General features: G+C 62.9%; 47 protein-coding genes (2 of these 47 only partly in view). 20 read left to right on the top strand and 27 right to left on the bottom strand.

Translation table 11 applies throughout. The features are described 5' to 3' along the window. Positions 1–336, bottom strand: the 5' portion of a protein-coding gene (locus tag IPL79_10865; GenBank protein MBK9071489.1) for a hypothetical protein. The gene continues 123 nt to the left of window position 1, outside the view; 336 of the gene's 459 nt are visible here — the first part of the coding sequence; it begins with the start codon at positions 334–336; its stop codon lies off the left edge, out of view. Between the two features lie 267 nt (positions 337–603). On the opposite strand from IPL79_10865, the gene IPL79_10860 reads away from it, so the two are divergent. Beyond that, positions 604–939, top strand: coding sequence for a hypothetical protein (locus IPL79_10860; protein MBK9071488.1), 336 nt, complete (start codon positions 604–606; stop codon positions 937–939). A 50-nt stretch (positions 940–989) separates the two neighbouring features. Here IPL79_10860 and IPL79_10855 read toward each other — a convergent pair whose 3' ends face one another. The 4 genes from IPL79_10855 to IPL79_10840 all read right to left on the bottom strand — a co-directional run bounded on the left by IPL79_10855 (position 990) and on the right by IPL79_10840 (position 4,424). Further along, positions 990–2,018 (bottom strand): HEAT repeat domain-containing protein, encoded by a 1,029-nt coding sequence (locus IPL79_10855; protein ID MBK9071487.1) that lies wholly within the window; start codon positions 2,016–2,018, stop codon positions 990–992. Positions 2,019–2,148: 130 nt separating this feature from the next. Beyond that, positions 2,149–3,042, bottom strand: coding sequence for an MBL fold metallo-hydrolase (locus IPL79_10850; protein MBK9071486.1), 894 nt, complete (start codon positions 3,040–3,042; stop codon positions 2,149–2,151). Between the two features lie 55 nt (positions 3,043–3,097). Continuing rightward, positions 3,098–3,256, bottom strand: a complete 159-nt coding sequence (locus IPL79_10845) for a hypothetical protein (protein ID MBK9071485.1) — start codon at positions 3,254–3,256, stop codon at positions 3,098–3,100. Positions 3,257–3,401: 145 nt separating this feature from the next. Continuing rightward, positions 3,402–4,424, bottom strand: a complete 1,023-nt coding sequence (locus IPL79_10840; protein ID MBK9071484.1) for a hypothetical protein — start codon at positions 4,422–4,424, stop codon at positions 3,402–3,404. A 273-nt stretch (positions 4,425–4,697) separates the two neighbouring features. On the opposite strand from IPL79_10840, the gene IPL79_10835 reads away from it, so the two are divergent. Next, a complete protein-coding gene (locus tag IPL79_10835; protein ID MBK9071483.1) occupies positions 4,698–5,861 on the top strand; it encodes an OmpA family protein in 1,164 nt (387 codons plus the stop codon). 11 nt (positions 5,862–5,872) lie between these two features. Next, entirely contained in the window at positions 5,873–7,264 is a 1,392-nt protein-coding gene (locus IPL79_10830) for a DUF3494 domain-containing protein (GenBank protein ID MBK9071482.1), read from the top strand. Positions 7,265–7,300: 36 nt separating this feature from the next. Here IPL79_10830 and IPL79_10825 read toward each other — a convergent pair whose 3' ends face one another. From IPL79_10825 to IPL79_10815, 3 genes are all read right to left on the bottom strand, one after another. Beyond that, positions 7,301–8,569: a hypothetical protein gene (locus tag IPL79_10825; GenBank protein MBK9071481.1), complete on the bottom strand. Its 1,269-nt coding sequence runs from the start codon at positions 8,567–8,569 to the stop codon at positions 7,301–7,303. A 17-nt stretch (positions 8,570–8,586) separates the two neighbouring features. After that, positions 8,587–9,549, bottom strand: a complete 963-nt coding sequence (locus IPL79_10820) for a hypothetical protein (protein ID MBK9071480.1) — start codon at positions 9,547–9,549, stop codon at positions 8,587–8,589. Positions 9,550–9,711: 162 nt separating this feature from the next. Continuing rightward, positions 9,712–10,554, bottom strand: coding sequence for a hypothetical protein (locus IPL79_10815; GenBank protein ID MBK9071479.1), 843 nt, complete (start codon positions 10,552–10,554; stop codon positions 9,712–9,714). 202 nt (positions 10,555–10,756) lie between these two features. Here IPL79_10815 and IPL79_10810 point away from each other — a divergent pair, with 202 nt between their 5' ends. Together IPL79_10810 and IPL79_10805 are read left to right on the top strand one after the other, a co-directional pair. After that, complete coding sequence (locus IPL79_10810; GenBank protein ID MBK9071478.1) at positions 10,757–11,494, top strand: glutathione S-transferase N-terminal domain-containing protein; 738 nt, start codon at positions 10,757–10,759, stop codon at positions 11,492–11,494. 199 nt (positions 11,495–11,693) lie between these two features. Further along, positions 11,694–12,512 carry a hypothetical protein gene (locus IPL79_10805; GenBank protein MBK9071477.1) on the top strand — a complete coding sequence of 273 codons (819 nt, stop codon included), beginning with the start codon at positions 11,694–11,696 and terminating at the stop codon, positions 12,510–12,512. Positions 12,513–12,518: 6 nt separating this feature from the next. On the opposite strand, the gene IPL79_10800 is transcribed toward IPL79_10805, so the two are convergent. The 3 genes from IPL79_10800 to nirK all read right to left on the bottom strand — a co-directional run bounded on the left by IPL79_10800 (position 12,519) and on the right by nirK (position 15,717). Further along, on the bottom strand, positions 12,519–13,184 hold the full coding sequence (locus IPL79_10800; GenBank protein ID MBK9071476.1) for an SCO family protein: 666 nt from the start codon (positions 13,182–13,184) through the stop codon (positions 12,519–12,521). Beyond that, the gene (locus tag IPL79_10795) at positions 13,181–13,975 is read right to left on the bottom strand and encodes a formylglycine-generating enzyme family protein (GenBank protein ID MBK9071475.1); all 795 of its coding nucleotides are present in this window, start codon (positions 13,973–13,975) and stop codon (positions 13,181–13,183) included. Before IPL79_10795 ends, IPL79_10800 begins: the two co-directional genes overlap by 4 nt. Positions 13,976–14,205: 230 nt before the next feature. Next, positions 14,206–15,717, bottom strand: a complete 1,512-nt coding sequence (gene nirK / locus IPL79_10790; GenBank protein ID MBK9071474.1) for a nitrite reductase, copper-containing — start codon at positions 15,715–15,717, stop codon at positions 14,206–14,208. Positions 15,718–16,114: 397 nt separating this feature from the next. On the opposite strand from nirK, the gene IPL79_10785 reads away from it, so the two are divergent. The 7 genes from IPL79_10785 (at position 16,115) to IPL79_10755 (ending at position 22,300) form a co-directional block, all read left to right on the top strand. Further along, positions 16,115–16,267, top strand: coding sequence for a hypothetical protein (locus IPL79_10785; protein MBK9071473.1), 153 nt, complete (start codon positions 16,115–16,117; stop codon positions 16,265–16,267). A 77-nt stretch (positions 16,268–16,344) separates the two neighbouring features. Continuing rightward, positions 16,345–16,866 carry a cytochrome C oxidase subunit II gene (locus IPL79_10780; GenBank protein MBK9071472.1) on the top strand — a complete coding sequence of 174 codons (522 nt, stop codon included), beginning with the start codon at positions 16,345–16,347 and terminating at the stop codon, positions 16,864–16,866. Positions 16,867–16,871: 5 nt separating this feature from the next. Beyond that, positions 16,872–18,641, top strand: a complete 1,770-nt coding sequence (locus IPL79_10775; GenBank protein ID MBK9071471.1) for a cbb3-type cytochrome c oxidase subunit I — start codon at positions 16,872–16,874, stop codon at positions 18,639–18,641. A gap of 84 nt (positions 18,642–18,725) precedes the next feature. Further along, positions 18,726–19,604, top strand: coding sequence for an SCO family protein (locus tag IPL79_10770; protein ID MBK9071470.1), 879 nt, complete (start codon positions 18,726–18,728; stop codon positions 19,602–19,604). A gap of 4 nt (positions 19,605–19,608) precedes the next feature. Continuing rightward, entirely contained in the window at positions 19,609–20,685 is a 1,077-nt protein-coding gene (locus IPL79_10765; GenBank protein ID MBK9071469.1) for a cytochrome b N-terminal domain-containing protein, read from the top strand. Continuing rightward, positions 20,652–21,734: a hypothetical protein gene (locus tag IPL79_10760; protein MBK9071468.1), complete on the top strand. Its 1,083-nt coding sequence runs from the start codon at positions 20,652–20,654 to the stop codon at positions 21,732–21,734. The genes IPL79_10765 and IPL79_10760 overlap by 34 nt, the downstream gene beginning before the upstream one ends. A 59-nt stretch (positions 21,735–21,793) precedes the next feature. After that, positions 21,794–22,300, top strand: a complete 507-nt coding sequence (locus tag IPL79_10755) for a DUF4149 domain-containing protein (GenBank protein MBK9071467.1) — start codon at positions 21,794–21,796, stop codon at positions 22,298–22,300. A gap of 13 nt (positions 22,301–22,313) precedes the next feature. Here IPL79_10755 and IPL79_10750 read toward each other — a convergent pair whose 3' ends face one another. Beyond that, on the bottom strand, positions 22,314–23,048 hold the full coding sequence (locus tag IPL79_10750; protein MBK9071466.1) for a Crp/Fnr family transcriptional regulator: 735 nt from the start codon (positions 23,046–23,048) through the stop codon (positions 22,314–22,316). Positions 23,049–23,212: 164 nt separating this feature from the next. Between IPL79_10750 and IPL79_10745 the strand changes: the two genes are divergently transcribed. Further along, a complete protein-coding gene (locus tag IPL79_10745; protein ID MBK9071465.1) occupies positions 23,213–25,213 on the top strand; it encodes a hypothetical protein in 2,001 nt (666 codons plus the stop codon). A gap of 203 nt (positions 25,214–25,416) precedes the next feature. Here IPL79_10745 and IPL79_10740 read toward each other — a convergent pair whose 3' ends face one another. The 4 genes from IPL79_10740 to IPL79_10725 form a co-directional block, all read right to left on the bottom strand. Continuing rightward, entirely contained in the window at positions 25,417–26,928 is a 1,512-nt protein-coding gene (locus IPL79_10740; protein ID MBK9071464.1) for a hypothetical protein, read from the bottom strand. Between the two features lie 76 nt (positions 26,929–27,004). Next, positions 27,005–28,084 (bottom strand): hypothetical protein, encoded by a 1,080-nt coding sequence (locus tag IPL79_10735; GenBank protein ID MBK9071463.1) that lies wholly within the window; start codon positions 28,082–28,084, stop codon positions 27,005–27,007. Positions 28,085–28,163: 79 nt separating this feature from the next. Next, the gene (locus IPL79_10730; GenBank protein MBK9071462.1) at positions 28,164–29,102 is read right to left on the bottom strand and encodes a DMT family transporter; all 939 of its coding nucleotides are present in this window, start codon (positions 29,100–29,102) and stop codon (positions 28,164–28,166) included. Then, the gene (locus IPL79_10725) at positions 29,099–31,348 is read right to left on the bottom strand and encodes an FdhF/YdeP family oxidoreductase (GenBank protein ID MBK9071461.1); all 2,250 of its coding nucleotides are present in this window, start codon (positions 31,346–31,348) and stop codon (positions 29,099–29,101) included. The genes IPL79_10730 and IPL79_10725 overlap by 4 nt, the downstream gene beginning before the upstream one ends. 60 nt (positions 31,349–31,408) lie before the next feature. Here IPL79_10725 and IPL79_10720 point away from each other — a divergent pair, with 60 nt between their 5' ends. Next, the gene (locus tag IPL79_10720) at positions 31,409–32,278 is read left to right on the top strand and encodes a polyphosphate kinase 2 family protein (GenBank protein MBK9071460.1); all 870 of its coding nucleotides are present in this window, start codon (positions 31,409–31,411) and stop codon (positions 32,276–32,278) included. Positions 32,279–32,299: 21 nt separating this feature from the next. On the opposite strand, the gene IPL79_10715 is transcribed toward IPL79_10720, so the two are convergent. From IPL79_10715 to IPL79_10680, 8 genes are all read right to left on the bottom strand, one after another. Continuing rightward, positions 32,300–32,752, bottom strand: coding sequence for a hypothetical protein (locus IPL79_10715; GenBank protein ID MBK9071459.1), 453 nt, complete (start codon positions 32,750–32,752; stop codon positions 32,300–32,302). Between the two features lie 3 nt (positions 32,753–32,755). Continuing rightward, positions 32,756–33,961, bottom strand: a complete 1,206-nt coding sequence (locus IPL79_10710; protein ID MBK9071458.1) for a M48 family metallopeptidase — start codon at positions 33,959–33,961, stop codon at positions 32,756–32,758. Positions 33,962–34,037: 76 nt separating this feature from the next. Continuing rightward, a complete protein-coding gene (locus tag IPL79_10705; protein ID MBK9071457.1) occupies positions 34,038–38,150 on the bottom strand; it encodes a phosphotransferase in 4,113 nt (1,370 codons plus the stop codon). Positions 38,151–38,158: 8 nt separating this feature from the next. After that, positions 38,159–39,511 (bottom strand): FKBP-type peptidyl-prolyl cis-trans isomerase, encoded by a 1,353-nt coding sequence (locus IPL79_10700; protein ID MBK9071456.1) that lies wholly within the window; start codon positions 39,509–39,511, stop codon positions 38,159–38,161. A 76-nt stretch (positions 39,512–39,587) separates the two neighbouring features. Continuing rightward, complete coding sequence (locus IPL79_10695; protein ID MBK9071455.1) at positions 39,588–40,421, bottom strand: hypothetical protein; 834 nt, start codon at positions 40,419–40,421, stop codon at positions 39,588–39,590. Between the two features lie 72 nt (positions 40,422–40,493). After that, the gene (locus IPL79_10690; GenBank protein ID MBK9071454.1) at positions 40,494–42,332 is read right to left on the bottom strand and encodes a cation:proton antiporter; all 1,839 of its coding nucleotides are present in this window, start codon (positions 42,330–42,332) and stop codon (positions 40,494–40,496) included. Then, positions 42,325–42,930, bottom strand: coding sequence for an NAD(P)H-dependent oxidoreductase (locus IPL79_10685; GenBank protein MBK9071453.1), 606 nt, complete (start codon positions 42,928–42,930; stop codon positions 42,325–42,327). The genes IPL79_10690 and IPL79_10685 overlap by 8 nt, the downstream gene beginning before the upstream one ends. A 70-nt stretch (positions 42,931–43,000) precedes the next feature. Next, the gene (locus tag IPL79_10680; protein ID MBK9071452.1) at positions 43,001–43,726 is read right to left on the bottom strand and encodes a sulfite oxidase-like oxidoreductase; all 726 of its coding nucleotides are present in this window, start codon (positions 43,724–43,726) and stop codon (positions 43,001–43,003) included. Positions 43,727–43,965: 239 nt separating this feature from the next. Here IPL79_10680 and IPL79_10675 point away from each other — a divergent pair, with 239 nt between their 5' ends. The 3 genes from IPL79_10675 to IPL79_10665 all read left to right on the top strand — a co-directional run bounded on the left by IPL79_10675 (position 43,966) and on the right by IPL79_10665 (position 46,583). After that, complete coding sequence (locus IPL79_10675) at positions 43,966–44,790, top strand: CPBP family intramembrane metalloprotease (GenBank protein MBK9071451.1); 825 nt, start codon at positions 43,966–43,968, stop codon at positions 44,788–44,790. 71 nt (positions 44,791–44,861) lie between these two features. Continuing rightward, entirely contained in the window at positions 44,862–45,215 is a 354-nt protein-coding gene (locus IPL79_10670; GenBank protein ID MBK9071450.1) for a YbaN family protein, read from the top strand. A gap of 168 nt (positions 45,216–45,383) precedes the next feature. Beyond that, the gene (locus IPL79_10665; protein ID MBK9071449.1) at positions 45,384–46,583 is read left to right on the top strand and encodes a hypothetical protein; all 1,200 of its coding nucleotides are present in this window, start codon (positions 45,384–45,386) and stop codon (positions 46,581–46,583) included. Between the two features lie 13 nt (positions 46,584–46,596). Here IPL79_10665 and nth read toward each other — a convergent pair whose 3' ends face one another. Next, a complete protein-coding gene (nth, locus tag IPL79_10660) occupies positions 46,597–47,214 on the bottom strand; it encodes an endonuclease III (GenBank protein MBK9071448.1) in 618 nt (205 codons plus the stop codon). 125 nt (positions 47,215–47,339) lie between these two features. Between nth and IPL79_10655 the strand changes: the two genes are divergently transcribed. Beyond that, positions 47,340–48,128, top strand: a complete 789-nt coding sequence (locus IPL79_10655) for a TSUP family transporter (protein MBK9071447.1) — start codon at positions 47,340–47,342, stop codon at positions 48,126–48,128. A gap of 41 nt (positions 48,129–48,169) precedes the next feature. Continuing rightward, positions 48,170–49,255: an aspartate-semialdehyde dehydrogenase gene (gene asd / locus IPL79_10650; GenBank protein ID MBK9071446.1), complete on the top strand. Its 1,086-nt coding sequence runs from the start codon at positions 48,170–48,172 to the stop codon at positions 49,253–49,255. Positions 49,256–49,274: 19 nt separating this feature from the next. On the opposite strand, the gene IPL79_10645 is transcribed toward asd, so the two are convergent. Both IPL79_10645 and upp read right to left on the bottom strand, forming a co-directional pair. Continuing rightward, positions 49,275–49,769 (bottom strand): cupin domain-containing protein, encoded by a 495-nt coding sequence (locus IPL79_10645; GenBank protein ID MBK9071445.1) that lies wholly within the window; start codon positions 49,767–49,769, stop codon positions 49,275–49,277. 13 nt (positions 49,770–49,782) lie between these two features. After that, the gene (upp, locus tag IPL79_10640) at positions 49,783–50,415 is read right to left on the bottom strand and encodes a uracil phosphoribosyltransferase (protein ID MBK9071444.1); all 633 of its coding nucleotides are present in this window, start codon (positions 50,413–50,415) and stop codon (positions 49,783–49,785) included. Between the two features lie 109 nt (positions 50,416–50,524). Here upp and mmsA point away from each other — a divergent pair, with 109 nt between their 5' ends. Further along, a protein-coding gene (mmsA, locus tag IPL79_10635; GenBank protein MBK9071443.1) for a CoA-acylating methylmalonate-semialdehyde dehydrogenase crosses the window boundary here: on the top strand, positions 50,525–51,569 show its 5' portion. It continues 434 nt past the right edge of the window; only the first 1,045 of its 1,479 coding nucleotides appear in the window; its start codon is at positions 50,525–50,527; its stop codon lies off the right edge, out of view.

Below are 51,569 nucleotides of genomic sequence, written 5' to 3'. Positions count from 1 at the left end.
TCCACGCGGCGCGCCATCGAGCGTGTATTCGATGGTTGCCGAGGAAAGCCCAGCGAACCAGCTCTTCCCCGCAAAGTCGGCGGCGAGGTTGGAGGGAACGAAATAGGTTTCAGAAATGTCGTCGAAGAAGGCGCCGCCCGCGGTGCGCAGGATGCAGCTGACGCTTAACTCGCTCCAATGCCCATCGAGTGCTTGGTTGCCGATTTCTGACCGGGCCAGCATGAAGCCTTCGACGGCCTCCGTATCGACTGGCGTCGAACTGCCACCACAAGAGCTGGTAGCTTGGGCATATGATGTGGCGGCAAGCGCGGCTAACATTTGAAGGTGAATTTGCATGCCTGCTACATGCCCGACCTGCACAAGCTTGAGCAACATAAGTTTTGCGCGGTCAGAGCTTAACGCAGGCTCGCTAGCAGGGCATGCATCTTCGGCTGATGGCTACTTAAGGGGCTAGGCGGGGGCCTCGTTAAGGCGGGAACAGTCGCCGCTTGCGGTGTCTGTGTTCGCCCGTTGCGCCGCAATTTCGCACACTAAGCGGTATGGCGCCGCCGTGGCATGGCATCTGCAATAGGTCTACCAATGGCCCAATTGCGATCAACCTCCATGCTTCTCAGCCTCAGCCTCAGCCTGTGCCTTGGGCTCGCGACCGAGGCGGCACATGCCGAGTATGTGCCGACCAAATACGACAAGGCGTTCTATGCCTCGTTGTACACAACGTTTACGCGAGAGTCGCGGATTCTATCCGCCGACATGCGGTGGAGCGTTCTCGTGAACGCGAGGCCGTACATCAACACCTCGACGCCTGCCGGCGTGCGCAAGCTAGCCAAGACCGACCGAAAAATCGCCCGGTACGCCGAGCGCCGCGATCGACTTGCTGCAAAGACGATCGCCAAGCGCGATGCGCGCCGCGCGAGCTACGCCAAGAAGCTGGCCAAGTAACACTGACCGCCTGGGCGAGAGGCGTGCGGTCGATTTTGGGGCACGCGTGATCAGCTAGCAACTTCCTTTGCGAGCGCTTCGAGTCGCTGACGCGTGACGTCGCTGCCCTTGAAATCTTCGAGTAAGGACGTCGCGACGCGGGCGACGGCCGCCGTGACATCCACTGATTCGTGTGACGCAAAATAGTCGAGCACCTTGAGCGCCGTGGCCTCTTTTGGCTCGTACGCCGCCAACTCAATGAAGTGGGCGATTGTGTCGGGTGGGGTCTTGTCCAGCAGGCTCATGGTTCGCGTCATGCCCGCGACTCGTTCGAGGGCTTCGACGCTTGCCTTGCGGACCGCCGGGACATCGTCGTGCACGAGGCGCAGCAGCGTTGACTCGACTTGCAGGGCCTTAAACATTCCAAGCAGCGAAGCGATCGCCGCACGAATTTCTGGATTCTTCGATTTCGCGAAGGCAAGCAGGGGCTTGGGCGCGATGCGACCGTTGGCGCGTTCGAGCGGCATTTCTAAATTACCTAGCAAGTCAATCGTCGCTTTGTCGGTCTGCGCGCCGCGTACCGCTACGATGCCTGCTTGAAATGCCGCACGCACGCGACGCATGAAGGCGCGATCGCCCTGCCCGAGACACGCGGGACACACGCAACCGGTTCGCTTCTCCGCGTTTGGGTTCTGCGTCCAGCCGATGAGTTGGGGCACGTCGCGAATCCCGAGGATGTGCTTGGCGGCAATGCCCACGGGCACGACAACTTGGGCGCCTAGCGGATTTGAGGTCACCCACCTGGCCGCGGCGGCTGCGCTCATCTGGATGTGGGGTTGATTGTAGCGTCCAACGTAAACTTGTTCCTGGTCCGGCCATCGAAAGTATACCGCCACCAAACGCGCATCATGATAGCGCCGAATTTCACGCACCCACTGAAACGTTGTCCACATGTCCGGCACAACCGGCATCGCGTAAACAGCGTTTGCCAGAATTACTTCCTGACCAGAGGCGGCGGCAAGCGCGGCCTTGGTGCCCGTAAGTCCACTACGCTTGATGCTGCGGGCGCTTGAATCGGGGGCGAGATGGACAAACCTCAAGGCTGGCGATCCTTTGACGGGCGCAATCCCATTATCAAGGAAGCGTCTCGCTTTGCCAACGGCCTTCTCTCAATAAGGGCGCCCCAAGCTCATAATTGTAGCCTCGGCATACACGCGGAGCTCGCGCTGACTAACGCGCTTTGTTTATCGGTTCGCCGAGCTCATCGGCAGGCGAAAACAGGTTGATCGGCGTGTGCAGATAGCGGATGCCATTGGCCTGCGGCGCGGGCATGCGGCCGGCGTCAATATTGATCTGGACGCTCGGAAACAGCAAGACCGGCGCGGGGAGCTCGCGGTCGCGCGCGGTGCGAAAGGCGACGAAGGCTTCTCGCGAAGTCTTGGCGTTGATGTGTGGATTATGATCCTTGGAGGCGCCGATGGTTGTCTCCCATTTTACGTCGCGCCCGTCGGGCGGGTAGTCATGGCCTGGAAACACGCGCGTGGCATCGGGGCGGCCGTAAAGCCGCTGGACCGAAGTGAAGAGCACGTCTGCGCTGCCCTTGGGAAAGTCGCAGCGCCCGACGCCGTAATCATCCATAAACAGCGCGTCGCCGGTAAATAACGCGTCGCCGATTTTGTAGGTGACGCAGGCCGGGGTGTGGCCCGGGGTTGCGATGACCTCCACCGCCAAGCTACCGGCGCTAACGGTCTGGCCATCGGTTAGCAACAGGTCAAACTGTGAGCCGTCCGTCTTGAGCTCGGGGATATTAAAGATGCCACGGAAAACCTCTTGTACCTCGGTGATGCGTGCGCCAATGCCGACCTTGGCGTCGAAACGCCGCCGCAAAAGCTGCGAGCCGGTAAGGTGGTCGGCATGTGCGTGCGTCTCCAGCACCAAGCGCAGGCGCAGGCCGCCGTCGCGGATGGCCGCGGTGACGGCGTCGACCGAGGCCGTGAAGGTTTTTGATCCAACCGGCTCGTAATCGAGCACGGGGTCGATAACCACCGCATCTTTAGTTGCTTCGTCCCACACGAGGTAGGTCAGCGTGAAGGTTCGCTTGTCGTAAAAAACTTTGATGTTCATAGAGGCCTCAGGCTAAAAGTTTGATGGGCGGCGTGGCAGGCGCCAGGCCGCAGCATCAGCGATGACCACCGCCGCTCTTGGTTGCCGCGCTATCGCGTTGCGGCTCACCGCAATGACAACGGTCTTTGGCTGGTACGTCGCCGAGCACTTGCTCGACATGCATGCCACAGCCCGCAAACGTGGCCTTGCCGCAACTTGGACATTTTACTTTCATGCACATGGTCATTACCTCCTGGTTTCGCAGGTAAGAGCCAGGGCGGCGCCCAAAGGATTCACAAAATCGAATACGCTGCCGAACTATATGTAATCACATCATTATTTGTCTGGCCGCTTTCAGGTGCGGGGGACCTGGAAGCTGGCTAGCGCACCACGCACTCATACGACTGCTTGGTCGATGTATGCGCGCCAATGTTGCCGCGCTCACGCCACGTCGCGATGGTTTCCATCGCAAAGGCGCGGACAAAGCGGGTGGCTGGATACCACTTGCGGCAATGCGCCAAGCGTTCGCGCTGGTTGCTCGCGGCGCCGGTTACGCCGTCGGGGTCGGTTTCCCAGCGCATGGTGGAGAGATCAAAGTGTTGCGCAACCTTGCCCGGCCAGAACATGACGCGCGGCTGCGAATATTGTGGGGTAGGCGGCGCGGGTGGCGTAACGACAACAGGCGCGCCTTGCACGCACTCATAAGAAAGCTTCGAGGCTGTGTGGGCGCCGACGTTGCCGCGCTCACGCCACGTGGAAATTGTTTCCGTCGTAAACGCGCGTACGCCCGCGGTCGCTGGGTACCACTTGCGGCAATGCGCAGATCGTTCGGCGTCATCGCGCGCGGCGCCCGTCACGCCGTCCGGATCGGTTTCCCAACGCATGGCGCCGACGTTGAAGTGCTGCGCGACCTTGCCCGGCCAGAACATCACGCGTGGCTGCGGATATTGTGGCAGGGGCGGCGCGGGTGGTGGCGGCGGCACATACGGCGCTGGCGCCGCCAGGCACTCATATGATTGCTTTGTCGCGGTGTGCGCGCCGTAGTTGCCGCGTTCACGCCAGGTCGAAATCGTCTCTCGCGCAAACGGCGCGGCGTGCGCGCTCCCTGGATACCATTTTTGGCAATGCGCCAATCGTTCGGCATCACTATTCGCGGCGCCGGTTACGCCATCAGGATCTGTCTCCCAGCGCATCGTGTTGGTGTCCCAGTGTTGCGCGACTTTGCCCGACCAAAACATAACGCGCGGCACATTGCCGTAATCCACGGCCGGCGCGGGTGGTGTCGGCACGAGCGGTCGAGGCCCTGTATCTACCGTTGGTTGGGGGTAGGTTGGATCGGTAGGAGGTGGGCTGACATAGCAACCACTAAGAACGACGGCGAACAAGGTGAGATAGAGCTTCATCTCACTCGTGTACCACGTCGATGTTCGCGATGTGTAGGCGCATTAAGCTTCTATACGCCAATGAACGAGTCGTGCTTGAGCCCACGAGTAGGAGACGCGACGAATGTGATCTATCGCAAAAATATAGGTATCCGTGCACGATAAGCCTGAGCGACAACGCTCACTGAGCGGTTTTGCTACACGGAACTGGCGTATCTCAATAAGAAGAATGCACTCCCGCTAAGAGTTTGGTCAAGAAATGGCAGGTACGGCTTTTGCACTGATCTCTTTGATATGCCTATCAATTCGCCCGCCGTACGGTCAGTACCGTTCAAAATTAATCTTTTAACCGATCGTCGCCACGCGCTGCTGCTTGCCGCCTTACTTCTCGTCGCCACGGCCCTTGCGCCGACGGCGCAGGCGGATGGCTTCAGCGTTAAAGTCGAGCCCGGTCTTGCGATCCCACTATCTGCCCCACAATCCGAACGCTTCGACACCGGCGGCAGCCAATCGGTTAAGGCGCTATTTGGCCTCACGCCTTATCTCGACATCGGGCCTACGGCTTCGTTCACCTTCTTGTCCGCCGCCTCGCCGCTTACCGAAGCAGGCACCGTGTGGGGCTTTGGTGGCGGCCTGCGGCTCAAGCGCCCTCATCACGATGGCGATGGCATGAACGCCGGCGGTATTTCACCATGGTTTGATCTTGATGTCCTATATGTCCGCACCGGTGACCTTAATCGCCTGGGCTTTGCGGCGGGCGTCGGCGCCGCCTTTCCCTTGGGCAATGATAATCAATATTGGGTGGGTCCGTTTGTGCGCTACATGCAAACCATTCAGACCGAGCATGATGGGTTTGATAATCGCGATGCCAAGATCTTGATCGCGGGGCTTAGCGTTGAGTTTGGCTCGGGCAAGGCGCGCACGCCCGCCGCGACCTACCCTGACGAAAACAATGACGCCGACGTCGCCGCTGTGGCGCCCGTGGAAGGCTGTGCTGACCGCGACGCCGACACCATCCCGGACAATATCGATAACTGCCCAGAAGTTCCGGGCACCATGGAATATTTTGGTTGCCCAGCATACAAAAAAGTCGTCGTCCAACGCGACATGTTGCAGCTGCGAGACAAGCTCTATTTCGCATTGGATGAAGCCGTGCTCGAGCCAGAGTCGCTACCCATCCTCGATGAGGTGGCGCAGGTTCTGACGGACAACCCAGGATTTCGGGTTCAAGTCGAGGGACACACGGACACCACGGGTGGCGAAGGCCACAACCAGACCCTCTCGGAGCGTCGGGCCGAAGTGGTCGTGCGCTATCTCGTCGACAAGGGCGTTGCCGCTGACCGCTTGAAGTCCAAGGGTTTTAGCTCGTCGCAGCCGCTTGACACCAACACGACCACCGCCGGCCGCGACAATAATCGGCGCGTCGAGTTCGTCGTCAACTTCGTCATCGTCAAATAAGGGATCCCATCATGAGTATCAAATCCTTGCGTTCAATTTTTGTTAGCCTAGCCGTCGCTACGGGGGCGCTTACCGCTTGCGGGGGGCAGGTCGTTCAATTTGACAATGACGGCGAGCCCTCACCGGACGGCACACCCTTCACCGGGCCAACCGTTATCGCCACCGTGCCCGCCGACAATGGCTTCGAGGTGCCAACCGGAACTGTGCTGACGGCGAAGTTGAGCCAGCCCATGGATGACGCCACCATGACCGAGGTTACGTTCACGTTAGCTCAAGGAGACACGTCGATTGGCGGTTCCGTGACCTTTGATGGGGCTACGGACACCGCGACGTTCACGCCGGATGATCCGCTGACGCTGGAAACGTTCTACACCGCGACGATCACGATCGGCGCCCGCAATGCCGAGGGTATTGCGCTCGAGAACGACTATGTCTGGACGTTTAGGACGGCTGACGACAATTTGCCACCTACGGTCACTTCGACCACGCCCGTCGACAACGCGGTCAATGTTTCGATCAATAAGCGGCCTACGGCGACGTTTAGCCGCGCCATGCTGCCTTCGTCGCTGAATGCTTCGACGTTTACCTTGTACCAAGGCGCAACGCAGATTTTTGGCACCGTGTCGCTCGATGGCGAGACCAATACCGCCATGTTTACACCCAACGCGCCGCTCGAAATCGACCTTGTCTACACGGCGACCATCACCACCGGCGCACTCGATGCCGGTGGCGTCGCCTTGCTTGTCGACTATACGTGGGACTTCACCACGTCCAATTGTAGCCAGGCGCCTGTGGTGCTCGGGGCGGCCGGCAGCTATGCCGTGCTTGCAGGCTCCACGGTTACCAGCACCGGCGCGACGTCGCTCACGGGCAACCTGGGCGTTAGCCCCGGCACCGCGGTGACAGGCTTCCCGCCAGGGATTATCACCGGGGCGCAGAACCGCGGTAACTCGGCATCGGCGCTGGCCATGGCCGACCTAACCACCGCGTATAACGACGCTAAGGGCCGCACGTTGTGCGCGGTCACGGTCGCTGGCAACCTCGGCGGCACGACGCGGGCACCTGGCCTCTACAAGTCGACCTCGTCGCTTGAAATCTCCAGCGGCGATCTCACGCTGGACGCACAAGGCGACGGCGACGCCGTGTTTATCTTCCAGATGGCGTCGACGCTGACCGTCACTTCGGGCCGCAACGTGGTGCTAATTAACGGCGCCAAGGCCTCCAACGTATTTTGGCAGGTTGGCACCTCGGCGACGCTCGGCACCGGCAGCACCTTCAAGGGCACCATCTTGGCCGACCAATCAATCACGCTCACCAACCTCGCCACGCTAAGCGGCCGCGCCCTCGCACGGATCGCCGCGGTGACGATGAGCGCGAATACGATTGTCACGCCAGCGCCGTAGGGGAACCGCTTCGCGACGCTCGTGCTCCTACTCCGGCTACGGCACGAAGCGGCTGAGCCGGAGCCCCGTTGCGCTAAAGGTCAAAAATTCGCGGCGGCTGCGGTGATAACGGCGCGGCCGCAAGGACGGATCGGCGGCGATGCGCTCGCCGGTGCCGACGTCCCAAACCGTCGTGCCTTCGGTATCGCTAACTGCGAACAGATGGTGGTCGAAGATAAGCGAATCGGCGAGCACGCGTGGCGGCCAAGCGCGAGGCGGGCGAATCTGCGGGCCGGCGAACCAGCGCAGGAGTTCACCAGAGCGAACGTCGTAGCACAGCGCCGCTGGCACCAACCAAGCGTCGTCGTCACCCCAACCGTAGACGACAACCGTATTGCCGTCGATCCATGCAACAGCACCGCCCCAATGGTAATGGCGAAAAGTGAGCGTTTTTAGCGTCGGACCAGACTCCGACTCCCACGGGTTTGTTCGCCACGCCACGAGGCTCCATGTCTGTATTTTTCCTGCAGGCCCCCATACCCAGCCACCGTCGACGATGTGTGTGCTATCGGGCGAGACAGACAACAAGCCATGAAAGTAGTCTAGATAGTGTTCGGGGGGCTCGCTGCTACTGTAGATGATGGGCGGTCGATCGCTCAGGACGCGATTAGCCGCGACATCGATGAGCTCAAGCCGATTCCAATCACTTCCGCAGACGAGCAACGTGCGCTCATCCTGACGGGCAAAAGCAACGGGAAATACGCTGTTCTGCGGTCGGTAGTCGCCGCGATCGATTTGTCTGATGGCAGCGCCGGTGGCTAGGTCGACAAGCGCACCCCGCGACCCCGAGCCTTGATAGATTACAGCGTAGTCGGCTGCAGGCGAAACGCACAGACCGCATTGCTCGTCGACCTCGAAGCCGAGTTCGCGAATGAGATGTGAAAACGCGACCGTACCACTCGACACGTCAAGTGCGCGCAGCTCACCGCCCCGCAACAACAGAATCCATGACGATCCAGCGCCTTGACCTGCATCGACAATCGACGGTGCATCAACCATCTCAAGGTCTTCATGAACAAAATGCCCAGACGTCGCGCGAGTAAGTACTTCTGGCTGTCCGCAGACCCCGTCGCAATAGTCGTCGCAATGTTCTGCAAACCATGCGTCGGATACGAGTTCCCAGCGCGGCTCGGCAGGATACGCCTTGGCGCAGGGCCCACACACCCAGTTGGTGTTCAGGCCAATCCCCGTGAACCACATGGTGTAGTCGTCGGGTTCTACCGCGAGGTGTTGGCAAAGCTGCAACGGTCGGCTGACTGGGTTCATCGCGGCAGCCTACGGTGCTAGATCAGGTCGCGCACGTAGAAGCCGACGAGGTGCGCTGGGTCGGCCGGGTCCTTACCCACAAAAAGGTAGATGTGGCCATGCTGGTCGGGGCTGTCGTCGATGTCCGTGGACGGTGCGACGGGACCAATGCGATACATGCGCAGCGAGCTGCCGAGGGTGTCTGCGATATAGGTGCGCAGTTTCATCCACGCCGCATCCGAAGCATCGTCGTCTTCAGAAAATGCGGGGCGCTGGGCCAACCAAGCAAGCGCCGCGGTGCGAGAAAAGGCCTTGACTGGGTGCGATGACGAGACGCCAAATTGCGTCTTAATTTTGCGGATTGTAGGGTTGGTAGTGCCAATGTTCGCGGCCTCGACATAGGCTGGCGAAGAGTCCATCTCGGTGACGTACACCGCGCCCTCCGCCGCTTCGCGCAGGCCAGCCTCGAAATCAGAAGCCTCGCCAATGATGAGCTCCGCGGTGATGGTGTCAAACCCACCGCCAATGTCGATCGTCAGGGCGTGCCCAGCATCGCCCCATTCGGCGCGGTAGAGCGCTGCAAGGCTGCCTAAGTCGATTTGAACGTCGGAAACCCGAAGCGCCTCGCAGACGTCGTCGGTTTCGTGCTGGATGCCAATTTGCGACACCAACACATCGCCGCCGGTCTCATCGTTGGGCCACGCTTCGATCGGATCCGAAAGAAAACAGGCGGTAAACTTATGTGTGCCGCAGCCGCCACCATGCACAAGCTGGGCCTTCAAAATATTGCCATCGATGAAGACCGAGTCAGCGGTAATCCGCGATTGCTCGAAAAGTGGCGAGCACGCCAGCATGACGGGCAGCACCTGCGTCGCCGCCTTGTCGTCGCCTGGGGCCGTTACTTCGCCGGGCTGGTCGGCGACATCGGGGCTGTATAGGCACGCGGCGAGGGCGAGGGACGCAACCACGGCGGTAACGGGGGCGAATAGGGTTGGCCTCATGGGAGCCACCTAACATGTCCGATGACGTTTGCGCCGCATATTTTTGGCAGGCGGCGCAAATGTTACAAATGAGCCGCCATGCGCGGTGTGGCCAGTCGACTTGCCATGGGCATGCAAGCTGCGCGCGCACGTGCGCCGGCGCACGATTAGCGCTTGATTGGCTTAGTCATTTGCTTGGGCGTCTAGCAAGGCGGTCATGCTGATCATGAGGTCGTAGACATAAACGCGCTTCGTGCCCTCCTCGTGCCAGCCACGAACGATGATTTCGGAATCGGATTGGAGGTGTGCCTGTGCCGTATAGACAAAGCCTGGATCTTGGTAGGTTATCGCAGGCGAGCGTCGGATGGTCTTGCCCTCGAGGTTGCGGAGTGTCAGGCGCCCCGCCTGTGAACGGGTTAGGAGGAAGTCACTTGGTGCGCCGATTTCGCCCACAAAGTCGGGCACCTCAGATGCACCTTCCAGCGCGGTCTCCCAGTGATGGCCATAGGCCGGGGTGAAAATTGTTTCGGCATGGATGGAGGTGTCCTCGGGGACATCAGGATTTAGATCGTAAGGAAAACGCACGCGGTAGTCGCCGCGGGCATACCACTCAACGGTTGCCGAGCCAATATTGTACTCATAGGGCACCAATAGCGTCTCTGTGGAGGTCTCCGTGGCTTCGTGAAAGTAGTAGAGGTTGCGCAATTTGCAAACGCCTGGTTCACCTTCGCTGCGAAATGACGGCGGGCAGTTGTCTTCGAAATCTTCAAGCTGCGCCGTATAGGTTTCTTCGTCGGCCTCGGGATTGACCTCGAAAATGGTCGACATTGTCGTTCGCGGGGTGGCGTCCTCGTCCCCGACATTGACAACGACATGGTAGAGCGCGCCGGCGTCGTAGGCCTTGTCCTCGGCGGCGTCGAGGTCGGCCATCGGGTCAGAGGAAAGGCAAGCCATGGCGCCGAGCGGCAGCACAGCGAGCAGCAGGGACGTATGCCGGGAAGGACAGGTAGAGGGTTTGTTGGACATGGCCTTGCTGAAAGCAAGAGCCGGGCCAAGGCGCCATACCAGGAATCCAAGCACAGGCTCGAATAAATCCTACATGTTATAAATTGTCTGTTGTTTAAATCATTGGCCAGTGTGGCTACCGCGGTGGCCAGTTACCGGACGCCGATGGCGATCGGCCGGGTTTGGGATTGAACCACTCGGCGCAGTGAGCAACGCTCTGTCCATGTTGGAACTTCTCGGCATCAGCTATTCGCCGTGGACTCACAAGGCAAAATGGGCGCTTCAGCACCATCAGCTGCCCTTTACGTATCGCGAGTACGCCCCGGGGATCGGGGCCATCGGCCTGCGCTGGCGTTTGCGTCGCCGGACTGGGGTAGTGTCGGTACCGGTACTGTTCGTCGATGGTGCTGCCGTTGAGGACTCGTGGGCCATCGCGCAGTGGGCAGAGCAACACGGATCCGGAGCCCCGCTATTTTTGGACGCCACGGCAACCAAGGCATGGCACGAACGCTGCGATCTTGCGCTGCAATATGGGCGTGGCCACGTGATCGAAAAACTGCTTCGTTCCGACGCCGCGCTCGACGAGGCAAGCCGCGGTGCGATGCCGGCGGCCTTGGCGCGGTATGCTCGGCCTATTGCGCGCGCCATCGCCAAGCAGACGCAAGCAAAATACCAACCGGCGCCTGGTCGCGACGCGCTAATCGGTGCACTCGCGGCTGCGGAGCAGGCCGTGAGTTCAACGACAAGCTTCTTGCTCGGCGAGTTTTCGTTTGCGGACATCGCCGTGGCCACCATGCTGGAGGCCGTCGAGCCGGTGTCGGATACATACGCCAAACGAGGCCCGGCCTCGCGCGCGGTGTGGCGCGATGACGAACTCGCCTTAAAACATGCGCGGTTGCTGGCGTGGCGTGATTGGGTTTGCGAGCAGCGCCGTCAGCCGCGCAAAGCCGCCGCAATCTAGCCCGCTCGCAAATGACATTTGTCATGTCCATCCGCGTGCGCGGTTTGGCGGTGGCTTTCAAATGCGCGCAAAATTCGCGCGCATAGCAGCCAAACGCAAGCAGTGCGTGGTTTGAACCTAGGTAGACGCGAAATGAAGCCGCACGTCGGGCTGGCTATGGCACCGGAATTGCTTTGCTATGGCTCAAATGGAGAAGCTTATGAAGACGAAGAATTTGCTGAAAGCCTCGCTTGCCTCACTGGGCTCACTGGCCGCGGTCACCGCGATCGCGGCGTTGCCGTCGGTTGCGCTCGCAGGGCCGGGGCTTACGCTTGATGCGGGCAAAGTAAATGTCACGGCGACGGCTGAAATCAATATGTCGAAAGACCTCGTCGGCAAGCCGTTCTCGCTGGCGCCGGACATCTCGTATGGCGTGAGCGACGACCTCACGGTCATGCTGGTGCATTCGACGTTTTTGACCACCGGGTTTCGCGGCGCGGCCGGTGGCGGCCTGTGCCTTGCGGCACAAGAGGACGGCTGCGTCTCGATCTATAACAATGTTGGCGTCGAGGCGCTCTATGGCGTCAAGACCGGCCCGGCCTCGCTAGCGCTGAATGCTGGTGTGCACGCGCTCAACCTCGACGCCTCGTTTTATTCGGCCAAGCTCGGCGCAAAATTTCGCTACACCGCGGGCAAGATGGTCGTGTTGACCTCACCGAGCGTGCTCGTCGCCGTGACCGAGCGCGATCCGGACGCGCCAAAGCCGCAAAATAAGGACAGCCTTTGGGTCCCAGTGGCGGTGAGTTACAAGGCCACGCCCGAGGTCGCCGTCGGCGCTGCGACCGGCATCAAGGGCCCGCTCGATGGCTTTGGCGACAACTGGACGACGTCGCTAGGCTTTTTTGGTACCTATGCGATGAGCAAGACGGCGGCCGTTGGCGCCTCTTGGACCTTTGGCAAGATGATAGGCGGCTTGCCCGAGGCGGCCCTGGGCGCCGACTTTCGCGCCGTGCAGTTGTGGTTTTCGTACACGCTGTAGCGTGGACTATGGTTGGGTTGCGGCTGGTTTGACAGCAGCGGCCTCAGCCGCCATCGCCGTGCGCTGCACCGTCGCGACGAAGGCGTCGATCTCTCCGGAGAGGCCCTCGAGCCGCGCCAGTGGGCGACCTTCGCGGTCGAGCGCGGTGATCACCGACGTGTGATAGAACTCGTTGTTCTCGATCACGCGATATTTAATGCCTAAGATCGCCGCCAACTCGCGCGCCTGGTCTTCTTCGGCCGCCGCGAGCAGCCACTGGGCGTTAAGGCCTTGCTCGGCCGCCAAGTGCGTCAGCGCGGCTGGGTTATCGCGCGCCGCATCGAAGCTTATCATCAGCACGCGCAGCTCGCTGCGCAGCGGCTCGTCGACCGCCTCCATGATGCGCTTGGTGTAAGCGATCAGCATCGGGCAGGCGGCCTTGCACGAGGCGTAAAACATCGAGATAAGGACCGGCTTGCCGCGCAGCGCATCGAGGGCAATCTTGTTGCCACCAGCATCGAGCGCGACAAACGGTAAATCATAAATCGAGTGCTCGCTCAGCGGCGCGGCGGCCTCGCCCATCATGACCACGGGTGGCTTAGGCGGTGGTGCGGCGTCGGCGGGGGCCTTGGCCTTTGACTTGCAACTCGCCAGAGCCAAGGCCGCGCCTAGAATCGTAATAAGGTGTTTCATGGCGAGATGCTCCTGGCGCAGCGGAAGCCAAGGTTTGGCGTGGTGTATGCGGCCTGAAGGCTGGAGCGAAATGCCAGCCGCATGAATGTGGCGTAGTCCGATGGGTTGCTCGCCTGCGCTGAGCCTGCGCCGCAAAAGCGGCTGCGCGAGGCATCGCCTTGGTCGCGGCTATCGGAGGTCACCAGCGCCGAGCCAAAATCGTACACCCACTCCCACACCAGCTCGTGCAAATCGTGCACACCAAAGAAATTCGCCTCGCCTTCCCCAACGCGGCCCAAGGGCCCAGTTGGGCGCGCGTACCACGCCAGGATGCGGCGCTGCATGGCCTCATCCTTGGCGCCATCGGCGGCGGTGTCGCTGGCGGCCGCGAGCAGCTCCCATTCGCGTTCCAGCGGCAGGCGCGCGCCCTTCCATCGGCAGTACGCCTTGGCGGCAAACCAGCTCACGTGCACCACCGGTACGTCAGCGCCGGCCGGCTTCGCCCCCACGTCGCTGACCCAGTGCGAAAGGTAACCCTCGTCGGTCAGCAGGCGCTTGGCCTGGCTGCGCCGCCACATGGGGTTTGCCGCGACAAACGCCGCATACTGGCGATTGGTGACCGGCGTGATATCGATAAAAAATGGCGTCACCGCCACCTCGTTTTCGCTCGGCGAGGTTGGAAACGCGGGCCGATAAATACCACCTGGCACGGCGATCATGCCGGGCGGCGGTGTTGGCTTTGTTATCGCTGGTGCAGATGCCGCGGCCAATGGCACGAGGCCAACCAGCACAATTAACAAGAGTTTAGCCATATGTTAACTATAGTCGCATCAATGAAGAAATTTTCAAAAGCAGATAACAGAACGCGGACACGCTAGTGTCCGAATGCTGGAATCGTACACTTGTGTTTCGTCACAGCCAGGCCACGGCTTCGCAGGGATGCGCGATGCGGCAGGCGCAGCCGTCTGGCTGTAACGAGGCTCGCGAAGCCGTACACCGCGTCTATTATTGTCTCTGGCCCACTCAATGCGTTCTGTCTCGGTCAGTGGCCGGCGCCGGGTGGGCGCGGCGTCGTCGCCCGCGCCTTGGCGACATCGGCCTGCGTGATCTGCCCCTTTTTATTGCCCCAGCTATTGCCGACGTAGGTCAGAATATTGGCAATGTCGTCGTCGGTCATGTGAGACAGAGGCGGCATGACGCCGTTGTACTCGGCGCCGTTGACGACCACCTTGCCGGTGAGGCCGTTGAGGATAATGCCGCCAAGCTCGACCGCGGTTGCCTTGGCCATCCAGTCGCTCTTGGCGAGCGGCGGAAATACCGACGGCACGCCTTGGCCTTCGACTTGGTGGCAAGCCGAGCAGGTGCCGGCGAACAGCGCCTTGCCAGCCGCCATTTGTTGCTCAAGCGTGAGCGAGCCCGAGGCCGAAGCCGCCGCGGCCGCACCAACGGCGGCGCCCGAGGCCGAGTCGGCCTTGTCGCTAAGGTACATCGAGTCGACCTCTTTGCCCGAGTAAATGATCTTGTCTTCGGGGCCTTCGACTTTTAGCATGCCAAGCGCACCTTTGTTAAAGGCACGTGACAGCGAGTGATCTACGAGGACATAGGTACCAGGCACGTTGACCGTGAACTCAACCATGGAAGAGCCGCCTGACGGCACCATGGTTGTTTGAACTTGTTCTTGCGTCTTGGTGCCGCCTTCTAGGTAGACGTGGTCGAAGATTTCGCCAATGACGTGGAAGCTCGAGGTGACGTTGGGACCTCCGACACCGAAGTAGATGCGCACTTTCTCGCCGACCTTGGCCTTGAGCGCCTTGTCGCCGAGCAGCGAGCCTTCCGCGCCGTTAAACAGCACGTAGGTTGGGTGCTCGTCGATGCTCTTTTGCATGTCGAACGGTTGCAGGCCCTTCTCGCGGTACTTGCCGACGGTGTAGAAGTCGCCTTGCATCACATAGTACTCGCGATCAACGGGAGGCAGGCCACCTGGCGGCTCGACCAAGATTAGGCCGTACATGCCGTTGGCGATGTGCATGGGCACCGGCGCCGTGGCGCAGTGATACACATATAAGCCGGGGTTGATGGCGCGAAACGAAAACTGTGATTCGTGGCCGGGCGCGGTAAACGAGCTGGCCGCGCCGCCGCCTGGGCCGGTGACGGCGTGCAGGTCGATGTTGTGCGGCATCTTGCTGCTTGGGTGGTTCTGCAGGTGAAACTCAACCACGTCGCCTTGGCGCACGCGGATGAAGCTGCCCGGCACCGTGCCGCCGTAGGTCCAGAAGGTATACGACACGCCGTCAGAGATTGGCATGTCGAGCTCTTTGACCTCGAGGTTGACGATGACCTTGGCCGAGGTGGTGCGCGTGATCGGCGGCGGCACATTGGGCGGCGCCGTGAGCTCCGCGATAATTGGCGCGCCCTCAGGCATTGGAATCGAGGCCGAGTCCACCGGCCCCGAGGCCTTGGTTTCGCCGGCCGATGAGCCGCCAGACTTGCCACCGCAAGCTCCGGCTGCAATTGCTATTAAAGTTGTTCCTAGTAGACATTTAAACTTCGTCATATTTTCCAGTGGTGCAATACATGCGCCACAACGTTGGTGCTAGGGCGCGTGGCATCTAGTCAAGGTAGCAGCGATAAAGCGCGCAATTATTTCGCAGCTGGCCGTTTATCATTGCCGTGGAGGTGAAATCTATGCGCGCTTTGAGGTTGAGTGATGCGATTTCGCAAAGCGCACGCGGCGCAGAAATAACGCGCGCAAATGACAAATGTCATTGCGGCGTGTCTTGTTGGATATGGCTCAAATTGGCGGAACGGCCGCATTGGATGAGGTTTTGGCGCCCTGTCTGGCGGTGGCCTTGCCGCGGCGAGATCGCAAGAACGTGCGACGCTCAGACAAAAATGCCCTCAACTGACAAATGTCATTGTCGCGTCGATCTCGCCCACGTAGTCACATACGTATGAGCGAAGAAGATCCAAAACCATCGAAGTTGCAACAGCTCTACGATCGCCCCTTGCTGCTGCTGGCGCTCGGGATGTTGGTGATGTTGGTGTTTTACACCGGCTGGGGGCTCTACGAAATTTTGAGCCTGCCGACGGCGCTCTTGCCTTGATCTCATCACGCTAGCGCAGCTTTACGCGAAAGGAATAGCCAATGGCTCACACGCAACACGACGAATTTCACTCGGGCCTGGTGGCGCCCACCGGCAACTGGTGGCTGCCCGCCAGCCTGCAAGAAAAGAAATGGGTCACGCTCTCATTTGTTTGGTGCATGATCCTCTTTGCGATGATGCCGCTGTGGCATTTTCGCGGCGGCCAAAACCCGTCGGGCATTCGCGGCAAGACGACGCCCGCGGCGTTTCGCGCCCGCGTCGATCGCTTCATCAAGGAGTACCAGGTCGGCACCGACCACGGTTATCCGTTGGTCGCGCCGCCGCCTGGCGCCGACATCTATCTACAGGCGCAGATGTGGAGCTGGACCCCGGTGCTCAAGCTCAAGAAGAACGCGTCTTATACGCTGCATCTGTCGTCGGTTGACGTCAACCACGGCTTTTCCCTGTATCCGGTCAATCTCAACTTCCAGGTGGTGCCCGGCTATGACTACGGGCTCCGCATCACGCCGAACATCGCGGGTGAGTTCAACATCATCTGCAACGAGTTCTGCGGGATCTTGCATCACAACATGGTCGGCAAAGTCATCGTGGAGGAATAGGCGTCATGACCGCAACCACATCAAATGAACCAACGGCGGCCTCCGGGGCCAGCCTCATCGAGCGGGTGACCAGCAAGTTTCGCCGCTGCCCTGTTACCAACCTGAAGGTCGATCCGCAGGCCGAAATGCTCATCAAGGTCAACGCGGTCGTCGCGGTGGTCTGCCTCCTCATCGGCGTCATCGCCGCGATCGGCCTGGTGCTGACGCGCTGGCAGCTCGTGCACTTTCTGACCGCGCCGATGTACTACCGCTTCCTGACCTTGCATGGGCTCAACATGCTCATCTTCTTCATCATCTTCTTCGAGATGGCGGTGCTCTACTTCGCCTCGACGCTGCTGCTCAGCGCGCGTCTGCCCGCGGCCAAGCTCGGGTGGCTCGCGTTTGGCCTGATGATGATCGGCATGTTGCTGGTGAACACCATGGTGTTCATGGGCAAGGCCGACGTGCTCTTTACGTCATATCCGCCGCTCAAGGCGCATCCCATCTACTATCTCGGCGTCATCTTGTTCGCGGTCGGAGCACTCATCGTCTCGGGCATGTTCTTCGCGACCATCATCATCGCTAAAAAAGAGAAAGCTTATGAGGGCGGCCTGCCGCTGGTGACGTTTGGCGCGCTGACCGCCGCGATCATCGCGGTCATCACCTTGGTGCACGGCGCGATCGTCTACATTCCGACCTTTCTGTGGTCGCTCGGCCTCATGGAAATCGACCCCCAGGTGTTCCGCATGCTGTTTTGGGGCCTCGGGCACTCGACGCAGCAGATCAACGTCGCGGCGATGGTGGCGATTTGGTACCTGCTTGCCGGGCTTACGGTCGGTGGCGTGGTCATGAACGAGAAGATCAGCCGCACGGCGTTCTTCCTCTACATCTTGTTTATCTCGATGGCGTCGGCCCACCACTTGCTCGTCGATCCAGGCATGGGCGCGGCGTGGAAGGTGTGGAACACCAGCTACGCGATGTATCTCGCCGTCCTCGCCTCGATGATCCATGGCTTCACGGTGCCCGCCGGCGTCGAGATGGGCATGCGGCTGCGCGGCCATACGCAGGGCCTCTTTGGCTGGCTGCGCCGCGCGCCTTGGGGTGATCCAGGGTTCTCGGGCATGTGGCTGTCGCTGGTGATCTTTGGCTTCTTTGGCGGCGTCACCGGCGTCACCATCGGCACCGAGCAGATCAACATCATCGCGCACAACACCATGCGCATTCCCGGCCACTTTCACACCACGGTGGTCGGCGGCACGGCCTTGGCGTTCTTCGCGGTGACCTATTACTTGCTGCCGCTGGTGTTTCAGAAGCGCGTACGCTTCTGGACGCTCGCCAAGATCCAGCCGTGGATGTTCGGCATTGGCATTGTCATCATGGCGGTGTCGATGATCTTGATGGGCATCTTCGGCGCGCCGCGCCGCCACTGGGATTCGAGCTTTGCGACGTCGCCGTTTCCGATGGAGATGCACCCCATGCTCGAGGTGTTTCAGGCCACGATGGGCATTGGCGGCCTGATCGCCGCGACCGCGGTGCTCATCTTCATCCTAATCGCGGTTTCGACCGTGTTCTTTGGCAAGCGCATCACGCCGGAAGATTTAGTCAATGGCGCCTCCGGCCTGCCGCAGGGCGTGCTCAAGCTGCCGGCGCAACAACACAAGGGCCCCGAGGTTGCCGAGGCGCATAAAAACGGTGTCCGCGGCACCATGGTGCTGGTTGGCATCTTCTTCGTGGTGTTTGCGCTCTACTACTTCACCAACTGGAAGCTGCTGTCCATGGCGTGGAAGGTCGGCTAGCCCATGGCGGCGACAGCGACGAAGGCGAACGAGGCGGCGGTGGGTGCGGTGGCGGACGATTCCAGGCCAACGAGGCACCCGTTAGTGATGGCCCTCCCCATCGCCTGGGTCATCGTCGTGAGGGCTTGGTGGGCGGTGGCCTTTTATCCAATTGGCCGCGAAAACGCGGAATGGCTGCAGCGCACGCGCGAGGTGTGCTTTGGCGCCGGCCCCAATCAGCTGCCCTCGGCGTACGGGTGGATCATGCTCGTCGCCGGGCCGCTGCTGTTTTTGGCGGCGATTGTGGCGACGTTCTACGACGAGCTGCAGGCCGAGTTAAAGCACATTGTAGCGCGCGCGTGGGGCAAGGGCCTCGCCGCGGTGGTGGTGGTGGCGTTCGTCGGGCAGTGGTTTTGGATTGGGGCGCAGGTCGGCGAGGCGCAGCGCCTGTCGGCCGCCGTTACGAATTTCTTGCAAGACGGCGATCTGCCGGATTACTACCCGCGCACCGATGTCGCCGCGCCGAAGCTGGCGCTGACCGATCAGTTTGGCGCGCGGGTCTCGATTGACGACTTTCGCGGCAGCAACGTCATCTTGGCGTTTGTCTACGCGCATTGCGCAACGGTCTGTCCAACCTTGGTGTCACAGGTGATGAAGGCCAAGGCCGCCGCGCCGCAGGCCAAGGTCATGCTGATCACGCTCGATCCATGGCGGGATACGCCAGGTTCGCTGCCGGCGCTGGCGCAAAAGTGGTCGTTGCCGGCGCAAGATGTACACCTGCTCTCGGGCGACGTGCCCGAGGTGCTCGCCGCGCTCACCGCGTGGGGCATGCCGTTTAAGCGCGACGAGCGCACCGGCGTCATTGACCATCCCGGACTCGTGTACGTCATCGATGGCGAGGGCGTGATTGCCTACAAGTTCAACAACCCGCCCGTCGCGTGGATCGCCCAGGGCATCGCGCGTGTGGCCCAGGCTAAGGAGTAGCGCTTTGACATCATCTGAATCGTCGGTTGCGCCGGCCGGCCATGACGCGGAGCCTCCGAGCTACGACCGCGTTCCGGCCTATCTTAAATGGCTGCTGGTGCCGTTTGTCTGGCTCGATCGGCAGTTTAACCGCCTGTATGGCTCGGCCTATAATCCGCTGTATCGCAGCGGCACGTGGGCGACGACGTTTTTGCTCATCGCCTTGGCCAGCGGCATCTATCTGCTGATTTTTTATCGCGTCAGCGCGCCGTATGAATCGGTAAAAGACATGGTGGCGCAGCCGTGGCTAGTCGGCTGGGTGCGCTCGCTGCATCGCTACGCCTCGGATGCCGCGGTGGTCGCGGTGGTGGTGCACATTTTGCGCATGCTCGCCGAGGGCAAGACGTGGGGCAGCCGCGCGTTGGCGTGGCTCAGCGGCATTGTGCTGGTGGGCATCGTGCTGGTCGTCGGCTTCACCGGCTACGTCATGGTATGGGACACCCAGGCGCAAGCCTTGGCGCTGGCGGGCGCAAAGTTCATGAACCAAATCCCCATTTTTGATCGCGAGATGGGCGCGACGTTTGACAATGTGACGCCGCCGCCGACGTCGTTCATCTTCATGAATCTCATCGTTCATTTGCTGCTGCCGTTGTTTCTCTTTGGCGTGCTGTGGCTGCACACCATGCGGGTGGCGCGCGCCAAGTGGCTCCCTTCGCGCCGCGTCGCGATCGTGATTGGGGGCGGCCTGTCGCTGCTGGCGCTGTTGGTGGTGGCGCCGCTCTCGGCACGCCCCGACGCCCTGGTTACGCAGCCGACGGCGAAGCTCGACCTTTTTTATAGTGGCTGGCTCTTGCTGCAGGCGTGGTCGAGCTGGGTGGTTTGGCCGCTGCTGCTAGGCCTCAGCGGGTTTATGATCTCGGTGCCGTGGGTGTTGCGCCCGCGCGCCGCGCGCCGGCCGGCGCCGTCGCAACACGACGAGCGCCATTGCGAGGGCTGCTCGCAGTGTGTCAGCGATTGCCCTTTTGACGCCATCGAGATGGCGCCGCGGACGCTGGGCACGGGTCCAAGATGGTCGCGCGCGTCGATCAGAGCCTGTGCGTGAGCTGCGGCATTTGTGCCGGCTCGTGCTCGCAGCTGGCCATTGGGCCGCCCGATCGCAGCGGCCACATGCAGCTCATTCAGATCAAATCGATGTGGAAGGCGAGCCCGGCGGCGAAATGCGCCGTGCTGCACTGCCATAGCGGTGGCTTTGCGGAACAACTGCCACGGCTCGCGCAAACGTATGGCGCGATCGTGCCCTACGGCGTCGAATGCGTCGGCAATATCCATCCCGCCAGCGTTGGGCAATTGCTCAAGCATTTTCCGGCGGTGGTGGTGATGGCCTGCCGGCCTGAGGGCTGCCAGATGCGTGAAGGCGCGGCGGTGGCGCGCGAGCGCATATTTAACCAGCAAAATCCGTCCGAGCTAAATCGCGAGGCGCCGATTGGCTGGATCACCGCGTCGGCCGGCGAGCATCGGCGCGTCGAGCGGGCGTATCGGAAAATCGCGCGCAAATTTCTCGGTTATCACGCGACAAGCGATGTTGGCGACAAGGCGGGTGCGCCGGCGCGCGTGGCGCGGATGCTTGCCGGTGGCGTGGTTGCCGCCGCGGGGCTGGCTCTATTGGCCGCCGGCAGCCACGTGCCCTATGGTGCCCCGAGCCTGCAGGCCGCCTTCAAGCTCAATTGGCGCATTCAGTCGCCACGCCTAGAGACCTGCAGCGAAATCAGCGCCGAAGAGCTCGCCAAAAAGCCCATGCACATGCGGCAGGCCAAGACGTGCCAACGGCAGTCGCTGCCGTACGAGCTGACCTTGGCGTGGCGGCGCGTTGATGGTGCGGCGTCGGCCACCGCCGCGCACGACGAGCGCCTGCACGTCGCGCCGACCGGTTCAGAGCACAATGGCGCGCTCATCGTCGATATCGCGCGCATGGTGGCACCAGGCCGCTATCGCGTCGAGGTTGCGTTTGCGCCTGCCATGGCAGGGGCGCCAGCCGACGCGCCGCGCTGGCGCGAAACCTATGACGTGGAGGTAGGCGCCAACCAGGCCGCGTTTATCACCATCGATCGCAAGACAAGTGCCATGACGATCAAGGCGCCGCTAGCGCCGTAACAAGCCGAGCCGGCCTCCGCGCGCGTGGAGCCTGCGATACAATCTATTTCAACCACCTTATGTACGGAATCTACCTCCTCTCGGTTTGGCTACACATCCTGGCCGCTATCACGTGGATCGGTGGCATCGCGTTTCTCGTGTTCGTGGTGGTGCCGTGGCTACGGCGCAGCGACCGCACGATTGCGGTGACGTTCCTCCGCGAGACCGGCGAGCGCTTTCGCGCCGTGGGGTGGATCTGCTTTGCCATCTTGCTCGTCACGGGCACCTACAACTTGTGGTTTCGCGGCGTGCGCTTTGGCGATTTCGTGCGCTCAGCATGGCTACATTCGACTTTTGGAAAAGCGGTGGTGATCAAGCTCGCCCTGTTCGTGGTGGTGCTTATCGTTAGCGCCATCCACGACGTCTCGATCGGCCCGCGCGCGGCCCTTGCCATGGAGCAAGAGCCCGGTTCCTTGCACGCCGAGAGGCTCCGCCGCAAGGCCTCTATGCTCGGCCGCCTCAACGCGCTGCTCGCGCTCGCCCTCGTCGCCGCCGCCGTCGTCATCGTGCGCGGCTGGCCGTGGTAGCCAAAGCCAGCGCTTAACCCTTGGCCGACTCGGCGCGCAGCGTCGCCATCGATCGCAAGACAAAGCCGTCGTCGCGCGTGATGACGACGTCGGCGACCTCCCACGGCCGTAGCGCGCGGATCACGGTTTCGGTGCGCGCCGAGACCAAGTTCGCCAGCGCCGCGCGCGACAGCGCGACTGGCACCAAGACGGCGCCGTCGGCGAGCTCTTCGCCAAAGCGTTCGGCAAGGTGCAGCAGCACGCCGGCAAGCCGCGCCTTGACATCGCCCACGGCGACGAGCTGCACCTTTTGCAAGAGCGCGGTGCCGTGCCGCGACAGCGACTGTTGCAGGGCGTGCGCGAGCTCGCCACACGTCTTGGCATCGGCGAGCATGCGCTCGGCGTCGATCGCGATCACTTTGGCTGTCTTCGAGATGACGATGGCATCGGCGGGGTATTTGATGCGTTGGCAAACCGCGATTTCGCCTACGCTATCGCGCGCGCCAAAAATGCCAATTGTATGTTCGGCGCCCGAGGCGGGCAGGCGCGGAATGGAGATGAGGCCGCTGACGATGAGATGAAACGTCACCGCCGGATCGGCTTGCCGCCACAAGCGTTCGCCCGCGCGCAGCTCGCGGACGCGGGCGTGGCTGGCGAGCTTGCCAAGCTGCGCCACCGGCACGCCTTGTAAAAAATGGCTCGCCTGCAGCCACGTCACGATGAGTTCGCCCGGTGTCTCGCCGGCAAAGGCTGTGGCTGCTCGCGTCATCGATGAATCATCAGGCTTCACGTTGGCTCCACGGTTATCGCACACGCAGACGCTGTCAAGCTAAGCTATCGAAATTGCGCCAGCAGGACGCGGACAGGGGCCTCGTTTTAGACAAATCGCGGTGGATTCTTCGGCCGCACGCCGGTTCCCGTTATGCTTCCGCCATGGGGAAATTCAATCAGGCAACGGCCGCGGCGGTAGTGGCCGTTGCTGCGGCCGTATTCTCATCTCAACTCGTCGCCTGCAAGGGCAAAGACGGTCCGCAGTTTTCGAGCGAGCACCCGCGCATCTACATCGGCAATAACGCCGAGCGGCTGCGCGGCCTGCTCGCCGACGAGCGTCCGGCCGCGACGCATTTCAAGTATCTCGTCGATCTTCAGATCGAGGGCCAAGACCTCTACGATTTTCGCGCATGGCACGTCGCGCTGATGGGGCAGCTCACCGGCGAGCCACAGTATTGTAACTTCGCGGTGGCGCAGATTGACGCCTACGTCGACAGCGAGTACGCGCTGATCGAAAGTGGCGAGGCCCCGTACTTGGCGCGTGACAGCTATCTCGAGGTGGGGATTCACGTCGGCGATATCGCGCTGACCTACGACTGGTGCTACCCGCAAGTCAGCGGCGCGCAGCGCGAGCGCTGGATGGCGCTGGCCGACCAGGCGGTGTGGAACGTATGGAACCACGAAGACGCGACGTGGGGGGGGCAGAGCATGCCGTGGAGCGGGTGGTCGGTGACCAATCCGGCCAACAATTACTATTATAGCTTCATTCGCGCGACGATGATGCTCGGCATCGCGGCCAACGGCGAGCTGCCGCGCGCGGCGGAATGGATCGAGAAATTCCGCGAGGAAAAAATCGCGATCGAGGTTGTCAGTAAATTTGAGGCCGAGATGCCTGGCGGTGGCTCGCTCGAAGGCACCGGCTATGGCGTCGCCATGTATCGCTTGTTTGAGCTCTATGACTGGTGGGAGCATTCGAGTGGCGAGGATCTCGGCGAGCTGACGGGCCATACCCGTGCCTCGATGTTGGCGATGATGCACGCCATCGTGCCGACCCTCGACCGCATCGCGCCGATTGGGGATCACGCGCGCGACGCCACGGCGAGCCTGTTTGACTATCATCGGTCGTATCTGCTGATCTTGTCGTATATGTTTGCAGACGAGCCGATCGCGGCGCACGCGCGCGCCTTGCTGGCGGCGAGCTCGGTGCCCGAGATGACGCAGCATTCGCTGGCGGTCTACGATTTTATCTATGACTTGCCCGACCTGACGCCGCGGCCGCTGGTGCCAAGCGAGGGCAATGCGGGCCTGGGGCTCTCATATGTCGCCGAAGGCACGGGGCAAATCTATGCGCGCTCGAGTTGGGAGCCGGATGCAACGTGGCTTTCGCTGATCGCCGGCACCTATAACGAATCGCATGCGCATCGCGATCAAGGATCGCTGATGTTGTTTAAACGCGAGTGGCTCGCCTATGACAGCAATATCCAATCGACGTCGGGTATCAGCCAAGAAGAGGCGCTGCATAACCTGGTGCGGCTGAGCAACGGCGAGGGCGACATTCGGCAGCGCGAAGGCACGACGTCGCAGGTGCGCGCGGTGGCCCAGGGCGATGGGTGGTTCTACGTTTCGGTCGATGTCACCGATGCCTACGATGGCCACGCCGACGTCACCGCGGTGCGACGCGCCTTGGTGTTTTTGGCGCCCAACACCGTGGTGGTGTTTGATCACGTCAACACGGCCGCGGGCACGACCCAGATCTGGCAAGTCAACTCGCCCATTGAGCCAGCGCTGAGCGGCGCGCAGGCGACTTTCGCGGGCGACGACTCGACGCTCGTAGTGAGGCGCATCGAGCCCGGGGCACCAACGCCGAGCACCCACGCGTGGAATGGCGAATTTGACGTCGCCGGTGGCTATCGCTACGACCAGACCACCAGCGGTGGCGACCGCCGCTATTTGCACGTCATGAGCCTAGACGGCGACGTGACCGGCGCCAGCACCGAGCCAGGCAGCGACCACCTAGGCGTGGTCATCAGCTTTGCCGACGGCCGCGAGGCCACCGTGCGCTTTGCCGCGGATGCCCTTGGCGGCACGCTCGCTTATAGCGGCCCAGGCGGCACTATTTACAACGGTGCGTTGCCGACGACGGTAACCGCGCTTCCGGAATAGTCGGATACGACGCCAACTGCTCTGCTCGCTCTCGATCGATCAGATAGTAGGCATCGGGAACGGCTGGGCCACTAGCCTCAAGCCTCGGGGTTGACCGGGTATACGCCCCGCGTTCGGCAAAATTTAGCGCCACGGCCCAGCTCGCATGTTCCGCGCCAGCGAGCGAAACCAGCGTGGCCATGTGTCTATTGGGCGAGCGACCTTCATGGGCGCCTACGTGGCGCGGGCACGACGATGGTTGCCGGCGGCACTTGGATTGTTACGTCGATCCTCCAGCGACCGCCGGTGACGACGCCGTTTACCGGCGGATCGGGCACCCAGACGTATTGCTCGCCAGGCGGCAGCTCCCAGCGACCGTCGATCCACTGATACGCGGCATCTTGCCATCGCCAATAGCCGGCGAGCCAAACGGCATGCGGATGTGGCGCGACGCCAGATTGCTCTGGCTTGGCCGGCGGCGGCGCGGGGCGATCGTCGAGATAGCGGCCTGGCGTCCATACCCACGCTTGCTCGACGATCGACCAAAAACCGTCTACCCAGGTCGCGCTGACACTTTGCCTTGGCGGCTTGACTTCAACCGGGTTGGGAGGGCGTTTCCAATTACCGGCTTTCCACACAAAGCTGGCTCCTTTGCCAATCCATTGGCCATTGCGCCACACCGAGCCGCGAATGGGCGGTGGCTCTGTTGGTTGATCATTATGCGGGACGGGAGGCAACCAATAACCCAAGCGCCATTTCCACTCGCCGTTGCCGGGGAACCAAACCCAATATCCATCTTGCCAACGCGCGCCGACAACCGGCGCCGCACGGCTTGGCTTACGCAGTGCGGGGCGTTCGCTCGGTTCGCGGTAATAGCCTTTGACCCAAACCCATTTGCCTGGGGCTCCATCCCATGTCCAAGCGCCCGCAACCCACACCGCGGATTTCACTTTTGGTGGCGCGGGGCGCTCGCGTTTTGGGGCTGGTGCGGGACCGGTCGGTTTCGCGTGCGACACCACGGCAACGTCAAGCGTCGCGGCCGCCGGCATCGCTGCTGCTACCTCGGGCTTTGCGGGCGTGCCGAGTTCATAGAGTCTTACGTGCAACATGGCATCATCTGACTCTTGCGGCACGTCCGCCTCGATGCGCAGGGTGGTAGCGTTGAGGACGTACTCCCGCGAAAATCGATATGACTTGCGTCTGGCGCATCGCTGCTGGCGTTGGCGTAAAAATTCCAACTGCCCAGGCCACGATTCGGTGGCTTGCACTTGCCAGCGTCCGGGAGCTACAACGGGTGCGGCGACCGGAGCGCTCGTTGATGCCGGAGCCGACGCTGGCGGGGTAGCCACGGCCTCGGTCGGAGCGGGCGTAGCTAGGCGTCTGGCGATGAGCAGGCGTTGCCACGGGACATCATCGTCGCCCACCCCGATGGTTACCCCATCGGGCAGCGTCACCCGTAACCATGGCGTGCAATTGGCGATGATCGTGGCCTCAAGTAGGAACGATGTCTGGCGGGCTGCGTCGATGGCGGGCAACTCCACAGTTGCGACATCGGTTGCTCCTCTTAGACGCAGCGGCAGCGCTTGCTCGAAAATAAGCCGGCGCGGCGTTTGCTCGTAAATGAGCCGGCGCGGCGTGCTGGCGCAGGCACCGCAAGTTACAGCGATGACGCAAAGGCGCCACACCATGGTGCTGCTGAACAAGGTTCGCCTAGAACTGTCGCTGATGGCGTTCATCGCGATAGCAACTAAGCAAGCAGTGTGCCATCAGGCCGCGCGCCGAGCTGAGGTCGGCGCGGGCGATTGCGAATGGTTAGGTGTTCGGACGGCAGGTGCCGGTTGGGGCGTCGGTATCAAGTGGCGTACAAGTTTCGTTGCCCGCGCAATCGGTACCGCCAATGCGGCAGGCTTTCTCACACATGTAGTCGGCGCCGTTGAGGGCGCAAATGCCCTTCGCGATGCCAGCGTCGACGCCGCAGAAGAAGGTGCTGTCTTGGTCGGCGCAAATGACGCCGATCGCGGCGGTGTCGATGAGGTCGCCGTTGGATTCGCAATAGTCAACGGGGGAGCCCACGCCGCCAAATTGGACGAGCGCGTTGCGCGACACGCAGGTGCCAGTGGTGCAAGCGGTTGGGGTGTAGATGTCGAACGCCGCAATACAGGTGCCGCCGCCGCCGCAGGTTTCCGCGGCTTCGCAGCCGTTGACGGTTGGCGAGAATTGCGCGCAATCAGGGTCAGTCACTTCGCCACATTCACAATCACACGCGCCATCGACGGGCGGCTCGCCATTTGGGTCATCGGTGCCGAAGGTGGTGTCGTAATCGCAGCTCCAGCCAGAGTAATCCATGGTGAAGGTGCCACTGACTTCAATGCAACCGCCACCGGCGACGGCGGTCGATTCAAAGGTCTCATCGTTGATGGTGACTTCGATCAGCTTAAGGCCCGTGATCGTGCCTTGTAGGTTGAGCTTGTATGGATCGGCGGTCAGCGTCAGCGAGCCGGCCGATTGATAGTAAATCTTGCCGGTGGTTTGGTTTTCTTGGTCGATGTCGCCGTAAAGTAGCGCGCACTCGGTGCACGTGGCGTAGTTGGCGTTGGCGCCGGCCGTAAGGTCGACCGTGCCGTCGGTGACAAAGCCTTCGAGCTGATAAAACTGCAGCGAGAAGAAGTCAGGGGCGGCGCCGTCGACGCCAGGATTTGGCGCGCCTTCGTACGACGTATAGCCCTCTTGCGTGCGGGCGAGCGCGATGCCATCGACCGTGATGGCGGTGCAGCCCGGCGGCGGCGGCGGCGGAGGTGGTGGTAGCGGTTCCGGATCTGAACCTGGGCAGCCTGCCGCCGCGAGCAAGAAAAAGGGGAGAACGATGCTAGGAGCAAATTTGTTTAATCGCATTGGTCGGCACACTACTGGAGATGTCCGTCGGATCCAAGTGCGATTGTTCATGCGGTGCGATGAAAGTCACAGCAGGTGGCTACTGCAGTGACCGCCGCTCAAAGCGCGAGTGCACAATAATGAGCGCTATCAGGCCCAGCGTACCGAGATAGAAACCTGTGCCCAGGCGCTCACTGGCGGGGAAGGCGAGATACGCGAACACCATCGCGTAAACCGGCTCCAGGGCCGTAGCGAGGGCAACGGCATACGGGGCCAGGGTCTTGAGCACGCGCAGGCTCCACATCCACGGCAAGATCGTGCAGCCGATCGCGAGCACGAGCAGCCACGCCCAATCGCGGGTGGTAATCGCCTCAGGGTTCACGAAGCCGGATGGAAAAACGAGCAGGGCAAGCGACAGCCATGCGGCGCCAAAGGTCAGCTCCCACCACGTCATCGCCAAAGGCGAAATATCTGAATTTCTGACTATGTGGCCATTGAGCGTGCCGAAGATACCGGCGAGCGCCGCCGAGGCCATGCCAACGCCAAAGCCAAGCCATTGACCGCGGCCGAAAACCGCAGGCGTATTGCCGACCAGGGCCGCCACGGCGACCAGCGCGATGGCGCCAATAACAATTTCACGCCCCCGCACGGCACGGCCAAAGACCAACGGTTCTAACAGCGACGTGAGCAACGGCACCGTGGCGATGCAAAGCGCCGCCAGCGACGCCGTCGTCATCTTGACGCAAGCGTAAAACGTCACCCAATGTGCGGATAAGAGCAGGCCAATGCCGAGGAGCTTGACCGCCATCGGCCGTGGGATTGAAATGGCCTGCTGACGAAGGGCGAACCACGCGCCCAAGAGGCCGACGACTAAGATCTGGCGATACCATACGAGCGAGGTCGCGGGGATGTCGATAAGCTTCCCGACCACGGCGGTAAAGCCCCATACCAGCACCGTTAGATGCAGCATGAGGTGCGCCGTGCGGTGGCTCCATGCCGGCACGGACGCCGGCGTGGGCACGAGAGGGGTTGCGGTCATGCCCTCGGCTCGCTCGGCCACAGCGAAATCTCGATCCACTTTGAGGTCGGCGTGCCCGAGCCAAGCGCGACGCTTTCAAGCGGCACCAACGCGTTGGCCTCGGGAAAATAGCTGGCGGCGGCCCCGCGCGGCAAATCATACGGCACGATCAAAAAACGAGGCGCCGTGCGCTGCTGACCCGCAAAGTGAGAGGTGAGGTCGACCCACTGGCCTTCGTGCAAACCCCGTGCGGCCATGTCGTAGGTATTCATAAATATCACGCGGCGTTCGTCGGTGATGCCGCGATAACGGTCGTCGTTGCCGTAGATGGTCGTGTTAAATTGATCGTGCGAGCGGATGGTCATAAGTCGAAGGTGGCCGGGCGCCACGTCCAGGCTGGGACCTTGATTGCAGGTGAAGCGCGCTTTGCCGGTTTGGGTGTGGAAGTCGCGATCCGCGGCCGCATTGGCGAGCTGCAAGGTTTCGCCGCGGGCGACGGTTTCGGCAAAGCCGGCGAAGCCCGGTACGATCTGCGCGATGGCCTGGCGAATCGCCCCATAGTCTTGTGCCCATGCCGCCCATGGCACGCGCTCATCGTCAAACAACGCCTCGCCAAGCGCACACAGCATGGCAACCTCGCTGCGCAGCGCGGGGCTTGGGGGCGGCAGCCGACCGCGCGAGGCATGCACGAGCCCCATCGAATCTTCAACGGTGACGAATTGCTCACCGGCGCTGCTGACGTCGCGATCTGTGCGGCCCAGGCACGGCAAGATGAGCGAGACCTCGCCGGGATAGAGCTGGGTGCGATTGAGCTTGGTCGCGATGTGCACGGTTAGCTTGCTGCGGGCCATCGCGGCGGCGGTGCGGTCGGTGTCGGGCGCGGCCGAAACCAGGTTGCCGCCGAGAAACGCGATGACGTCGAGCTCGCCGCGCTCGCCGGCGGCGATGGTGCCGACGACGTCGAGCCCCGGCGCGGTGGGCGCGACAAAACCAAACGCGGCCTCCATCGCCGCGGCAAACGGCGGCAGGTGGTGATCGATGCCCATGGTGCGATCGCCCTGCACATTTGAATGTCCGCGTACCGGACATAGACCGGCGCCGGGACGTCCGACATTGCCGCGCAGCAACATGACGTTGACGATTTCTTGGATGGTGGCGACGGCGTGCGGCTGTTGGGTGAGCCCCATGGCCCAACAAACGATGGTGCGCTCGGCACGGGCGTAGCGATCGGCAAGCTGTTCGATGGCGGCACGCGGCACGCCGCTGCGGGCTTCGAGGTCATCCCACGCTAGCGTCGCGACGTGCGCCGCGTAGTCGTCGAAGTCGCTGGTGTGCGTGACGATAAACGCGTGATCGAGCACGCTGCTCGCGTCCGGCGCCGCGGCCGCGCGCGCGAGCAGCGCCTTGCCAACGCCTTGCATGAGTGCCAAATCACCGCCGATGGCGACGGCAATGTGCTCGGTGGCCAGTTCGCCGCCGCCGCGCAAGATATCCATCGGCGCTTGCGGATGGGCGAAGCGGGCCAGGCCAACCTCGCGAAGCGGATTAACGCTGATGATCGTCGCCCCGGCGGCGCGGGCCTCGCGCAATGTCGAGAGCATGCGCGGATGGTTGGTGCCGGGATTTTGTCCGATCACCAAGATTAGGTCAGCGCGCGCAAAGTCGTCGAGCTGTACCGTGCCCTTGCCAACGCCGACGGTGGCCTTGAGCGCGACCCCGCTCGATTCGTGGCACATGTTCGAGCAATCGGGAAAGTTGTTGCTGCCCAGCATGCGCCCGAGCAGCTGGTAGACAAACGCCGCCTCGTTGCTGGCGCGGCCCGACGTATACAGCGCGGTGCGAGCGGGCCCCGCGGCGCGCATTTCGCTGGCCCACAGGCCAATTGCGTCGTCCCACGCGATGGGCGTGTAGTGGCCCGCGCCGGCGCGCTTGACCAGCGGCTGCGCGAGCCGGCCGGCCGCGCCGAGTTCAAAGTCGCTCCAGCCGCGCAGATCGCTGATCGGCTGGGCGGCAAAAAACGCCGCATCGGCGCGCGCCGCCATCGCTTCTTCGGCCACTGCCTTGGCACCGTTTTCACAAAATTCAAAGCTCGAGCGGTCGGCGGGCTCGGGCCAGGCGCAGCCGGGGCAATCCGTCCCGCCGATTTGGTTGAGCACGAGCAAGGCCTTGGTGCCGCGACGCAACCCCGCACGGCGTGCGATGTGGTCCATCGCGTGGGCGACCGAGGCCAGCCCGCCGGCGACGCGCGGTTTGTCGTGAAACGGCATTGGCGGCAGCCTAGCGCGCGCACGCGGCGCGGTAAAGCGCGGGTGTGGTAGCGTCGCGGCATGAGCGATTTATATGAGTTCGGACGCAGCGAGTATCGCGTCCATCCCAAGTCGTTTCGGCTGCGCCGCCAACCGACCGCTCCGGATGGCAACAGCGACAAGGCGCAAAACCGCACCGACCTTGCGGCGCTCGTCGCCGAGCTGTCGGAGCTGCAAACCGTGCTGGCGGCGGACAATCGCTACGGCTTGCTGCTGGTGTTTCAAGCCATGGATGCCGCCGGCAAGGACGGCACCATCCGCGCGGTGCTCTCGGGCGTCAATCCCGCGGGCTGCGAGGTTACCTCGTTCAAGGCGCCATCGACGACCGAACTCGATCACGACTACATGTGGCGCATCGCGCAGGCAATGCCGCCCAAGGGGCACATCGGCGTCTTTAATCGCAGTCACTATGAAGAAGTGCTAGCCGTCAAGGTGATGCCGCAGTACCTCGCCGCGCAACGTCTGCCGCGCGCGGCGGCGGCGGGAAACGCGCTGTGGAAGGAGCGCTATCAGTCGATCTGTGACTTCGAGCGCCATTGGGCGCGCAATGGCACGGTGATCCTTAAGTTTTTCCTAAATGTTTCCAAGGCAGAGCAGGCTAAGCGCCTCGTCGAACGCATCGACGATAAGAAGGCCAATTGGAAGTTCTCGCCGGTCGATGTCGAAATGCGCAAGAAGTGGGGCGATTACATGCACGCTTATGAAGACGCCCTGCGCGCGACCTCGACGGCGTATGCGCCGTGGTACGCCATTCCGGCCGATTCCAAGAGTTACATGCGCAAGACCGTCGCGGAGATCGTGGTGCAGACGCTGCGCGGCCTTAAGCTTAAGTATCCCAACGGCACCACGCCCAAGCCCGAGTTGCACAAGCTTCGCGCCTTGCTCGCGTAAAGCTACGGCGCGTCGCGACGCTTACATATCGTCGCCGGAGCTGAATTGCTTCTCGATGTCATCGGCGGCCGACGCCACCAGGCCACAGCTTGCGCGTAGTTCGTCGGGATCGAGCGTGTCGACGAAGTGGTCGATATTGGCGACGACCAGATAGTCATCCTTGCGCTCGATCACCGCGAAGCGCGCAAATGAGCGCTTGTGGTTTTCCATTAGGAGATGCTGCATGAGCTTGGCCGACAGCCCGCCAAAGACGCCTTTTTTCTTTTCGAGGGCCGGCGACCAAATCGTAATGAGCGGGCCCGACGGGGTGCTGCCGCTGACGACGATGCGCACTTGCTGCGTGCGGCCGTCCGCGACGTTCCAAACCCCACGCAACGCGGGCCCGCCCTGTGATACCAGCTCGAGGTTGATGCCGGCGAGGGTCGCGACGTTTAGCACCTTGTTGAGAGCGGCAATTTCTGCGTTGAGATCCATGGTTTATCCTTTTTTGTGCATTTTGCTGATCGCATCGGCCGAGATGCCGAAGACGGTGCCGATTTCGGCGATGCGTTTTTGATACGCCGCATCGCTATGTTGGTTCTTGGCGATCTGAATCACCGAGCTGATGATCTCAAACGTATCCTGCGCGGAGATCTTTTCGCGTCGCGCCGCGCGCGCCTCTTGCAGCTTGGCGATGGCGCTGGTCGCAAAGGCCCGCGCGTTGCTCAGCACGTGCTGGGTATCGAGGCCGGGAGGATGCAATTCGGTGAGGTGTTGGCGCACCTCCTGGTGCTCGTGCCCGTCGGGCCCCAAGGCATACAGCGCGCCCCAAAAAACAAACTGCGTCAGGTACGGGTCGACGGCCTGCACCTCGATCGCCTGCGAAGGCCGCGCCGGCTTGCCGCTGGTGACGAATTCGTCGCCCGGCTCCATATAGGCCATCATGCGATCGGCCTCGCGGTTGGTCGCAGGGGTGTTACCGTGCTGGGAATAAAGCGCCAGCGCGCGCAGGCGCAACAAGGGGAATGGATGCGACAGCGTGGTATCGCGCGTGCCCTCGTTCAAGATCTCTTCGGCAAACGTATCCCATTGCGCGAGAATCTCGCGGATGTTGGCCGTGTTTAGCCCGACGTTGAGGCCGCTCACGGTCTTGATGAGGGCGCTCAGGCCTACCTCTAGCGAGGGCGTGCACAGCAGGCCGGCGCGATCGGCGGAGAGCTCGGCGGCGCGCTGCCAGGCGCGGACGAGATCCTCGTGGCGATCACCAGCCAGCGAAATCACGGCGTCGCAATAGATTTCATTGTGGTCGAGCAAGGCGTGGCCAAGCTCGTGGCCGAGGACGAATTCGAGTTCGTAAGGGCTGAGCTTTTCGATCGCCGCGCTGCTGAAGCCGATGACGGTGTGGGCGCGGCCCTCAGAGACGAAGGCATTGATGTCGGCATCAGCGAAGATGTAGGCCTCGACCGCCCGGTCGCCATAGATCGACGCCAGGCGGGTCAGCGACGCCGCCACCGATGGCACCGTCGCCGGCGATACGCGCACCGCGCGCGACAGCATCTTGGCGCGGATGGCATTCTTGCTGCGGAGGACCTTGGTTTTTTCGATCGCCGCGCTTACCTCGGCGGTTTGAGTGAGCGCGGATCGCAACGCATATTCGCGCGGGTAACGGGCGGCGATGATTGCTTCGCGAGTAAGTTCGGCCACGCGTCATTCTTTCGTGACCTGAGCCAAGGTGTCAACGTAGCCGCCGGCGATTGTCGGCCCCGCGACGTGCGGTGGCCTACGTCGCGGTAGGATATGCGCCCACGGCGGGGCGACGCCGTCGCGCCGCGTAGCCGACTACCATTACGATCATCGCGAGCGGTGCCGCATCGCCACCGGCGCTGCAGCCTGAGGTCTTGTTGTATTCGATTTCGCAGTTGTTGCTGCAACCGTCGCCCGCGATGCGCGCGCCATCGTCGCATTGCTCGGTGCCATCGACGATGTCATCGCCACAGACGGCGCGGCGGCAATTGGTGCGGCACGCGTCGGCGACGTCGGCATTGGCATCGCCTTGATCGCATTGCTCGGCTCCGTTGATGGTGCCATCGCCGCACGTCGACCACGCATCCGCGACGACGCAGAAATCATCGATGTTCCAACCGCCCAGGTGCAGGCCTTCGTCGGTCTTGAGCGAAAAGGCCACCTCGAGCACGGGGTCGGCGATAAACCCGGAAATGCGCAAGTCGTGAAAAAGCCACTCTCGATCTTGGTGGTGGACCGCGCTGTTGTCGCCGTTGTTGGAGTTGGCGTTCTCCCACAATTGCACGCCGTTGACCGAGATGCGGGCCTTGTCATAGTAGCTGTCCTCGACGTTGAGCCAGCGGCGATACTGGATGCGCACGTCGGAATACGGCGCGACCTCGATCGGCGGGCTGGTGATGGTCATGTCGGCGCTGGCGGGATAGAGGCCACTGCCGGCGAGCGAGGTGCCGAGCACGTATTGGCCCGAGTGGGCGGCGGTAGGGTCTCCGCTGGCGCGCTCGCCCCCCGTAGGCTCGCCCCACTGCCAGGTGCTGGCGATGTTGGTTTCGGCGAGGTGCCACCCGGCAAGCAGCGGATTGGTTTCAAAATCGGTGCAATACAGCTTTACCAGCTCGCCTTGGTACATTTGGTAATAGGGGCTGGCAGGGTTGTCGGGCAACGTGGTGGTGGTGCCATTGCCGAAGGCGACGCGAAACTGATAGGACAGCGCGTTGCCGTCGTCCGGCATCGGCAAGGCGGCATGCCATTGGTTGTCGATGAGCGCGGCCATGACCTCACCGGCTTCGGGCCCGCCTGCCGTGAGTGGCTTCCAGCGCAGTTCGACCTGCGAAATCTGATCTGACGCGCAGAGCTCGCTGAGGCCTTCGATGTTGAAGGCGAGCGGGAGCGAGTTTTCCTCGGTGGTGGCGACGATCGCGCCGGGCGCGGCAAAATTGGCGGAGACAAAGCGCAGGCCATGTCTGCCAAAGGCCTCGCGGATCTCGCATTCATTGGGCGTGCCGTCGGCGAGATCGCCGTTGTCGTCGTCGGCGGCGAGCACCTCCATAAATGACGTAGGAATGTTGGAGGAGCGCTGGATGGCGGCGGCGAGCAGGGCGCGGAACATAATGCCGCCTTGCGTCTCGCCATATTTTTCGTGGAGCGCGCCGCGCAGGTCCCACATCGCGCCGCCAAAGATGGTGCCGGTGTAGTGGACCTCACCAATATCTTCGGGCCACGTCCGCTCGGTGTCTGGGTTTAGCTCGCGCAGCGGCGCGTCGCTCAGGAAAAAGCCGCGGCCCATGCCGGAGTCGCCTGTGATATCGGCGGCGACGACGTCCGAGATGCCCTCGCTGAGCGCCCCATCGAACGAACCAACGCCGGCGATCAGCGCCTGGCGATGCATGACGTGGCCGTATTCGTGATAGACGACGTCGGCCAAGCGCGCTGTGTTCTCGCACGTATCACTCGCGAGATAAAAATTGATGTTTGTGCCGTCGGAAAAGGCGTTGCACGAGCTGTCGATGTTCACGGTGGCGATGAGCTGTTGCTCGATAAAGCCGGCACCCGGAAAGATGAGCCGCGCATATTGCTTGACCTCAAAGGCATGCACGAAGGCCTGAATCTGGGCATCGACTTGCTCGTTGTCGGCGGCGCTCCAGCGCACCGTGCCGCCGTCGTTGGCCGTTAGCTGGACGCTGGCGACGTCGCCGGCGACGTTCTCGATTTTGACGTCGTCGCTCGTAAGGCTCGTCGTGACCACGGCGGAGGCTAGCCCGCTCCATGAAAACACACCCGCCGCCGAGGTGGTCAGGTTGCTGCCGTTGACGTTGATGCGCCCGCGAGCGATCGGCGCGTTGTAGCGCGGCGAGCCTGGATAGCGCGTGACCGCGTCGTAAACTAGGGTGGCCTGAGCGGCGATGCTGCGGCGCTGGGCCGCAAGGGGCTCACCGGTGGCAGCGTCGCTGTAAACGACAAAGGGCCCGAGCGTGGCTGATTCGAACGTCGTCGGCTGCACCAAGCGATAGGCCTGCACGCCGGCGCGCGAGATGAGCGGCAGGATCGCGAGCGGCTCGACGCTGCGCAACGTGGCGGCATGTGCGAGCACGGCGGTAAGCGCGGCGCCCGCCTTGCTGCGAAGATCGCGTGGAGGCTGACCGCGGCGGGCTTGGGCGGCGATGGCGCCTTCGATGGCCGAGGCAACCCCGGGTAAGGCCTCAGAGCTGACCATATACAAGCGATCGGCGAGAAAGCGCATCCCGACCTGGCCGCCGAGTACCGGCACGCCATGCGCGTATTGCGCAAAGCCAATGGTGCGGATGCCGCCGTCGAGCTGATTTGCGACCAACACAAAATCGCCGATCGTCGCGCCCGGCGCGAGGACCTGGAGGTGATCTCGAAGGAATTCCCGCGCCGCGGCGGCCGCGATGGCGCCGTCGTGTGAGCTGCCCGCGATAAGCCGACCCGGCCCCCACAGGCGCGAGGGCACGCCGGTTGCTTTGTCCCAGATCGCGCTCCAACGTCCCGGCATGGCTCCCTGCAGCGCTTGCCACGCGGCGTGCGCGACGGGGGTCTGACCGACGCGCGTGCCGGCAAGTTCAACTTCGTCGCGCAGCGGGGTACCACCAGTTGCGTCCGCGGCTAGCAACGTAAGGCGGCTTTGCAGCAAGCGCGCCGTCATCGCGGAAGCTTTGTCGCGACCCGCGCCACCGTGAGGCGGGCCTGCGGGCGCAGCGACCGCGGCGGTAGTGAGCACCGAGAGCGCTGCCCCTACCACAAGCACGCGCAGGGCACGTTGGGCAAACCCTAGGCAAATCATCCGCCTAGTGTGCGTTACGCCATCGCATCGAGCAAGGCTGAAAACTCGCGTTTCACCGCCGTGGCGAGCTCCAGCTGGCGTCTTGCGCGCAGCAAATTGTGGGCCTGACGCGAGGCGAACCGCGCCTGGTCCCAGCCAGCAGTAGCTATCTGCGAGCGCGTCGGCGCAAAACCGCGCCGCCAGTTCGGTGCAAATCGTCAGCAGGCCCGCCGGGATGGAGCGCTTGGCGGCATCGGCGAGCGGACCGGTCTCGGCCTGATAGCCCTCCATTGCCGCGGCAAAGATATCCGTGCGAAAAATCACCTCGTCTTGGTCTTCGCCGGCCGGGTTGCACCATGAACGCAGGGCGTCGCCGAGCTCGTGTGCGAGCGGCATTTTGCCAATTGTGTCGAGATCGACCAAGGCGGTGGCTTTGAGGCCGTTCGCCTCGCCGGCGGCGACGCTGCCAGGCTCGGAAAAAAGCAGGTTTGAAATCTTTAGATCGCCATGGCAGTGCCGCGGCGCCAGGTCCTCGATCGGCGGCAGCAGGGCCGCGGCGGCTAGAATCTCCTGGGCGAGGGCGTGAATTGCAGCGGCGTTTTCAAACGTCGCGCCGGCATGGGCCGCCATCTGCGCGCGAAGATTTGCCAGGTGCAGCGGCGTATCGTGCACGCCCGCGCGGCGAAAGGCGTAGGCATGCTCAAAGCCGTCAAGCGCGCGATGGAAGCGGCCGACCAACGCGCCCGCCGATCGCGCCACGCTGGGGTGCGGCACCGCGTGCAGGGTGTCGCCCGGCAACCAACTCAGCGCACGCCACGGGCGCGCTTCGTGATCAAGCCACAGCGCGCCCGCCCGCGTAGGCAGAACGTCCGGAATTCGGACATCGTGACCAAATGCCTTGAGATGGCGTCCTACCGCGTCAATGTCGAGGTTAACCTCGCCGCGAAACACCGGGTGCATTTGCTGCAGCACCGCGATCGGCGTCCCGGCACGCGCCACGCGAAAGGTCTGATTGATGAGGCCGCCTGCAAGCGGCGAAAGCTCGCAATCGGCCCAACCCCAGGCGGCGGCAACAGTTTGGGGAACGGTCACGCGGGCGGTTACGGTTTGGCAGGCTTTGTCATGACCGGCAGTTTTGCGCCGGCTGGGCCTTGGCCGGCCGGTCCCACCTTCATCGTTGGCCGGGTTGGCGACGCCTTGGGCTCGGGATTAATCGTTAGCAGTTCAACTTCGAACACCAGCATGCCTTGAGGTCGGCCGGGCTTGCCTTTGTAGGCGAGCTCTTCTGGAATCCAAAACAGCGTCTTTTCGCCGACCGTCATTACCTGCAGGCCATCGGTCCACCCGGGAATCACGCCGCCCAGCGGGAATTGCGTCGGCTCGCCGCGCACGACCGAGCTGTCAAACATCCGGCCGTCTGTGGTCCAGCCGGTGTAGTGGACCTCGACGGTGTCGGCGGCGACCGGCTTGGCCGTGCCGGTGCCTTTCTTGAGAACCTTATAAAACACCCCTTTAGCGGTCTTCTGCGCGTCTTTAGGCGGCGCGGCGACGGCGGCCGGCGCTGTTGGTGGTTGCTTGCCGGGCTTAATCTCGAGGACTTCAAATTCGTAACACAGCAAGCCCTCGGTGGGCGCGTCGGGATTTTTTCGCACCATGGCGACCGGGATCCAGGCGCGCAGCTTGTCGCCTTTCTTGGCGCCCGTCAGCACGGCCTCAAAGCCCGCGGATTCGCGAAATAGCAGGCCATTAGCGGGGCGGCTGGCGCGCGATGATTCGAGCATTTTGCCGGTGGCGTCCCAACCCGTGACGTGAAACGAGACGGTGTCGAAATTGCGCGCGGCCTGACCCGTGCCCTCGGCGATGCTCAGGACAGCGACGCCGCCGCTGAGCTTTTTGGCGGTGGCTGGGGGCGCCGCGACATCCGCGGGCGTTGGCGGCGCGGGTTGAATTTCGACGAGCTCGACCTCATAGGCGATGGTTTCTGGACCGGCGCTGCCCGCGCGCGCCTGTGGTCGTTGCTTAAAGCCAATTTCCGGCGGCAACCAAAACATTGCCTTGCCGCCTTTCTTCATTTTTTGCAACGCTTCGCGAAAACCTGGCGCGACGCGAAACAGGCTCATCGGCACCGGTCGCCCGGCCATTTTAGTCGAGTTCATGGTCGTGCCGTCGGGGCGCCACGCATTGTAATTCACCAGGGCCGTGTCGTTGGCGCCTGGCGATTCGCCAGTGCCGGCAACCATTTGCTTGAAGATGAGGCCCGACGGCAGGCGCTCGGCATCGGCGGGTGGGTTGGCGACATCGAACGGCGGCGGTACATTAGGGCGCTCGCGGCCCGGCTTCTTGTCGCTGGCAGTTTTGGGCGCGTCTTGCTTCTTTTCGACTTTTTTGTCGCAGCCACCCAGGCTGATCGCCAAGAGCGCCAGCGTCGTTATCACCAGTTGATTGCTTCTCATCGCCCCGCAATGTAGCGCGGCCACCTGGTGAAGTCATGGGGGTTGCGCACCCGTTTGGGCGCGCTTGGGCCCTCCCTTAGCCCTCTAAGCAAACGAACTCGATCGAGCCGCTGCGACCACCCAGGCTCCAGGTCACGGTGCTGCTGCCGTCGAACTCAAAATGGAGGGTGCCGCCCGAGAGCATGGCGATGTGGATGCTGCCGGTGGGGCAGGTATCCGCGCAACGCTCGATATCGATCGTCGTTTCGCGTGTGGCCTCGTCGACGGTAAATTCCCAAGTCCCGTCGAGCGTGACGCAGTCCTGGTTCCAGGTCGAGGTGTAATCCCCGGTGCGGGTGAATTCGCTGCCGCGCACTCCTTCGCCGGTGGCTTCGGACGCCACTTGCAACGTGCTATTTGCACCGTCTGCCGTATAGGTCGCCGCCGCCGAGAAGTCGAATTCAGCGCCGCCCGAGGTGAAGCCGGTGGCCGTCGCCGACAAGCCAACGACGTTGTCGACGATCGACGTGACGTCAATTTGCAGCTCGCCGCTGAGGGCGCGTACGCCATACGTCGTGCGCAGGTTGCTGTCAGAAGGCACGGCGTATGGGCCGGTGCATCGATCGAGCGTCGCGGTGACCGACACGCCGAGGCGATCGACCTCGATGCAATCCGACGGCGTGTAGCGCTGCTCGAGATTGAACGCGACCTCCGCCGCGACTTGTTCGAGCGTCGGCGCGCCGACGCCAGGGGGCAGCTCGGCGCCGGCGACGCCGCTCCAAATGAGCGCAGACTCTTCACGGGCTTGATCCGTTGAATCGAGCGATAAGGTTGACGCGCTCTCCTCAGGGCTGGCGCCGTTGCTGTCGCCGCAGCCCGCGGCGCTGGCGAGGATCGTAACGAAAATTGAAATGGTCGCAAAATGTTTCATAGAGGCCTCTTGGGCCGGGATATAGCTCAACCAAGGGCGGCTGTCGCCAGCGAATTTGTCACGAAAAGACGCCTACTGGCGAGCCTGTGACTGGCCTTCGCCGTCCCATCCCTTGTCGCTGGCGTGCGCGCTAGCCACCTCGCTGCGCATGGTGGATTCGAGCTGCTCAAACGCGCGGCGGGCCTCGTCAAAAAACGCCGTACGCTCGACGCTGCCATACACGGTAGCCAGGCGCTCGATCATTGCATCGTCGTGGGCCTTAAATAACTGCGCGGTGCGATGGGCGTGATGTGCCCGCGTGCCGAGCGCCATGAGGCCAAGCTGGCCGAGCTGCAACGCACTACCGAAGGTCTCACGAACGACGTCGGTGATGCCCATGGCGCGAAGGCGATAATAATGCGGGCGATCGGCGGCGCGAGCCAAGATGCGCAGGTGCGGAAAATGCTCCTGCACGGTGGCGGCGATCTCGAGTGACTTATCGGCGTCATCGACGGCCAAGATGAAGAGCTTGGCGCGCGCGCAACCCGCCGCGTGCAAGAGGTCAAGGCGCGAGGCGTCGCCATAGTAAACTTGCATGCCTAGGCGACGCACGATCTCGATGATCTCCGGGTCGACGTCGAGCACGGTGACCGGCACGCCGCTGTAACGCAGGAAGCGGCCCGCAATTTGCCCAAAGCGCCCAAAGCCCGCCATCACCACGGGCGCCTCATGCTCGGTGATTTCGTCCGCCTCGCGGGCTTCTCGGGGCGCGGCCAAGCGCGGCAGCACCCAGCGCTGCAGGCTAATTAGCAGCAGCGGCGTCAACATCATGGTGAGCGCTACCACGGCGACCACGATCTCGCTGGCCTGCCCAACGAGCAAGCCATGGCCGCTCGCAAGTGTTACGAGCACGAAGGCGAATTCGCCGACCTGCGCCAAGGCGAAGGCGAACACAAAGGTGGCGACGCGCGACATCTTGAACGCGCGGCCGAGGGCAAAGAGCACCAGCCCCTTTACCGCAATAATGCCGAGGGTGGCGGCAACGATGAGCCCCGGCTGCGACGCGACGACGCCGAAGTTGATGCTGGCACCGACCGTGACGAAAAACACGCCGAGCAAGAGCCCCTTGAAGGGCTCGATGTCGGTCTCGAGCTGGTGGCGATATTCGCTCTCAGCGAGCAGGACGCCGGCGAGAAAGGCGCCCAGCGCTGGGGATAGCCCCACGGCTTGCATCAAGATGGTGACCCCGACGATGAGGAGCAGCGCCGCCGCGGTGAGCACCTCGCGCAGCCGGGTGGCGGCGAGATAGCGAAAGATGGGGCGCAGCGCGTAGCGGCCACCGATTACGACAACGACGACTGCGGCGACGATGAGCAGCGCGGACTGCCACGCCGGTCGTTCGTCGGTGGCAACCGCGGTCGCGAGCAGCGGCACCACCGCGAGCATCGGGATGACCGAGATGTCCTGAAACAGCAGCACCGCAAAGCTGGCGCGGCCGCCCTCGCTCTTGTCGAGGCCTTTTTCGGCAAGGCTCTGCAAGACTAGCGCGGTGGAAGAGCAGGCGGCAATCATGCCGAGCACCAGGGCGGTGCGCCAGCCCAGCCCAAACGCGAGCGCGAGGAGCGCGACCACGGCGAGGGTGGCGGCGACCTGCGCGGTGCCAAGTCCAAAAATCGGACCTCGCATTTGCCACAACATAGACGGCTTGAGCTCAAGGCCAACGATGAAGAGCATCATGACGACGCCAAACTCGGCAAAGTGCATGACGTGTGCGCCCTCGCTGCCAATGAGCTGCAGCGCAAACGGGCCCACCGCGATGCCCGCGATGAGATAGCCGAGCACGGCGCCCAGGCCGGCGCGTTTGGCGAGCGGCACCGCGACCACGGCGGCGGCGAGATAGATGGCGGCTTGCGCGAGGATGCTGCTACTCATTGGTTAGTACCTCGGAAATATAATCGGCGCTGGTGGCGGCGGTCAGCAGCAGGTGGTCATCGCGCAGCGCGCGCAGCACGCGGGCGTACTGCGAGGCGGCCTCGTCGACCTGCGCCGGCGCGAGCGCCATCGCACCGTGCACCACGAAGGGCGCGAGAAAATGCATGCCACATAGATGCGCGGTTTGATCTTGCGGCGCCAGCAGCGCGCGAATGGCAAAGCGGTTGCGCCCGCTGGCCTGGTAGGCCGCGCGTGGACCGCCTGTGGTGATGGCGACCATCAGCGCCTTATCGCGCAGCGCGGTGCCGCCCTCGCCATAGGCCCAGCCGTGGGTGAGGACATGGTCCATCCACTCTTTGATCAGCGCGGGTGACGAGTACCAATAAAACGGGTGCTGCAGCACGATGATGTCGTGCTCGCGGAGCAGCGCCTGCTCGCGCGCGACATCGACGATCATGGTGGGGTAGGCCTCGTAGAGGTCGTGGAACGTCACGCCCGGCAGTTCCTGTGCGGCGGCCGCCAGCCGACGATTCACCCGCGAGCGTTGCAGCGCGGGGTGCGCAAATAGCACCAGCACCCGCTTGGAATACGTAGTCATGCGCGCGTCGGTAGCATAAAATGACCCGCCTTGGGGTGGGCCGGTCGCTACCCGTGCGGCTAGCCGAGTTTTACGAGTAGCGGTCGTTGCGCCAAGGATAGGCGGTATTTGAATAGCCGCGTTGCTCCCAGAAGCCGAGCTTGTCGTGGGTGAGGACCTCAAGGCGCGAGATCCACTTGGCGCCCTTCCAAGCGTAGAGCTGCGGCGTGATCATGCGCAATGGGCCGCCGTGCTCAGGGGTGAGCGGTTTGCCATCGGCCGTGTGGACCAAGAGCACATCGGGCTTAAGCGCCTCAGATAACGGGACGTTGGTGGTGTAGCCGTCGCTGGCGTGGCACAGCAAGAAGCGCGCGTCATCGCTGGGCTCGGCCAGCGCGAGCAAATCGGCGACGCGCACGCCGACCCACGGGATATCCATGCGCGACCACTTGGTGACGCAGTGAAAGTCGCTGGTGTCGTGGGTTTGCGGCAACGCGAGCAGGTCTTGCCACGTCAGCGTGATCGGCTTGGCGACCGCGCCGTCGATGGTGAGGCGAAAGGTATCGGTGGTGATGTTTGGCAGCACGCCCAGATCGAGCACGGGCCATTTTTGCGTCGCATACTGGTCGGGCGGCAATTGCGGCATGCCGTGGCGGTTTTGCGGCCCCGTGCCCTGCGGCTTGGCATCGGCCATCGACGGCGACTGCTCGATGTCGCGCAAAAAACGCGCGCGCAGCTTGAGCCGCGCGGCTATTACGCGCTCGTCGGGGGTATTCGCCGACGCCGGCGTGGTGGCGCCATCGTTGTGGCCAGCCATTTTGCTTGCAGGCTTGTCGGCATCGGAGGCGGTCATGAGCGGACTCTGGCATAGATGGTGTCAAGCGTCGAGCGTGCGCGGCAGCGTGCGATTTCACTATGGCGTTAAATTGCTCACGTGTAATTTCACTCGAGCAATGGATGGTTGGCGAGGCTCGTGCACACCGGCGGAACGAGACGTACCTAACGGCAAACGTTGCAGTTGCGTTCACCGCACGCGTGGGTTAGTCATGCGCGACCATGGCGTGGCGAGGCGGATTGGCGGCGGCCGGCGAAACCGAGGTGCAACAGGCGTGGGGGCGGGCGTCCCTGAGCAAGCGCGCGTTGCGCGTGGCGCCGGTGTGGCTGGTCGTTGTCGCGTGGTTGTTGCTGTTGCTGCTTTATCTTAAAGACGCGGTTGGCATGCCCGCGCTGGGGCCGCTGCCCGCCAAGCTCGTCGGTTCGCTGGTTTGGAGTGGGGCGCTGGTTTTATTGATGCTGGTGTTGGCGCATGTTTCGATTGGCCTGGGGAATATCTACTTGACCTCACGGGGGGCGATGTTTTCATGCCTGCTGACGGCGCCGTTTTTTCTAATTTCTCTGATTGATGCGCCGGCCTTGGAATGGACAGGGTGGGCGTCGCTGCTGGCGGTTGTGAGCCTTGGCTTGCTAATTTCGCTGGCTGAGTCAGTGTTTGGCCTCGGCATCGTGCTGACGTTGTGGGGTGGCCGGCAACGCGCCGCCTTTGCCGTCGTGGCCGCGGCAGTGACGTTTGCGTATCTGCATATCCCCACCTATACGATGCAATTCGGTCTGGGCGAGGCGCTGATGCGCTCGACACAGTCCGCGGCGTTCTCGATCGCAATTGGCATTATCGTGCTGCGCAGCGGCAGCATGATGGGCCCGTTGCTCTTTCACGCTATTAATGATGCGCTAATGCTCCTGCAGCCCGCGCGCGCGGCCACGCCGGTAGCGCATGCCACCAACCCTAAGGCCATCGTCATGGGGTTGCTAATTAGTGGCGCATACTGGCTGTGGCTCCGTAAAGGCATTGCGCGCGAGCAGCAACTCGACGCCTCGCGCTAACTGGATTTAGCGGATCGGGCTTGCGGTCCGCATTCGGGGCTTAACTGCGGGTTCAGTGCTACAATCGCGCAATGGAAGCGCCCGCGCAGCCGCCGACCGATGCGCCGCCGCTATTGCGGCTCGTCAGCGCGCGGCAGCGTTGGCTCTATCAGGCCGTTGGCATCATCTTCGTGGTCATTGGCGCCATCGGCGCGCTGTTGCCGGTGATGCCGACCACGCCATTTTTGCTCATCTCGTTGTGGGCCTTTGATCGCAGCTCGCCGCGCCTGCATGCGTGGCTTTGGTATCATCGTTGGTTTGGGCCAGGGCTGCGGCGCTGGCATCGCGAGCGCACCATCGCGCCGTGGGTGAAGGTCTTTGCCATTGCTTCGATGCTGACGAGCACGGCGTATGCGACGTGGGGGCTGCGGCCTCACCTCGGCTAATTGTTGAACATATATGCCATCATGGCGGTTGGCATCTTCGTCGTGGCGCGCTTGCCTACGACGCGCGCGGCCGTCGTTCCCCCGGCGTAGGGCGCCGCGATCAAATCGAGTGCCTAAAAGCGCGCGCCTCGCTTGCGCAAGCGCTACGCGGTGTCGATGCTAGCGGCCATGTGGCAGCCGATCATTACGGGAGTCCTCGCCGAGCGCGCCGCGGCGGCGGTGGCGGATGTGGTCGCCGCTTTGCGCGAAGTAGGCGTTGAGCAGGCAGGGGTCGAATCATCGCCGATGGACGTTGCGCTGGCGTGGGCCTATCTGAGCGGCGAAACCGAGGAGGATGCGGAGATGCACGAAGCCGCCGCCTTACATCTAATGCGGCAGCTTGGCCGACCACACCACGGCATAGGGCTTTTCGGTGGTGCCACAGGCACGGCGTGGGCAATCGCCCACATGGGGGATGATGATGTTGCCGAGCTTCTTCAGCCCATCGATGACGCGCTTGTGGCAGCGCTCAAGCGGACGCCGTGGAGTGGACATTTTGATTTAATTTCCGGTTTGGCTGGCATCGCGGTCTACGCCTTGGAGCGATGGGAGCGTGGTGAGCATGACCTGGCTAAACAGCTGTTTGAACCCATCGTGGCCCGTTTGCGCGAGCGCGCGCACATCGAACAAGGTCGCTATTGTTGGCTCGGGCACAAGGGTAAGGAGGTGGCGGATTGCGGGCTCGCGCACGGCGCGCTAGGCGTTATCGTCGCGCTCGCGCGCATGACGGCCACGGGGGCCGTCGACGCTGGCGACATGGTGAAGGGCGCCAGCGAATGGCTGTTTGACCACATCGATCTTGCGCGGGCCGACGGCTGCGTACCCTATAGCGTTACGCGCGGGACACACGTCGATCCTGGTAGTCGCTTGGGCTGGTGTTATGGTGACTTGGGCGCGGCGGCCGCGCTCTGGAACGCGCAGCGACGACTCGGGGGCAGCGTCGACCGTGCGCACGAGTTGGCGATGGCGAGCGTGGCGCGATCCAAGGCGTCGTCTGGCGTCAACGATGCAGGCTTGTGTCACGGCTCAGTCGGCAACGCCCACATTTTTGCGCGGCTCTATCATGCAAGTGGGGATGCGACGTTTAAGGCCGCGGCGGAGCGCTGGTACGAAGACGCGTTCTCGTTTTGTCGCGCGGACCTGCCGTATGCTGGTTGGGGCAGTTGGGGGCGAGAGCACCTAACAACCGGCGAGTTTGGCATGTGGCCAAAATTGGGATGGCTGGAAGGCGCGATTGGCATTGCCATGGGATTTCACGCTGCCACCAGCGAGATCGAACCGCGCTGGGACACCTTGCTTGGCGTCGATATTCCCATGCTGGAGGCCTAAGCGGTAAGCTCGCCTAAGCGGTCGCCGCCCAGGCGCAGATCGGGCACGCCCCGGCTTGATGTCCGCGTGCCGGACAGTAGCGCCGACCGAAGTAGATGATTTGCAAGTGCAGCTTGATCCATTGTTCGCGTGGAAACAGTGCCTTCAGATCGGCTTCGGTCCGTACGACGTTAGTGCCGGACGAGAGGCCCCAACGCGCCGCGAGGCGATGAATGTGAGTGTCCACGGGAAACGCCGGTTCGCCGAAGGCTTGCGACATCACCACGCTAGCGGTCTTGTGGCCGACGCCGGGCAACGCCTCAAGCAACGCCATATCGCGAGGCACCTCGCCGCCGTGCTCGGCGACCAACAAGCGCGCCATGGCGACCAAATTCTTGGCCTTGGTGCGCGCGAGCCCAAGGCGCGCGATGAGGGGCAACACCTCGTCGGCGGACATCGCGGCCAAGGCATTTGCATTTGGCGCCGCGGCGAACAGCGCCGGCGTTACCTGGTTGACCCGTTCGTCGGTGCATTGTGCAGACAGCGCGACGGCGACCACGAGCTCGAATGGATTGCGGTGCACCAGCGGAATAGCGGGCTCGCCGATTAACTCGTCGAGGATGGCCGCGATGCGGGTGGCCTTGCGCTGCAAGGCGGGAGTTGGGTTAGCCTGCGCGCGCGCCACGACGCGCCGACGCTACTACAAGGCTCCCGCTGCACCGGGGCAACTAGCCGAGGATTCGACATGGCGGCCACGCTGGCGTACATTGCCGCCGCATGGAGCTAGAGCTGGCCCTGTTATGCGCGGCCGCGCTGCTCGCCGGTTTTGTCGATGCCATTGGCGGCGGCGGCGGCTTGGTGACCTTGCCCGCGTTGTTATGGGCGGGCGTGCCGCCGCATCTCGCGCTGGGCACCAACAAGGGCCAAAGCGTCTTTGGTTCGGGGATGGCGCTGTGGCGCTACTATCGCGCCGGGCAATTTGCGGCGACGCCGTGGCGATCGCTGCTCGTGCCCTTTGCCATCGCGGCGCCCTGTGCGGCCGGCGGCGCGGCGTTGGCGCTGTATGTCGATCCAAGCGAATTGAGGCCCGTGCTGCTCGCGATGTTGGTGGGCGCTGGCCTTGTGATCTTGCGCCTGCGCCATGCAGGCAGCAAGCGCGCCGACGCCAACGAGCTTACTGTCGAAGGAGAGGCTGTCGTCCGCACCGCCCCATGGCGACTCGACGTCGTGCTGCCGGCGGTGGCCGGGGTTTATGATGGGTTTTTTGGTCCCGGCACCGGTACGTTTCTCTTGCTGGCTTACGTCGCGCTTGCCAATGCCAGCTTTTTGCAGGCCTCGGCGTCGGCCAAGGTCGTAAACTTCGCGACCAATCTCGCGGCCGTGGCGTGGTTTGCGGCGCACGGGCACGTCGCGTGGCGCATGGCGCTACCGATGGCCGCCGCACAAATGGTCGGTTCGTATCTCGGCGTCGCATGGGCGGTGCGCGGTGGCAGCGCGCGCGTGCGCCACGTCGTACTCGTCGTCATGCTGCTGCTGGTCGCGCGGCTCATCTACATGTTGTTCTAGTCATGGCAGCGGGGGCGCCAGGCTGCTAGTGTTCGCCCATCATGGCGACAAAACTTCGAGTGGGCATTCTCGGCGCGACGGGCATGGTTGGGCAGCGCTTTGTCGCCTTACTCGCCGAACACCCGTGGTTTGAGGTGACGTTGGTGGCTGCGAGCCCAAGCTCGGCGGGCAAGACGTACGCGCAAGCGGTGGCGGGCCGGTGGGCGATGAGCACCCCGGTGCCGTCGGCGACGGCTGGCCTCGTCGTCACCGATGCCGCCGACGTCGCGCGCAATGCCGCGGCGTGTGACTTCGTGTTTTGCGCGGTCGATATGGACAAGGCAGCCACCGCCAAGCTCGAAGAAGATTACGCGCGCGCCGAGACGCCGCTGGTGTCCAATAACTCGGCGCATCGAGGCACGCCGGATGTGCCGATGATGATTCCGGAGATTAATGCCGATCACACCGACGTCATCGCGGCGCAGCGCCAGCGCCTTGGCACGAAGCGTGGCTTTATCGCGGTCAAGCCTAATTGCTCGCTGCAAAGCTATGTGCCGGCCATTCATCCACTGCTGGCGTACGAACCGCGCAAGCTTGCGGTTTGCACGTATCAGGCCATTTCTGGCGCCGGCAAGACGTTTGAGAGCTGGCCCGAGATGGTCGATAACGTCATTCCGTTTATCAAAGGCGAAGAAGAAAAGTCCGAGCTCGAGCCGATGAAAATTTGGGGCAAGGTGCAAGGCGGGCGCATCGTCAACGCGACGACGCCGGTGATTTCCGCGCAATGCCTGCGGGTGCCGGTGTCGGATGGCCATATGGCCGCGTTGTTTGTCGAGTTTGCCAAGCCGGTGACGCGCGAACAAATTCTCGCCGCGTGGGAGGGCTATGCGGGGCCGCCGCAGCAGCTAGCGCTGCCGAGCGCGCCGACGCCATTTTTGCGCTACTTCGAAGACGACTCGCGGCCGCAAACGCGCCTAGATCGCGACAACGGCGCCGGTCAAGCCATTTCGCTTGGTCGCCTGCGTCCCGATAAACTGTTTGGCTGGCGCTTCGTCGCGCTGTCACACAACACCGTGCGCGGCGCCGCCGGCGGTGCCGTCCTTACCGCCGAATTGCTCAAGGCCAAGGGCCTGCTGCCCGCAAAGTAAGCGAGCAAAGTCGTCGCGGCTATTTGATCGTAGGCCGCCACGAGCGGTCGGGTTCATGCGTGCGCCGGTGCTCGTCATACGCCGGATCGTCGGGATACCAGGCGCGGTCGACCTCGCGCTTGCGCTCGCCGACACAAAGCAGCACGCAGTCTTCGCCGCCGGGTGCGCCATCATTGCGAAAACAATGCGCAATCCCGGTGCCAGCGCGAAAGCTCGCGACGTCGCCGCCCTGCATCGGCCACTCCTCGCTGCGGCCGTCAGGATAAACCAGGCGCACCGTGCAGGTGCCGGCGAGCACATAAACGAGCTCTTCCTCGTGCGAATGCGCATGCGTAAAGCTGGTGCGCCGACCTGGCGGAATCCGCTCTTGCCACAGGCCCATCGCAACCGTGTGCGCCGCCTTGCCGAGGTTGCGACCGAGCGACAGTTTTTCGCCATCAAACGGTGGAGGATACGCACCTTCCTCTTCAGGCACGTCGGCCGCACGGACAATGAATCGCGGGCGCTGGCTCATCGAAGCGCGCAGCCTACTTCGTGCCGTAAACGCGGTCGCCGGCGTCGCCGAGGCCAGGCAGGATGTAGCCCTTTTCGTTGAGGCGCTCGTCGATGGCGGCGGTGTAGAGCGGCACGTCGGGGTGCGCCTCGTGAAAGGTCGCGATGCCCTCGGGGCAGGTGAGCAGGCAGACAAACTTGATCGACTTGGGCTTGGTTTCCTTGATGCGCTCGACCGCGGCCACGGCGCTGTGGCCGGTGGCGAGCATGGGGTCAAGGACGATGACGTCGCGGTCGGCCATCTCCTTGGGAAACTTGAGATAGTACTCGACGGCGACGAGCGTCTTGGGATCGCGGTAGAGCCCGACGTGGCCCACCCGCGCCGACGGCATAATTTCGAGCATGCCGTCGAGCAGGCCGTTGCCGGCGCGTAAAATTGGGATGAGCACGATTTTCTTGCCGTCGAGGACCGGCGACTGCATGGTGGTCATCGGGGTTTCGATGGTTGTCATGGTCACCGGATAGTCGCGCGTGACCTCGTAGCCGAGCAACAGGCTGACCTCGCGCAACAATTGGCGAAATTTGCTGGTGCTGGTCTCCTTGTCGCGCAAGAGCGTGAGCTTGTGTTGCACGAGCGGGTGTTTGATGACGTGGACGTCGCTGGCCATGGCGCGCATTGTGCGAGATTGCGCATTTTGCCGCAACGCGGCTGGCCACTAAGTTTGGGCCCCGCCGTATGGTGCCGCTGCCGCGTTTTCGCTAGCCTAACCCCTTTCTATGACGCCCCGGAAGCCTACGCAGCCCATCGTATCCAATAACTATATTGGCGGCGAATTTCGCGCGCCGCAGACCGGTGCATTTGCGCCCGTGCATTCGCCGTATGATGGCGAGCTGGTCGGGCAGGTCGCGATGTCGGACGCGCGCGATGTCGCGGCGGCGGTCGCGGCCGCGCATGCCGCGGCGCCGAAGTGGGCGGCGACGCCGATCAAAGAGCGTTCGCTCGTGCTGTTTCGCATGCGCGAGCTGATGCTCGTGAACCTCGATGCGCTGGCGCATGTCGCGGCGCGGGAGTCGGGCAAGACAGTCGGCGAGGCGCAGGCCGAGGTGCTCAAGGGCATCGAGGTGCTTGAGTTCGCGCTGTCGATGCAAAATCTCGACGCCGGCGGCGCGATGGAGGTCTCGCGCGGCGTCATCTGCACCACGCGGCGCGCACCGCTCGGCGTGGTCGCTGGCATCGTGCCGTTTAACTTTCCGGTGATGGTGCCGATGTGGATGTATCCCATCGCCATCGCCGCTGGCAATGCGTTTATCTTGAAGCCATCCGATCGTGTGCCAACGGCGAGCACGCTCATCGCGCAGCTATGGAGCGACGCTGGCCTGCCTGCGGGTATCTTCTCGGTCGTTCACGGCGATGGCGCGGTAGTAAACGCGATCATCGATCACCCACACGTCGAGGCGGTCGCCTTTGTCGGCTCAACCCCGGTTGCCAAGCTCGTCTATCAGCGCACCACCGCGCTCGGCAAACGCGCACTGGCACTCGGCGGCGCGAAGAACCACATCATCTTGGCGCCTGATGCTGATCCAGCGATTGCCGCGGCCGGCATCGCCGATAGCTTTACCGGTTGCGCCGGCCAGCGCTGCATGGCGGCGTCGCTGCTCGTGGCAGTCGGGCCGTGTGAGTCGATCATCGACGCCATCGTCGAGCGCGCCGCGTCGATTCACCTCGGCGAGCAAATGGGCGCGATCATCACGCCCGCGTCGCTGACCCGTCTACAGGCGGCCATCGCCGAGGCACAGGAACACGGCGCGCTCTTGCGGCTCG

The organism is Myxococcales bacterium (assembly GCA_016716835.1).
GTDB lineage: Bacteria > Myxococcota_A > Polyangia > Haliangiales > Haliangiaceae > JADJUW01.
The sequence above is the reverse complement of the archived record's forward strand: the minus strand, read 5'-3'. Positions and strand labels throughout refer to the sequence as shown.

Bases quoted from the DNA above. Each gene is read 5' to 3' on its own strand.
- IPL79_10860 (MBK9071488.1), top strand. From the start codon at position 604: ATGCTTCTCAGCCTCAGCCTCAGCCTGTGCCTTGGGCTCGCGACCGAG.
- IPL79_10850 (MBK9071486.1), bottom strand. From the start codon at position 3,042: ATGAACATCAAAGTTTTTTACGACAAGCGAACCTTCACGCTGACCTAC.
- IPL79_10845 (MBK9071485.1), bottom strand. From the start codon at position 3,256: ATGAAAGTAAAATGTCCAAGTTGCGGCAAGGCCACGTTTGCGGGCTGT.
- IPL79_10840 (MBK9071484.1), bottom strand. From the start codon at position 4,424: ATGAAGCTCTATCTCACCTTGTTCGCCGTCGTTCTTAGTGGTTGCTAT.
- IPL79_10835 (MBK9071483.1), top strand. From the start codon at position 4,698: ATGCCTATCAATTCGCCCGCCGTACGGTCAGTACCGTTCAAAATTAAT.
- IPL79_10830 (MBK9071482.1), top strand. From the start codon at position 5,873: ATGAGTATCAAATCCTTGCGTTCAATTTTTGTTAGCCTAGCCGTCGCT.
- IPL79_10825 (MBK9071481.1), bottom strand. From the start codon at position 8,569: ATGAACCCAGTCAGCCGACCGTTGCAGCTTTGCCAACACCTCGCGGTA.
- IPL79_10820 (MBK9071480.1), bottom strand. From the start codon at position 9,549: ATGAGGCCAACCCTATTCGCCCCCGTTACCGCCGTGGTTGCGTCCCTC.
- IPL79_10815 (MBK9071479.1), bottom strand. From the start codon at position 10,554: ATGTCCAACAAACCCTCTACCTGTCCTTCCCGGCATACGTCCCTGCTG.
- IPL79_10810 (MBK9071478.1), top strand. From the start codon at position 10,757: ATGTTGGAACTTCTCGGCATCAGCTATTCGCCGTGGACTCACAAGGCA.
- IPL79_10805 (MBK9071477.1), top strand. From the start codon at position 11,694: ATGAAGACGAAGAATTTGCTGAAAGCCTCGCTTGCCTCACTGGGCTCA.
- IPL79_10800 (MBK9071476.1), bottom strand. From the start codon at position 13,184: ATGAAACACCTTATTACGATTCTAGGCGCGGCCTTGGCTCTGGCGAGT.
- IPL79_10795 (MBK9071475.1), bottom strand. From the start codon at position 13,975: ATGGCTAAACTCTTGTTAATTGTGCTGGTTGGCCTCGTGCCATTGGCC.
- nirK (MBK9071474.1), bottom strand. From the start codon at position 15,717: ATGACGAAGTTTAAATGTCTACTAGGAACAACTTTAATAGCAATTGCA.
- IPL79_10785 (MBK9071473.1), top strand. From the start codon at position 16,115: ATGAGCGAAGAAGATCCAAAACCATCGAAGTTGCAACAGCTCTACGAT.
- IPL79_10775 (MBK9071471.1), top strand. From the start codon at position 16,872: ATGACCGCAACCACATCAAATGAACCAACGGCGGCCTCCGGGGCCAGC.
- IPL79_10760 (MBK9071468.1), top strand. From the start codon at position 20,652: ATGGTCGCGCGCGTCGATCAGAGCCTGTGCGTGAGCTGCGGCATTTGT.
- IPL79_10755 (MBK9071467.1), top strand. From the start codon at position 21,794: ATGTACGGAATCTACCTCCTCTCGGTTTGGCTACACATCCTGGCCGCT.
- IPL79_10750 (MBK9071466.1), bottom strand. From the start codon at position 23,048: ATGACGCGAGCAGCCACAGCCTTTGCCGGCGAGACACCGGGCGAACTC.
- IPL79_10745 (MBK9071465.1), top strand. From the start codon at position 23,213: ATGGGGAAATTCAATCAGGCAACGGCCGCGGCGGTAGTGGCCGTTGCT.
- IPL79_10740 (MBK9071464.1), bottom strand. From the start codon at position 26,928: ATGAACGCCATCAGCGACAGTTCTAGGCGAACCTTGTTCAGCAGCACC.
- IPL79_10735 (MBK9071463.1), bottom strand. From the start codon at position 28,084: ATGCGATTAAACAAATTTGCTCCTAGCATCGTTCTCCCCTTTTTCTTG.
- IPL79_10730 (MBK9071462.1), bottom strand. From the start codon at position 29,102: ATGACCGCAACCCCTCTCGTGCCCACGCCGGCGTCCGTGCCGGCATGG.
- IPL79_10725 (MBK9071461.1), bottom strand. From the start codon at position 31,348: ATGCCGTTTCACGACAAACCGCGCGTCGCCGGCGGGCTGGCCTCGGTC.
- IPL79_10720 (MBK9071460.1), top strand. From the start codon at position 31,409: ATGAGCGATTTATATGAGTTCGGACGCAGCGAGTATCGCGTCCATCCC.
- IPL79_10715 (MBK9071459.1), bottom strand. From the start codon at position 32,752: ATGGATCTCAACGCAGAAATTGCCGCTCTCAACAAGGTGCTAAACGTC.
- IPL79_10700 (MBK9071456.1), bottom strand. From the start codon at position 39,511: ATGAGAAGCAATCAACTGGTGATAACGACGCTGGCGCTCTTGGCGATC.
- IPL79_10695 (MBK9071455.1), bottom strand. From the start codon at position 40,421: ATGAAACATTTTGCGACCATTTCAATTTTCGTTACGATCCTCGCCAGC.
- IPL79_10690 (MBK9071454.1), bottom strand. From the start codon at position 42,332: ATGAGTAGCAGCATCCTCGCGCAAGCCGCCATCTATCTCGCCGCCGCC.
- IPL79_10685 (MBK9071453.1), bottom strand. From the start codon at position 42,930: ATGACTACGTATTCCAAGCGGGTGCTGGTGCTATTTGCGCACCCCGCG.
- IPL79_10680 (MBK9071452.1), bottom strand. From the start codon at position 43,726: ATGGCTGGCCACAACGATGGCGCCACCACGCCGGCGTCGGCGAATACC.
- IPL79_10675 (MBK9071451.1), top strand. From the start codon at position 43,966: ATGGCGTGGCGAGGCGGATTGGCGGCGGCCGGCGAAACCGAGGTGCAA.
- IPL79_10670 (MBK9071450.1), top strand. From the start codon at position 44,862: ATGGAAGCGCCCGCGCAGCCGCCGACCGATGCGCCGCCGCTATTGCGG.
- IPL79_10665 (MBK9071449.1), top strand. From the start codon at position 45,384: ATGTGGCAGCCGATCATTACGGGAGTCCTCGCCGAGCGCGCCGCGGCG.
- IPL79_10655 (MBK9071447.1), top strand. From the start codon at position 47,340: ATGGAGCTAGAGCTGGCCCTGTTATGCGCGGCCGCGCTGCTCGCCGGT.
- asd (MBK9071446.1), top strand. From the start codon at position 48,170: ATGGCGACAAAACTTCGAGTGGGCATTCTCGGCGCGACGGGCATGGTT.
- IPL79_10645 (MBK9071445.1), bottom strand. From the start codon at position 49,769: ATGAGCCAGCGCCCGCGATTCATTGTCCGTGCGGCCGACGTGCCTGAA.
- upp (MBK9071444.1), bottom strand. From the start codon at position 50,415: ATGGCCAGCGACGTCCACGTCATCAAACACCCGCTCGTGCAACACAAG.